The 57671-nt window shown below is 61.2% G+C and carries 48 protein-coding genes (2 of these 48 cut by a window edge); 27 read left to right on the top strand and 21 right to left on the bottom strand.

Annotated elements, in window-relative coordinates; genetic code table 11:
• On the bottom strand, positions 1–576 hold the 5' portion of the coding sequence (locus tag PQT43_RS23845; RefSeq protein WP_272754783.1) for an FAD:protein FMN transferase. 402 nt of this gene lie to the left of the window's left edge; the window shows 576 of its 978 coding nt (coding positions 1–576); the start codon lies at positions 574–576; its stop codon lies beyond the left edge, outside the window.
• A gap of 322 nt (positions 577–898) precedes the next feature.
• On the opposite strand from PQT43_RS23845, the gene PQT43_RS23840 reads away from it, so the two are divergent.
• Positions 899–2191 (top strand): MFS transporter, encoded by a 1293-nt coding sequence (locus PQT43_RS23840; protein WP_272754765.1) that lies wholly within the window; start codon positions 899–901, stop codon positions 2189–2191.
• Between the two features lie 110 nt (positions 2192–2301).
• Here the strand turns inward: PQT43_RS23840 and PQT43_RS23835 are convergent, their stop codons facing one another.
• Entirely contained in the window at positions 2302–3765 is a 1464-nt protein-coding gene (locus tag PQT43_RS23835) for a glyceraldehyde-3-phosphate dehydrogenase (protein WP_102863767.1), read from the bottom strand.
• Between the two features lie 354 nt (positions 3766–4119).
• Between PQT43_RS23835 and mfd the strand changes: the two genes are divergently transcribed.
• Genes mfd through PQT43_RS23820 form a run of 3 tightly spaced genes read left to right on the top strand, consistent with a single transcriptional unit; the run spans position 4120 to position 10848 of the window.
• The gene (mfd, locus tag PQT43_RS23830; RefSeq protein WP_267269683.1) at positions 4120–7569 is read left to right on the top strand and encodes a transcription-repair coupling factor; all 3450 of its coding nucleotides are present in this window, start codon (positions 4120–4122) and stop codon (positions 7567–7569) included.
• A gap of 10 nt (positions 7570–7579) precedes the next feature.
• The gene (locus PQT43_RS23825) at positions 7580–8146 is read left to right on the top strand and encodes a CsiV family protein (RefSeq protein WP_272754763.1); all 567 of its coding nucleotides are present in this window, start codon (positions 7580–7582) and stop codon (positions 8144–8146) included.
• An 11-nt stretch (positions 8147–8157) separates the two neighbouring features.
• Positions 8158–10848 (top strand): DEAD/DEAH box helicase, encoded by a 2691-nt coding sequence (locus PQT43_RS23820; RefSeq protein WP_253084528.1) that lies wholly within the window; start codon positions 8158–8160, stop codon positions 10846–10848.
• Between the two features lie 51 nt (positions 10849–10899).
• On the opposite strand, the gene nagZ is transcribed toward PQT43_RS23820, so the two are convergent.
• Positions 10900–11898, bottom strand: coding sequence for a beta-N-acetylhexosaminidase (nagZ, locus tag PQT43_RS23815; protein WP_213665265.1), 999 nt, complete (start codon positions 11896–11898; stop codon positions 10900–10902).
• A gap of 198 nt (positions 11899–12096) precedes the next feature.
• Positions 12097–12804, bottom strand: a complete 708-nt coding sequence (locus PQT43_RS23810; RefSeq protein WP_016967101.1) for a TetR/AcrR family transcriptional regulator — start codon at positions 12802–12804, stop codon at positions 12097–12099.
• Between the two features lie 251 nt (positions 12805–13055).
• On the opposite strand from PQT43_RS23810, the gene lexA reads away from it, so the two are divergent.
• Together lexA and sulA are read left to right on the top strand one after the other, a co-directional pair.
• Positions 13056–13661 (top strand): transcriptional repressor LexA, encoded by a 606-nt coding sequence (gene lexA, locus PQT43_RS23805; RefSeq protein WP_102863772.1) that lies wholly within the window; start codon positions 13056–13058, stop codon positions 13659–13661.
• Positions 13662–13671: 10 nt separating this feature from the next.
• Positions 13672–14145, top strand: a complete 474-nt coding sequence (gene sulA / locus PQT43_RS23800) for an SOS-induced cell division inhibitor SulA (RefSeq protein ID WP_102863773.1) — start codon at positions 13672–13674, stop codon at positions 14143–14145.
• A gap of 106 nt (positions 14146–14251) precedes the next feature.
• On the opposite strand, the gene PQT43_RS23795 is transcribed toward sulA, so the two are convergent.
• From PQT43_RS23795 to PQT43_RS23750, 10 genes are all read right to left on the bottom strand, one after another.
• Positions 14252–14485, bottom strand: a complete 234-nt coding sequence (locus PQT43_RS23795; protein ID WP_102864101.1) for a hypothetical protein — start codon at positions 14483–14485, stop codon at positions 14252–14254.
• A 158-nt stretch (positions 14486–14643) separates the two neighbouring features.
• Positions 14644–15201: a LemA family protein gene (locus PQT43_RS23790; protein WP_267269682.1), complete on the bottom strand. Its 558-nt coding sequence runs from the start codon at positions 15199–15201 to the stop codon at positions 14644–14646.
• Positions 15202–15204: 3 nt separating this feature from the next.
• Positions 15205–16221: a hypothetical protein gene (locus PQT43_RS23785; protein ID WP_267269681.1), complete on the bottom strand. Its 1017-nt coding sequence runs from the start codon at positions 16219–16221 to the stop codon at positions 15205–15207.
• Positions 16221–17264: a hypothetical protein gene (locus PQT43_RS23780; RefSeq protein WP_272754761.1), complete on the bottom strand. Its 1044-nt coding sequence runs from the start codon at positions 17262–17264 to the stop codon at positions 16221–16223. The genes PQT43_RS23785 and PQT43_RS23780 overlap by 1 nt, the downstream gene beginning before the upstream one ends.
• A 50-nt stretch (positions 17265–17314) precedes the next feature.
• On the bottom strand, positions 17315–17839 hold the full coding sequence (locus PQT43_RS23775) for a DUF6586 family protein (protein WP_102879018.1): 525 nt from the start codon (positions 17837–17839) through the stop codon (positions 17315–17317).
• Between the two features lie 165 nt (positions 17840–18004).
• Positions 18005–20617 carry a type I DNA topoisomerase gene (topA, locus tag PQT43_RS23770; protein ID WP_102863778.1) on the bottom strand — a complete coding sequence of 871 codons (2613 nt, stop codon included), beginning with the start codon at positions 20615–20617 and terminating at the stop codon, positions 18005–18007.
• Positions 20618–20731: 114 nt separating this feature from the next.
• Positions 20732–20968: a DUF1653 domain-containing protein gene (locus tag PQT43_RS23765; RefSeq protein ID WP_102864102.1), complete on the bottom strand. Its 237-nt coding sequence runs from the start codon at positions 20966–20968 to the stop codon at positions 20732–20734.
• A 99-nt stretch (positions 20969–21067) separates the two neighbouring features.
• Positions 21068–22243: an acetyl-CoA C-acyltransferase FadA gene (fadA, locus tag PQT43_RS23760; protein WP_102879017.1), complete on the bottom strand. Its 1176-nt coding sequence runs from the start codon at positions 22241–22243 to the stop codon at positions 21068–21070.
• Positions 22244–22271: 28 nt separating this feature from the next.
• Positions 22272–24419: a fatty acid oxidation complex subunit alpha FadB gene (gene fadB, locus PQT43_RS23755; protein ID WP_102863780.1), complete on the bottom strand. Its 2148-nt coding sequence runs from the start codon at positions 24417–24419 to the stop codon at positions 22272–22274.
• A gap of 556 nt (positions 24420–24975) precedes the next feature.
• Positions 24976–25413, bottom strand: a complete 438-nt coding sequence (locus PQT43_RS23750) for a hypothetical protein (protein ID WP_110596934.1) — start codon at positions 25411–25413, stop codon at positions 24976–24978.
• Between the two features lie 101 nt (positions 25414–25514).
• Between PQT43_RS23750 and PQT43_RS23745 the strand changes: the two genes are divergently transcribed.
• Positions 25515–25952, top strand: coding sequence for a universal stress protein (locus tag PQT43_RS23745; protein ID WP_047302975.1), 438 nt, complete (start codon positions 25515–25517; stop codon positions 25950–25952).
• Positions 25953–26039: 87 nt separating this feature from the next.
• Here the strand turns inward: PQT43_RS23745 and PQT43_RS23740 are convergent, their stop codons facing one another.
• On the bottom strand, positions 26040–27959 hold the full coding sequence (locus PQT43_RS23740; RefSeq protein WP_268562481.1) for an ATP-binding cassette domain-containing protein: 1920 nt from the start codon (positions 27957–27959) through the stop codon (positions 26040–26042).
• A gap of 213 nt (positions 27960–28172) precedes the next feature.
• On the opposite strand from PQT43_RS23740, the gene PQT43_RS23735 reads away from it, so the two are divergent.
• Positions 28173–30101: a transglycosylase SLT domain-containing protein gene (locus PQT43_RS23735; RefSeq protein ID WP_110596935.1), complete on the top strand. Its 1929-nt coding sequence runs from the start codon at positions 28173–28175 to the stop codon at positions 30099–30101.
• 135 nt (positions 30102–30236) lie between these two features.
• On the opposite strand, the gene PQT43_RS23730 is transcribed toward PQT43_RS23735, so the two are convergent.
• Entirely contained in the window at positions 30237–32015 is a 1779-nt protein-coding gene (locus tag PQT43_RS23730; RefSeq protein ID WP_272754759.1) for an ABC transporter transmembrane domain-containing protein, read from the bottom strand.
• A gap of 259 nt (positions 32016–32274) precedes the next feature.
• On the opposite strand from PQT43_RS23730, the gene PQT43_RS23725 reads away from it, so the two are divergent.
• Positions 32275–32454, top strand: coding sequence for a PA1571 family protein (locus tag PQT43_RS23725; RefSeq protein ID WP_102863786.1), 180 nt, complete (start codon positions 32275–32277; stop codon positions 32452–32454).
• 75 nt (positions 32455–32529) lie between these two features.
• Here PQT43_RS23725 and pdxB read toward each other — a convergent pair whose 3' ends face one another.
• On the bottom strand, positions 32530–33672 hold the full coding sequence (gene pdxB, locus PQT43_RS23720) for a 4-phosphoerythronate dehydrogenase PdxB (protein ID WP_110596937.1): 1143 nt from the start codon (positions 33670–33672) through the stop codon (positions 32530–32532).
• A 188-nt stretch (positions 33673–33860) separates the two neighbouring features.
• Here pdxB and PQT43_RS23715 point away from each other — a divergent pair, with 188 nt between their 5' ends.
• A complete protein-coding gene (locus PQT43_RS23715; protein ID WP_102879011.1) occupies positions 33861–35270 on the top strand; it encodes an MATE family efflux transporter in 1410 nt (469 codons plus the stop codon).
• On the opposite strand, the gene tusA is transcribed toward PQT43_RS23715, so the two are convergent.
• Together tusA and rlmM are read right to left on the bottom strand one after the other, a co-directional pair.
• On the bottom strand, positions 35267–35518 hold the full coding sequence (gene tusA, locus PQT43_RS23710) for a sulfurtransferase TusA (protein WP_047302965.1): 252 nt from the start codon (positions 35516–35518) through the stop codon (positions 35267–35269). The two genes, PQT43_RS23715 and tusA, sit on opposite strands and share 4 nt — an antisense overlap.
• Before the next feature lie 192 nt (positions 35519–35710).
• Positions 35711–36784: a 23S rRNA (cytidine(2498)-2'-O)-methyltransferase RlmM gene (gene rlmM / locus PQT43_RS23705; protein ID WP_102863789.1), complete on the bottom strand. Its 1074-nt coding sequence runs from the start codon at positions 36782–36784 to the stop codon at positions 35711–35713.
• A 208-nt stretch (positions 36785–36992) separates the two neighbouring features.
• On the opposite strand from rlmM, the gene acnA reads away from it, so the two are divergent.
• The gene (gene acnA / locus PQT43_RS23700) at positions 36993–39734 is read left to right on the top strand and encodes an aconitate hydratase AcnA (RefSeq protein WP_272754754.1); all 2742 of its coding nucleotides are present in this window, start codon (positions 36993–36995) and stop codon (positions 39732–39734) included.
• Here acnA and PQT43_RS23695 read toward each other — a convergent pair.
• Positions 39704–39928 carry a hypothetical protein gene (locus PQT43_RS23695; RefSeq protein WP_146232663.1) on the bottom strand — a complete coding sequence of 75 codons (225 nt, stop codon included), beginning with the start codon at positions 39926–39928 and terminating at the stop codon, positions 39704–39706. The genes acnA and PQT43_RS23695 overlap by 31 nt on opposite strands.
• On the opposite strand from PQT43_RS23695, the gene PQT43_RS23690 reads away from it, so the two are divergent.
• Together PQT43_RS23690 and PQT43_RS23685 are read left to right on the top strand one after the other, a co-directional pair.
• Positions 39913–40704 carry a CPBP family intramembrane glutamic endopeptidase gene (locus PQT43_RS23690; protein ID WP_253084521.1) on the top strand — a complete coding sequence of 264 codons (792 nt, stop codon included), beginning with the start codon at positions 39913–39915 and terminating at the stop codon, positions 40702–40704. The two genes, PQT43_RS23695 and PQT43_RS23690, sit on opposite strands and share 16 nt — an antisense overlap.
• 218 nt (positions 40705–40922) lie before the next feature.
• On the top strand, positions 40923–42488 hold the full coding sequence (locus PQT43_RS23685) for a methyl-accepting chemotaxis protein (RefSeq protein ID WP_102863792.1): 1566 nt from the start codon (positions 40923–40925) through the stop codon (positions 42486–42488).
• Positions 42489–42660: 172 nt separating this feature from the next.
• Here PQT43_RS23685 and PQT43_RS23680 read toward each other — a convergent pair whose 3' ends face one another.
• On the bottom strand, positions 42661–43356 hold the full coding sequence (locus tag PQT43_RS23680; RefSeq protein WP_102879008.1) for an alpha/beta family hydrolase: 696 nt from the start codon (positions 43354–43356) through the stop codon (positions 42661–42663).
• 99 nt (positions 43357–43455) lie between these two features.
• Here PQT43_RS23680 and ccoN (PQT43_RS23675) point away from each other — a divergent pair, with 99 nt between their 5' ends.
• The 14 genes from ccoN (PQT43_RS23675) to hemN form a co-directional block, all read left to right on the top strand.
• Positions 43456–44880, top strand: a complete 1425-nt coding sequence (gene ccoN / locus PQT43_RS23675) for a cytochrome-c oxidase, cbb3-type subunit I (protein WP_110596940.1) — start codon at positions 43456–43458, stop codon at positions 44878–44880.
• A gap of 10 nt (positions 44881–44890) precedes the next feature.
• Positions 44891–45499, top strand: coding sequence for a cytochrome-c oxidase, cbb3-type subunit II (ccoO, locus tag PQT43_RS23670; RefSeq protein WP_102863795.1), 609 nt, complete (start codon positions 44891–44893; stop codon positions 45497–45499).
• A 3-nt stretch (positions 45500–45502) separates the two neighbouring features.
• A complete protein-coding gene (locus tag PQT43_RS23665) occupies positions 45503–45733 on the top strand; it encodes a cbb3-type cytochrome oxidase subunit 3 (protein ID WP_016967269.1) in 231 nt (76 codons plus the stop codon).
• Positions 45730–46677, top strand: coding sequence for a cytochrome-c oxidase, cbb3-type subunit III (gene ccoP, locus PQT43_RS23660; RefSeq protein ID WP_102863796.1), 948 nt, complete (start codon positions 45730–45732; stop codon positions 46675–46677). The genes PQT43_RS23665 and ccoP (PQT43_RS23660) overlap by 4 nt, the downstream gene beginning before the upstream one ends.
• 496 nt (positions 46678–47173) lie before the next feature.
• Positions 47174–48616, top strand: coding sequence for a cytochrome-c oxidase, cbb3-type subunit I (ccoN, locus tag PQT43_RS23655; RefSeq protein ID WP_102863797.1), 1443 nt, complete (start codon positions 47174–47176; stop codon positions 48614–48616).
• On the top strand, positions 48616–49224 hold the full coding sequence (gene ccoO, locus PQT43_RS23650; RefSeq protein WP_102863798.1) for a cytochrome-c oxidase, cbb3-type subunit II: 609 nt from the start codon (positions 48616–48618) through the stop codon (positions 49222–49224). The genes ccoN (PQT43_RS23655) and ccoO (PQT43_RS23650) overlap by 1 nt, the downstream gene beginning before the upstream one ends.
• A gap of 5 nt (positions 49225–49229) precedes the next feature.
• Entirely contained in the window at positions 49230–49415 is a 186-nt protein-coding gene (locus tag PQT43_RS23645; protein WP_011060239.1) for a CcoQ/FixQ family Cbb3-type cytochrome c oxidase assembly chaperone, read from the top strand.
• Entirely contained in the window at positions 49412–50389 is a 978-nt protein-coding gene (ccoP, locus tag PQT43_RS23640) for a cytochrome-c oxidase, cbb3-type subunit III (RefSeq protein ID WP_102863799.1), read from the top strand. Before PQT43_RS23645 ends, ccoP (PQT43_RS23640) begins: the two co-directional genes overlap by 4 nt.
• A gap of 393 nt (positions 50390–50782) precedes the next feature.
• On the top strand, positions 50783–52198 hold the full coding sequence (gene ccoG / locus PQT43_RS23635; RefSeq protein WP_267269677.1) for a cytochrome c oxidase accessory protein CcoG: 1416 nt from the start codon (positions 50783–50785) through the stop codon (positions 52196–52198).
• Positions 52199–52216: 18 nt separating this feature from the next.
• On the top strand, positions 52217–52753 hold the full coding sequence (locus PQT43_RS23630) for a FixH family protein (RefSeq protein ID WP_102863801.1): 537 nt from the start codon (positions 52217–52219) through the stop codon (positions 52751–52753).
• Positions 52754–52853: 100 nt separating this feature from the next.
• Positions 52854–55304, top strand: coding sequence for a heavy metal translocating P-type ATPase (locus PQT43_RS23625; RefSeq protein ID WP_102879005.1), 2451 nt, complete (start codon positions 52854–52856; stop codon positions 55302–55304).
• A gap of 21 nt (positions 55305–55325) precedes the next feature.
• The gene (gene ccoS / locus PQT43_RS23620) at positions 55326–55556 is read left to right on the top strand and encodes a cbb3-type cytochrome oxidase assembly protein CcoS (protein WP_102863803.1); all 231 of its coding nucleotides are present in this window, start codon (positions 55326–55328) and stop codon (positions 55554–55556) included.
• Positions 55549–56232 carry a sulfite exporter TauE/SafE family protein gene (locus PQT43_RS23615; protein ID WP_102863804.1) on the top strand — a complete coding sequence of 228 codons (684 nt, stop codon included), beginning with the start codon at positions 55549–55551 and terminating at the stop codon, positions 56230–56232. Before ccoS ends, PQT43_RS23615 begins: the two co-directional genes overlap by 8 nt.
• A 148-nt stretch (positions 56233–56380) precedes the next feature.
• Positions 56381–57671 carry the 5' portion of an oxygen-independent coproporphyrinogen III oxidase gene (gene hemN, locus PQT43_RS23610; RefSeq protein ID WP_102879004.1) on the top strand. The gene runs 92 nt beyond the window's last position, so the window shows 1291 of its 1383 coding nt (coding positions 1–1291); the start codon lies at positions 56381–56383; its stop codon lies off the right edge, out of view.

The raw sequence follows: 57671 nt of genomic DNA, 5'->3' as shown, positions 1-57671 counted from the left end.
CACGGCCTTGAGCTCGCCAGTGACTTCAGCGAGAAAACTGTCGATCCCCAACTGCGCAAGCCGCGCGGCAATGCGATCCACTGCGTAACCGGCGGCAAGGCTGTTGAAGTCCACTTCCACCGGCGCATCCTTGCACAGCTCCTGGCCTTCGATATGCAAGTGCCCATGTCCGACCCGCTGCCGAACCTCGGCCAGGGCTGACGCGCTGGGAATTTTTTCCTCTCGCCCCTGAGGCCCAAAGCCCCAGAGGTCGAGCAGCGGCTCCACCGTCAGATCAAAGGCGCCGCCACTGTCCCGGGACAGCTGCTCGCCAACTCGCACCAAGTGCAGCACCGACTCAGGCATCGGTTGGCAGCTGTTGCCGGGCAAGGCGTTGAAACGCTCGATATTCGAGTCACTGCGGTAGGTGGACATCTGCCGATCAACCTCAGCCAGGATTTGCTCGACCTCGGCCTTGACCCGCGACTCATCCGGCACGCCGGTGCGCTGCACGTACTGAACGGAGTAAGTGCTGCCCATGGTCGGCCCGGAGACGCTGTGCAGGCGATCGCCACCACAGCCCGCCAACAGCGCCATCGCGCCCCACAATGCGTTCCACCACCATCGCCTTCCCGACAAGATTCCCCTCCAGATCAATTGCCCCAGAGGGCGAGCTGACAACGCAAATGGCCATTATGCGACAGGCGGATGCGGCATGCGCGCCAGACCTGCCAGCCTGGCCGGCACCAGAAGCTTGACCCAGAGCCATCGCGCAGCACCCAAGAGTTTTTGTTGCCTGACGCCACCAGCACACATATTGTTACAAAACTGTTCAGCGTGCCGCCTCGCGCCCCACCTTTGCAGTGAGGACGAGTACTGACCAGGGATTGCTAACAAAACAGCCAAAGTGAGTGAAAAAATGTCCACGACCACGGGCAAAGGCAAGGCGATCTTTCGCGTTGTCAGCGGCAACTTTCTCGAGATGTTCGACTTCATGGTCTATGGCTTCTACGCCACGGCAATCGCCAAGACCTTCTTTCCGGCCGACAGCGCCTTCGCTTCATTGATGCTGTCCCTGGCCACTTTCGGCGCCGGCTTCCTGATGCGTCCACTGGGAGCGATCTTCCTCGGCGCCTACATCGACCGTCACGGCCGCCGCCAGGGCCTGATCATTACCCTGGTGCTGATGGCCGCGGGCACTGTGCTGATTGCCTGCGTGCCGGGCTACGCCACTCTCGGCGTCGCCGCTCCGCTGCTGGTGCTGCTGGGTCGCTTGCTGCAGGGCTTCTCCGCGGGCGTGGAACTGGGTGGCGTGTCGGTGTACCTGGCCGAGATCTCGACACCGGGCCGCAAGGGCTTCTTCGTCAGCTGGCAATCGGCAAGCCAACAGGCGGCCGTGGTGTTTGCAGGCTTGCTGGGGGTGGGTCTGAACCACTGGCTGAGCCCCGAACAAATGGGTGAGTGGGGCTGGCGCGTGCCGTTCCTGGTGGGCTGCATGATTGTTCCGGCAATCTTCATGATCCGCCGCTCTCTCGAGGAAACACCCGAGTTCCAGGCCCGCAAACATCGCCCCACCCTGCAGGAAGTCATCCGCTCCATCAGTCAGAACTTCGGAGTCGTCATTGCCGGCATGGCCTTGGTGGTGATGACCACCGTGTCCTTCTACCTGATCACCGCCTACACCCCGACCTTTGGCAAGGCCGAGCTGCACTTGTCGGACTTCGACGCCCTGCTGGTGACTGTGTGCATCGGCCTGTCGAACTTCTTCTGGCTGCCGGTCATGGGCTCGCTGTCGGACCGCATCGGTCGTAAACCGCTGCTGCTGGGCGCCACCATCCTCGCCATCTTCACCGCTTACCCGGCGCTGTCATGGCTGGTAGCCAACCCCAGCTTCAGCCACCTGCTGATCGTCGAGCTGTGGCTGTCCTTCCTCTATGGCTCGTACAACGGCGCGATGGTGGTGGCCCTGACTGAAATCATGCCGGTGGAAGTGCGCACCACCGGCTTCTCCCTGGCCTACAGCCTGGCAACCGCAACCTTCGGCGGCTTTACCCCGGCGGCCTGCACCTACCTGATCCACGTTCTGGGCAACCAGGCGGCACCGGGCATCTGGCTCAGCAGCGCGGCGGTGCTGGGGCTGATTGCGACACTGGTGCTGTTCCGTGGCAACCGCCACGAACTGCGTACAGCGCAGGCGGCTGGCAGCGCCTGACAGCCAGCAGCGCGGACAAGTTGGCACCTACAAATGACGCCGGCCTCGTAGGCGAAAGCCACAAACAAAAACGCCCCGACAAGTCGGGGCGTTTTCATTTCAGCAGTCGCTTAGCGTGGGAATGCTGGCGGGTTGACCCCGGCCATGTCTTCCATCACGCGCACAACCTGGCAGCTGTAACCGAACTCGTTGTCGTACCAGACGTACAGAACAACGCGGTTGTCCTGAACGATGGTCGCTTCAGCGTCGACAACACCGGCGTGACGCGAACCCACGAAGTCGGTGGACACCACTTCCTGCGAATTGACGAAGTCGATTTGCTTATGCAGATCGGAGTGCAGCGCCATGTAGCGCAGGTACTCGTTCATCTCTTCACGGGTGGCGGCTTTCTCAAGGTTCAGGTTGAGAATGGCCATCGACACGTTTGGCGTTGGAACGCGGATCGCGTTACCGGTCAGCTTGCCGGCCAGCTCAGGCAAGGCCTTGGCAGCAGCGGTAGCAGCACCCGTCTCGGTGATCACCATGTTCAGCGCGGCGCTACGGCCACGGCGATCGCCCTTGTGGAAGTTGTCGATCAAGTTCTGGTCGTTGGTGTACGAGTGAACGGTTTCAACGTGACCGTTGATGATGCCGAACTTGTCATTCACAGCCTTGAGCACCGGCACGATGGCGTTGGTGGTGCAGGAAGCGGCGGACACGATCTTGTCGTCAGCAGTGATTTCGTTGTGGTTGATACCGTGAACGATGTTCTTCAGCTTGCCTTTGCCAGGCGCGGTCAGGACCACGCGGTCGATACCCGGGCAGGTCAGGTGCTGGCCCAGGCCGTCGGCATCACGCCATACACCGGTGTTGTCCACCAGCAGCGCGTTCTTGATCCCGTACTGGGTGTAGTCCACCTCGGTCGGGTTCTTCGCGTAGATCACCTGGATCAGGTTGCCGTTGGCGGTGATGGTGTTGTTTTCTTCGTCGATGGTGATGGTGCCGTTGAACGAACCGTGCACCGAATCGCGACGCAGCAGGCTGGCGCGCTTGGTCAGGTCGTTTTCGGCGCCTTTGCGCACCACGATGGCGCGCAGACGCAGGCCGTCGCCACCACCGGTTTTCTCGATCAGGATGCGCGCCAGCAGACGGCCGATACGACCGAAGCCGTACAGGACAACGTCAGTGCCTTTGCGGGCCGAAGCGTTTTGCTGGCCAACCACGTCAGCCATTTCTTCACGCACGAACTGCTCGGCGCTGCGGCCATTGCCTTCGTTACGGAATTTGAACGCCAACTTGCCCAGGTCTACCGAAGCTGCGCCGAGCTTGAGCTCGCTCATTGCTTTAAGCAGAGGGAATGTTTCGTGGACGGAGAGTTCGCTGTCGTCGGAGGAGCGATGGCGAGCAAAGCGATGAGCTTTGAGAATCGCGATGACAGACTGGTTGATCAGGCTGCGGCCATAGATCGAGCTCACCACATTGTTATTGCGGTAGAGCTGACCGATAAGCGGAATCATCGCTTCTGCGAGTGCTTCACGGTCGATCCATTCACCAAGACACTGGTCGGGCTTCTGAGTCACGGGAACCTTCCACATGTAGGGGCAGAAAAAAGGGGCTACATTATGACGCCGAGTCCCTCTCGTAGCAATGCGCGCCTGTCGTGCGGAACGTAACAAAAAGCCCTTGCAACAAAACACCACTATGCTGGAGGCCAGTAAAACCGTGGCTTCCAGCCGCGTCAATTTTTTGGACAGCCAAGCAACCTGTATGTAACCCTCCGTAACACCAAGCAAATTCGGCACTACATTTCCGCCAAAAAAGCACATTTTGTTGTCATAGCCACTACATTTGCCCTGACCGGCGTAATAGACGCATCAGCCACTGACAGTGGCCACCCGGGGCCGTTACAATTACCGACTTTCGTCGCAACGCTTGGAGCTTGACCGTCCGTGCCCGTCCTGCGTCTACCGCTACTCCCTGCCGCCGCCGGTAAACAGCATTGGGGCAACCTGCCCGGTGCCGCCCTGAGCCTGGCCATCGCCGAAGCCGCCAGCGCCGCCAAGCGCTTTACCCTCCTGCTGACCGCCGACAGCCAAAGCGCTGACCGGCTGGAACAGGAGCTGGGCTTCTTCGCCCCGGATCTGCCGGTGCTGCATTTCCCCGACTGGGAAACCCTGCCCTACGACCTGTTCTCGCCGCACCAGGACATCATTTCCCAGCGCATCGCCAGCCTCTACCGGCTGCCGGAGCTGGAGCACGGCGTACTGGTAGTGCCCATCACCACCGCCCTGCACCGCCTGGCGCCGACCCAGTTCCTGCTGGGCAGCAGCCTGGTACTGGACGTTGGCCAGAAGCTCGATGTGGAACAGATGCGCACGCGTCTGGAGGCCAGCGGCTATCGCTATGTCGATACAGTCTATGAGCACGGCGAATTCACCGTGCGCGGCGCCTTGATCGACCTGTTCCCCATGGGCAGCAAGTTGCCTTACCGCATCGACCTGTTCGACGACGAAATCGAGACCCTGCGCACCTTCGATCCGGAGAACCAGCGCTCCATCGACAAGGTCGACTCGGTGCGCCTGCTGCCGGCCAAGGAATTCCCTCTGCAGAAAGAAGCGGTGACCCGCTTCAAGGCGCGCTTTCGCGAACGCTTCGACGTGGACTTCCGCCGCTGCCCGATCTTCCAGGACCTGAGCAGCGGGATTACCCCGGCCGGTATCGAGTACTACCTGCCGCTGTTCTTCGAAGAGACTTCGACCCTGTTCGACTACCTGCCCCAGGACACCCAAGTGTTCTCCCTGCCGGGCATCGAACAGGCCGCGGAAAACTTCTGGAACGATGTACGCAACCGCTATGAAGAGCGCCGCGTCGATCCATCGCGCCCGCTCCTGCCTCCGGCGGAACTGTTCCTGCCGGTGGAAGACTGCTTCGCCCGCCTGAAAAACTGGCCACGGGTGGTGGCCAGCCAGCAGGACATCGAAACCGGCGTCGGCCGCGAGCGTTTCCCGGCCCACGAATTGCCCAACCTGGCCATCGAGGCCAAGGCCAACCAGCCGCTGGCGGCGCTCTCGGGCTTCCTCGACGAGTTCCCCGGCCGGGTGTTGTTCACCGCCGAATCCGCCGGCCGCCGGGAAGTGCTGCTGGAGCTGCTGGAACGCCTCAAGCTGCGGCCGAAGACCGTAGACAGCTGGCCGGATTTCGTCGCCAGCAAGGAGCGCCTGGCAATCACCATTGCCCCTCTGGACGAGGGACTGGTATTGGACGATCCAGCCCTGGCCCTGGTGGCGGAAAGCCCACTGTTCGGCCAGCGGGTGATGCAGCGTCGGCGCCGGGAAAAACGCGCCGACGCCAATAACGATGCAGTGATCAAGAACCTCACCGAGCTGCGCGAAGGCGCGCCGGTGGTGCACATCGACCACGGTGTCGGCCGCTACCTGGGTCTGGCGACCCTGGAGATCGACAACCAGGCCGCCGAGTTCCTGACCCTGGAATACGCAGAGGGCGCCAAGCTCTATGTGCCCGTGGCCAACCTGCACCTGATCGCCCGCTACACCGGTAGCGACGACGCTCTGGCGCCGTTGCACCGCCTCGGTTCCGAAGCCTGGCAGAAAGCCAAGCGCAAGGCCGCCGAGCAAGTGCGGGACGTGGCCGCCGAGCTGCTGGACATCTATGCCCGGCGCGCCGCCCGGGAAGGTTACGCCTTCGCCGATCCGAAGGCCGACTACGCCACCTTCAGCGCCGGCTTCCCCTTCGAGGAAACCCCGGACCAGCAGAGCACCATCGAAGCGGTACGCGAGGACATGCTCTCGGGCAAACCGATGGACCGCCTGGTCTGTGGCGACGTCGGCTTCGGCAAGACCGAAGTGGCCATGCGCGCCGCTTTCATTGCGGTCCACGGCGGCAAGCAAGTGGCGATCCTGGTGCCCACCACCCTGCTCGCTCAACAGCACTACAACAGCTTCCGCGACCGCTTCGCCGACTGGCCGGTGACCGTGGAGGTGATGAGCCGCTTCAAGTCGACCAAGGAAGTGAACGCCGCGGTGGCGGACCTGGCCGAAGGCAAGATCGACATCGTCATCGGCACCCACAAGCTGCTGCAGGACGATGTGAAGATCAAGAACCTGGGGCTGGTGATCATCGACGAAGAACACCGCTTCGGGGTGCGCCAGAAGGAACAGCTCAAGGCCCTGCGCAGTGAAGTCGACATCCTCACCCTGACCGCCACGCCGATCCCGCGAACCCTGAACATGGCCGTCTCCGGCATGCGCGACTTGTCGATCATCGCCACGCCGCCGGCGCGACGCCTGTCGGTCCGCACCTTTGTCATGGAGCAGAACAAGAGCACGGTCAAAGAGGCCCTGCTGCGTGAACTGCTGCGTGGCGGCCAGGTGTACTACCTGCACAACGACGTGAAAACCATCGAGAAATGCGCCGCCGACCTGGCCGAACTGGTGCCCGAAGCACGAATCGGCATCGGCCATGGACAGATGCGCGAACGCGAACTCGAACAGGTGATGAGCGACTTCTACCACAAGCGCTTCAACGTACTGATCGCCTCGACCATCATCGAGACCGGGATCGACGTGCCGAGCGCCAACACCATCATCATCGAGCGCGCCGACAAGTTCGGCCTGGCCCAGTTGCACCAGTTGCGCGGTCGGGTCGGCCGTAGTCACCACCAGGCCTATGCCTACCTGCTGACACCCCCGCGTCAGCAGATCACCCCGGACGCTGAAAAGCGCCTGGAAGCCATCGCCAATACCCAGGACCTGGGGGCCGGTTTCGTGCTGGCCACCAACGACCTGGAAATTCGCGGCGCCGGCGAACTGTTGGGCGACGGCCAGAGCGGGCAGATCCAGGCTGTGGGCTTCACCCTTTATATGGAGATGCTCGAGCGCGCGGTGAAGGCCATCCGCAAGGGCGAACAGCCGAACCTCGACCAGCCCCTGGGCGGCGGCCCAGAAATCAACCTGCGCCTGCCGGCACTGATTCCCGAGGACTACCTGCCGGATGTCCACGCCCGCCTGATCCTCTACAAGCGCATCGCCTCGGCAACCGACGAGGACGGCTTGAAGGACCTGCAAGTGGAGATGATCGACCGCTTCGGCCTGCTGCCCGAGCCCACCAAAAACCTGATCCGCCTGACACTGCTGAAACTCCAGGCCGAAACCCTGGGAATCAAGAAGGTCGACGGCGGCCCGCAAGGCGGGCGCATCGAGTTTGCCGCAGATACGCCGGTGGACCCATTGGCACTGATCAAACTGATTCAGAGCCAGCCCAAACGCTACAAATTCGAAGGCGCAACCCTGTTCAAGTTCATGGTGCCTATGGAGCGCCCGGAAGAGCGCTTTAATACATTGGAGGCACTGTTTGAACGCCTCACCCCGAAAACTGCTTGAAGGACGCCCCATGCGCCTGTTCCGCTCCCTGACCCTGCTCCTGACCCTGGTCGCGCCCATGGCGTTTGCCGACGATCTGTACCAGGTGGAAATGATCCTTGTCCGGCAGAACGCCGAGCCGCAGATCATAAGCCGCGCCGCTCCGGAAGACTGGGCCGCCGGCGCTCAACGCCTGAGCCCGGAAAGCCAGCGCACGCCCGCCCTGGGCGGGATCGTCGAGAAGCTCAATGCCAATGGCAACTACAGCGTGCTGCTGCACAAGGCCTGGCAGCAGACCCTGGGGGAAACCCCGGTCAAGGTGGCCCTCAGCGACGGGCCGGAACTGTTCGGCCAGTTCCCCATCGAAGGCACCCTGAACCTCAAGCTCGGGCGCTTCACCGATGTGGACGCAGACTTCTGGATCAACCAGATCGACAGCAATGGCCTGGTTACCCGCAGCGAACGCCTGAAGCAGCAAAGCCACACCAAAAACGGTCAGCTCAACTACCTGGACAACGGCCACCTGGCGCTGCTGATCAAGATCACCTCGCTCACCGCACCGGCGCCGCGCCCTGCTCCAACTGAAATACCGGACTGATCGAAGTCCCTATGACCCCGCCCCTGACCAAACCCCTGGCCCCGTCCTGGGTCAATCGCTTCAAGGAACAAACCTTGGAGCGCGGCCGGCGTTACGCCCTGGAAAGACGTGTACGCATCGTTACCGCCGCAGACAGCGCTATCACTGCCAGCTGCGAAGGCTCCGGTGGCAATGTCTATCGGCAGCACATCAGCCTGCGAGAATCGAGCAAGGGCAACCTGCTGCTGATCGACGCCCATTGCACCTGCCCGGTCCGCAGCAACTGCAAACACATCGCCGCCGTGCTGTTGCAAGTGGAAGAAACCCTGGCCTATCCCGCCGCAGCCAAGGATGCCGAGCTGCTGGAAAAGCTCTCCGCGGTACTCGACAGCCGCCGCCCCGCCGCGCTGCCACAGCACTTGCTGGAGGATGTGCAACCCGTGCCGCGCCTGTGGCTGGCAAGCATCGAATTCAGCGCTTTCGAACCACGCAACGGCAAGATGCAGCGCTATATCCAGCACCGCGCCGCACTGTCATTCAACTACATGGGCGAACACGTCAGCGGCCAGAAGAATGCCGATGTGATCATCCGCCAGGAACATCAGACCCTGCGTATAAAGCGCCACCCCGAGCGTGAGCAAGGCTGGCGCGAGCAACTGCGAAACCTGGGTTTCAAGATCGCCACCCGGCAGAGCAAGGCGCTACCGGAAAGCGCCGGCGAGCTGTTCGAGATGGTCAACGACAGCGCCTGGCTGACCTTCACCCTCAATGAGCTGCCCAAGCTGCGCAACCAGGGCTGGGAGCTGCAGATCGACGAAGGCTTCGGCTTCGACCTGACAGCCGTGGACGACTGGTACGCCAGCGTCGACGAAGCCCCTGGGCGCGACTGGTTCGACCTGGAACTGGGGATCATCGTCAATGGCGAGCGCCTGAGCCTGCTGCCGATCCTACTTAACCTGATGCGCTCCCACACCGAACTCCTCAACCCGGAACGCCTGGCCAGGCGCCGTGACGATGAGTTGATCCTGGTGAACATTCCCAACCGACCCAATTCCTTGCACGGCCCGCTGCAAGTGGCACTGCCCTACGGCCGCCTGAAACCGGTGCTGGCAACCCTGGGGGAGTTCTATCTGCAGGAGCCCGGGGAAACCGCCCTGCGCCTGAGCAGTGCCGATGCCACACGGCTGAACCCACTGCAGGACCTGCCACTGCTCTGGGAAGGTGGCGAGCATATCCGCACCTTTGCCCAGCGCCTGCGCGACATCAAGGACTACTCGGCGCCGGTGCCAGAAGGGTTGAATGCCACCCTGCGCCCCTATCAGCAGGAAGGCTTGAGCTGGATGCAGTCCCTGCGCCAGCTGGAAGTGGGCGGCATCCTCGCCGATGACATGGGCCTGGGCAAAACCCTGCAGACCCTGGCGCACATCCTCAGCGAGAAAAACGCCGGCCGCCTGGACCGCCCTTGCATGGTGGTCATGCCCACCAGCCTGATTCCCAACTGGCTGGACGAAGCGGCGCACTTCACCCCGCAACTCAAGGTTCTGGCGCTGTATGGCGCGGGACGCAAGAAACACTTCGCGCAACTGGCCGACTACGACCTGCTGCTGACCACCTATGCACTGCTGCCCAAGGATGTTGAACTGCTGGCCGCGCAGCCCTTGCACGTACTGATCCTCGACGAGGCGCAGTACATCAAGAACCCGTCGAGCAAGGCCGCCCAAGCCGCACGCGAACTCAACGCCCGGCAGCGCCTGTGCCTGTCTGGCACGCCCCTGGAAAACCATCTTGGAGAACTCTGGTCGCTGTTCCACTTCCTGTTGCCGGGCTGGCTTGGCGATGCCAGGAGCTTCAACCGCGACTACCGGGTGCCGATCGAAAAGCACGCCAGCGAAGTGCGCCTGCAGCACCTCAACGGCCGGATCAAACCCTTCCTGCTACGCCGCACCAAGGAGCAAGTGGCCACTGAGCTGCCACCCAAGACCGAGATCATCCATTGGGTCGAACTCAATGAGGCGCAACGGGACGTCTACGAAACCATGCGCCTGGCCATGGACAAGAAAGTCCGCGACGAGATCACCCGCAAGGGCGTGGCGCGCAGCCAGATCATCATCCTCGAAGCCCTGCTCAAACTGCGCCAGGTGTGCTGCGACCTGCGCCTGGTCAACGACTCGCCCCCGGCGCGGGGCAGCTCGTCGGGCAAACTCGACAGCCTGATGGAGATGCTTGAGGAGTTGTTCGAAGAAGGCCGGCGCATTCTGCTGTTTTCGCAGTTCACCTCGATGCTGAGCCTGATCGAAGCCGAGCTCAAACGACGCAAAATCGCCTACGCCCTGCTCACCGGCCAGACCCGGGATCGGCGCACGCCGGTGCGGGATTTCCAGAGCGGCAAGCTGCAGATCTTTTTGATCAGCCTCAAAGCGGGCGGCGTGGGCCTGAATCTGACCGAGGCCGACACCGTGATCCACTACGATCCGTGGTGGAACCCGGCGACCGAGAGCCAGGCTACCGACCGCGCCTACCGCATCGGCCAGGAAAAGCCGGTGTTCGTCTACAAGCTGATTGCCCGGGGCACCGTGGAGGAGAAGATCCAGCTCCTGCAACAAGAGAAGTCAGACCTGGCGGCAGGCGTACTGGACGGGCGCAAGGCCGGCGACTGGAAGCTGCAGAGTGAAGACATCGAAGCCCTGTTCGCACCGTTGCCGGACAACAAAGCCGGCCGCTGACCCGATATGGGCACCCGGGAATTGCTCCTGGTGCCCATTAGTCAGGCGTCCTCAGTCAATCAGCTGGGCAGCCCTCAACGCCTCCAGGGCCTTGAGCCAGCGAGGGTCCTGCTTGTACTCAACATTGGCAAACGCCTGACCACGCATCCGTGCAATGCGCGGCGACGGCTGCACTTTAAGGCGCTGCGCCGCGCTCAATGCCAGCTCGGCCGCAGCACGGTCATTGCACACCAGGCCCATGTCACAACCGGCACCAAGAGCGGCTTCGATCCGGCTCGCGGCATCCCCCACCACGTGAGCGCCGGCCATGGACAAGTCATCACTGAAGATCACCCCGTCAAATTGCAGTTCGCCACGCAGGATGTCCTGCAACCAGCGCCGAGAGAAACCGGCCGGCTGGGGGTCGACTTGCGGGTAGATCACATGAGCCGGCATCACTGCCGCCAGTTGCTTGCTCAGGCGCGCAAATGGCAGCAGGTCCTTGGCACGAATCTCCTCCAGGCTGCGCTCGTCGTTGGGAATCGCCACATGGGAATCGGCCTCGGCCCAGCCATGCCCGGGGAAATGCTTGCCCGTGGCCGCCATCCCGGCGCTGTTCATGCCGCGGATAAAGGCACCGGCCAACAGCGCCGCACGTTCCGGATTCCCCTCGAAAGCCCGGCTACCCACCACCGCACTGCGCTGATGATCAAGGTCCAGGACCGGAGCAAAACTCAGATCCAGGCCCACAGCCAGCACTTCGGTGGCCATGATCCAGCCACACTGTTCAGCCAGGTATTCGGCATTCGGGTTATCCGCGAGGGCGCGCATGGCCGGCAGACGAACAAAGCCCTGGCGTAGCCGCTGTACCCGGCCACCTTCCTGATCCACCGCCAATAGCAGATCAGGACGGATGGCGCGGATCGACGCACTGAGCTCACGCACCTGGCGCGGATGCTCGATATTGCGAGCAAAGATGATCAATCCACCCACTTGCGGCTGGCGCAGGAGTTGGCGATCTTCAGCCGTCAGCCAAGTACCGGCGACGTCCACCATCAAGGAGCCTTGCAGGCCAACGGTCATAAAATTTCCTTAATCACAAATACGCGCGCCATCAGCGATGGCTTCCTGGCGACGCAGACAAGGCCGTATCCACGAGGAACACAGCCGAGCCGATCGACATCGACGAGAGGAAAGCACAGGGGTAAAACGGGAATCGGCATGGGCGGCTAGCTTAGCGGATGTAAGCTGTCGCGCCCACCCGTGAGGTCAAGCCTTGGCGACTGCCGGGGCCGACTTGCTACGCGGCTTGAGCTGAGCGCTAGCCATGGCTTCGTCCGTGACCCCGGTTTCGGCACGCATGCCGGCGGCGAGGAACGGCACCATCAGCCGCATCACCTGCTCGATGGAGGTATTGACCCCGAAATCGGTCTCAGCGATGGCGCGCAATGCCTTGATCCCGGACATGCTGAAGGCCGCAGCACCCAGCATGAAGTGCACACGCCAGAACAACTCGATGGGCGGAATACGCGGCGCCGCTTCGTTAACCAGCAACATATAACGGCGGAATACCTTGCCGTACATGTCTTCCAGATAACGCCGCAAATGGCCCTGGCTCTGACTAAAGGCCAGTCCCAGCAGACGCATGAAGATCGACAGGTCGTTACCGCTACGAGGCTGCACCACCAGCGCCTGTTCGACGAGGATTTCCAACAGTTCCTCAAGACTCGGCTTGCTGTCCGGTTTTGACTGCCGCCGCTCCAGCTCGCGATCAAGACTGATGCAGAAAGGTCCAAGGAAGCGCGAGAACACTGCCTGGATCAACGCCTTCTTGGAACCGAAATGATAGTTGACTGCCGCCAGGTTGACCCCGGCCTTGCTGGTGATCAGCCGCAACGAGGTTTCGGCAAAACCTTTTTCCGCGAACAACTGCTCGGCAGCATCGAGAATGCGTTCAACGGTTTCCGACTGGGCCATGGCTACTCCGCCTGACAAACACTTGTTTGAAACATACGTTTCAGGCTCTGCAATGTCAAGCCTGCCGGCCTCTGCAGAGGCCGTACGGCGCGCTATTTAATCATACCTACCGACCTCTGTAGCCAGCCTTCGGCAACGGATTCCAGCATCAGGATGATGACCGCCCGGTAGCCCCCAGAAAAAGGAGGATTGCCAAGTGACACTCACTGTATATAATCCCAGTCACTGTATAAAAAGACAGAGCGATCGACATGCTAAAACTGACGCCACGCCAAGCTGAGATTCTGGCTTTTATCAAACGCTGCCTCGAAGACAACGGGTATCCCCCCACCCGTGCCGAAATTGCCCAGGAGCTGGGCTTCAAGTCACCCAATGCCGCCGAAGAACACCTCAAGGCTCTGGCCCGCAAAGGCGCTATCGAGATGACTCCGGGAGCCTCTCGCGGCATTCGCATCCCCGGTTTTGAAGCCAAAACCGACGACTCGCTACCCATCATCGGTCGTGTCGCCGCCGGCGCCCCCATTCTCGCCCAACAGCACATCGAAGAGTCCTGCAACATTAACCCGACCTTCTTTAATCCTCGCGCCGACTACTTGCTTCGGGTCCAAGGCATGAGCATGAAAGACATCGGCATCTTCGACGGCGACCTGCTCGCGGTGCATACCACCCGCGAAGCTCGTAATGGCCAGATTGTAGTCGCGCGCATCGGCGATGAAGTCACGGTCAAGCGCTTCAAGCGCGAAGGCAGCAAGGTCTGGCTGATCGCCGAGAATCCGGAATTTGCCCCTATCGAAGTCAACCTGAAAGATCAGGAACTGGTGATCGAAGGCTTGAGTGTCGGCGTCATTCGCCGCTAAAGGAGGCTCCATGCAGTTCCCCCAGACACCACAGCAAGCACAACTACCACTATTCGAAGCGTTCCTGGCCCAGCCACTGGCGCCCGTACTCAAGGAAGCGGTCGAATCGCCCTGGAACAACGATCCAGAAGCCTTCAGTGAACTGTCGCTGCGCGGCGCCACCGGGAACTGCCTGAACCTTCTGGCTCCCATTCTCAGGGAGCTGAGCCAGGATCAGGACGCCCGCTGGCTGACCCTGATCGCCCCTCCATCCAGCCTGACCCAAAGCTGGTTGCGGGAGGCTGGACTGAATCGCGAGCGCATCCTGCTGCTGCATCCACGGGGTAATCAAAGCCCGCAGCAGCTCGCTTGTGAAGCCTTAAGACTGGGCCGCAGCCATACCGTGGTCAGTTGGCTGAACCCGCTAAGCGGCAGTGCTCGGCAACAATTGATCAGTGCCGCACGCACGGGTGATGCGCAAAGCCTGAATATTCGCCTGGGATAAATACCGGGAAGTCACAGTAAATGCGCTTGAATGACGCGAGGCTTCTCCAGGATTGAGAAGCCGGAACAAATATGACGAATAACCGGAAGAAAACCGATAAACGGGTTTAGTGGAGAACCCGCGGACCGTCTTCCTTGTCGATTTCACCTTCAACCAAGCGTCCGGCCATCTGCACGCCGACGCTCAACATGGCCTTGGCCACTTCCACATGCTGACCTTGCAAAAAGACTTTGGCATCTTCGGAAAAATCCAAAGTAACCAGAGAACCCTCGTCCTCAGCTCTGCGCAGCTCAATACGACCGTCTGGCAACTCGACAATTTCTAGAAAGGACGTTGGCATAAAAGTCTGGTCTCCACGAAAGGCGGGGATTATATCAGTCATAACCCCCACCTCGCTCAGGATCTTGCATGGCAGCAGCTACTGCTCGACGCGCCACCTTCCCTTCTCCACCCGATGTCCCCTAAGCCGAACCCGCCACAGAGGCGCAGCAGAGCCCCTCAGAAATTCGGCCTGTATTCAAAACCCGCCGACGCCTGGCTGTCGGAAAACGGCGTGACCAGTGACTTTTTCAGGGTCAACCGATTAACCAGCGAGCCGGGAAACAACTGAATGCTGTTATTGAAATGCTCCACATTCAGATTGAACAGGGTAATGGCGCCGCTGACATTGCCCTCCTGCTCGGCTACCTCACGCATCAGGTTGTTCATCAGCTCCGCAGACTTGAGCTCGGGATAGGCTTCAAACGCCAGGTTCAACCCTCCCAGCAACGCCTTGGTCCCGCGATCCACCGACTTCAACGCCTCGCCATCCGCCACAGATGGCAAGCTGGTGATGGCGCTACGGAGTCCGACTATTTTCTCCAGCAACTGGCTTTCGTAATCCTGAAAACCGGCCACTTGCGGCTCAAGCACATCCAGCACCTTGATCTTCTGCCTCTGGTAGGTGAGCACATCCGACCAGGCCCGTTGCACGCGGTTATAAGCGCTGACGATCTTGTTGTAATGCACATAGGCAAGGACACCCAAGACAATCGCAATCACTAACAACAATTCCATACCCTACTGCTCCATATCATCGGTGACTGTCAGCGGAAGCTCGAAATTGTTGTCCTGCAACTCCGCCAACTCATGCACGAGGGTCAGAACCGGAAAAAGGTTCGGCAATTTAAGCCCCTGCTTGATCTTTGCGTAGAAGCCCGGAAGGTCCTCAAGGGTTCCCGGGTCCTGATAGGCCATGACTTCGGCATCATCGAAGCTCAGACACAAGCGCCCCTGACTGGAAAACTCCAGATTCACATTCTTCAGCCGCCGACAAAGACCCAGCAAGAAAACCAGGGTGGTGGGCGTTGCGAACCTTGCGCAAGCCAGCTCACTCTCGCCACAAAACATGAAAGTCCTGTTGAAGTCATCGAAGGTAGTCTCGAAGACCTTGCGCTTGGTAATTTTTTTATCCGGGAGATTGCTGCGCACTGCCACGCCCCTCACCCAGGGGAACTCCACCACCAGACTGAAGCGATCGAAGCTCTCATACACCCGCTCGGACTCGCCATCGGATTTTTTCTTGATATGAGAGTTCACATAACGCAGGTGGTGAAAGACAAAAGACAGCTCGTGCCGAGTCCCCTGATAGACCCCCTTGGCCGAAGCCTCGATACGACGACTGTCATTGCCACGGTCATAGTCATCAAACTCACCGCTCAATTGCCTGAAACGCTCATCAGCTGATCCACCCGGGTCCCACAGACCATTACTGAGGAACGAACATTTACGGGCTATCTTCTTCGGTAGCTCGTCAAAGGCCGCCTTACGGCTCATCCAGATGTACAGACTGGCAAAACCCAGGCACGCCACGACAAACACCATCGGGATCACACCAGCCATGGCAGGCACGGCCGCAGCAATAGCCAGCATCAACAGCACCAGGGGCTGGGCATGATCGAATTTCAACCCACCTTTGAAGGTGCGGAGCTTGTCGATAACCTTCAGCAAATCCTCGTTTGACCTGGCGCGTGCGACTTCCGAGTCGCAGCTGGCCAACAAGCGGACCAGCTCGGCATCATGCTTGAGAAACTGCATCATTCTTCCTTGCTCAATTCGCTGGATTCGGAAGTCTGTGGAACGACAGCAGTAACAACATGACCGTCGTGCTGCTGGGCCAACCGCTCTATCTGCGCCAACAACGGATACAACTTCGGCAACTCGATACCAGCCTCGATCCGCTCACGAAAGACCGCCAGATCACTCAGCAACCCCGGATCGGCATAAGCCATGATGTCTTCATTGCTGAAGCTCAGGCAGAGCCGTCCCTGGCTGGAGAACTCCAGATTGACCCCATGGAGCTGGCGCGAAAGCTCAATCAACAGATCCAGCGTCGCAGGCGTGGCGAAGCGCTCGCAACAGGCGGGGTCAATGCCGCGCAGCACAAAGGTCTGATTGAAATCGTCGCGGTCGGTCTTGAAGGGCTGTCCAGACAGCGGTATTTCCAAGGGGCTGGATCGAACCGCAATCTCTCTCACCCAAGGGAAGTCCACCACCAGACTGTAGCGGTGGTAGTTCGTGTAAACCGTCCTGAAGCCTCCGCCGGCCTCGCGCTCGCGACTGGAGATCACATATCGTAGATGGTGATACTCGAATGCCAGCGAATGCTGCTCTCCTCGATACACCCCCTGGAGCGAGTCCAGGATACGGCGCTGCTCAATCTCGCTGCCCCGCTGGTAATCGGTGAATTCGTTGTCCAGTCTCTTCAGGCGCCAGTCGGCACTGCTGTCGAATTCGCTCAAGTCGTTGCCCAACATCATGCACTTGCGGGTAATGCTCGCCGCCAGATCCGTCAACGCCCCAGAGACGCCCTTGCTGACCCGGTAGCTGAAGAAACAAAGAGCCACAAACACCCAGAACATCCCGCCCATGCCATCCATCAACAACCCAGCCGCTAGCGCGGCAAACGCCAGCACCAGGAGCGTTATTGACTGCATATGATCGAATTCCAGGCCACCGGGGAATATCTCCAGCCGGTCGAGCACCTCCAGCAGATCCGCCTTGGACTGAGCGTTGATGACTCGCATCTGGCAATCGCTCAGCAGGCGAACTAGCGCTTGGTCACGCAAGAAGAACAACATAAATCTTCCTTGATCAATTAAACGCGTCGCGTATCAAGCGACGCTCAGGCTCAACACTCGTTCAAGCCATCTCGAAAACGAATGGCCAGGGCCTTGAGATTCTGCCGCCAACTTTCCAGCTCTTCCCGGCTCAGTTCCTGCTCCGACTCTTCCTCATCCAGATTGACCGCCACGATCAGCGGCTGGGTCACATCGCCCTTGGGCTTGTGCGGCGCTCGCGGTGGTTGAAAGAGTTCGCTGTAAGCGGATAGCAGTTGCGCCAGCCAGGTCTGCGGGCTCTGCGCCAATTCCACCAGCTCCGCCAGCTCGGGAATCGCAATGCTATCCAGCACTTCACGGCTAAGGATCTGCTCGACCCGCGCAGCATTGGCCTGCGGCAGCCGGTAGAACCCTGCAATTTCGTGGCATAGCCCCAGCAAGGCACCGTACAGGTGGAACAGCACCGATTCGCGCCCGGCCTGAACCTGTGCCTGGGCATTCATCGCCCGCCCCTCTTCGGCCCGGGCCAGGGACTCGAGGGCCAGGCCGGCAAAGTAGATTTTCTGATTGGTACGGGTATAGAGCTCGTGGGCCATGTAGGCAGCCTCCACTACAAGAAGAGAACCGGATGCGGACGGCACAGTTTCAAGGATCACTCCCGCGCACCGCAAGGCAAAAGAAAGGCCGCATGACTCCCAACGGAATCATGCGGCCCTGTACAGCGCTACATCGAGGAGCAAACCCCTCGACACAAACAGTGCTTAGCGCTTGTCTTCGACCTTCCAGGTACCACCGTCGTAGAACGCACGCCAGCCGGTCGGCTTGCCATCAACCTCGGTCTGCACGTACTGCTCCTTGGTCTTGCGGCTATAGCGCACCACCGCCGGGCGACCGTCCGGGTCCTTTTTCGGCGCTTCGCAAAGGAAGTGGTACTTCGGATCAATTTCGTCCTTGTGCGGGATCAGCTCCAGCACCAGCGGAGCACGGGTTTCACGGTTTTTCGGGAACTGACTGGCGGCCAGGAACAGACCCGAAGCACCATCGCGCAGGATGTAAGTGTCGTTGACCTTCTCGCATTTGAGCTCAGGCATCTTCACCGGATCCATCTTCGGCGGCGCCGCGTCGCCGCTTTTCAGCAGCTTGCGAGTGTTCTTGCAGGTCGGATTGGTGCAACCGAAGAACTTGCCGAAACGACCTGTCTTGAGCTGCATCTCGCTCCCGCACTTGTCGCATTCCAGGCTCGGGCCTTCATAGCCCTTGATCCGGTAGCTGCCCTCTTCGATCTCGTAACCGGCGCAATCCGGGTTGTTACCGCAGATGTGCAGCTTGCGCTTTTCATCCAGCAGGTAAGCGTCCATCGCCGTGCTGCAGATCGGGCAACGGTGCTTGCCGCGCAGTACCAGGGATTCAGATTCGCCCTCGTCGTCCGCAGCGATCTCATCGCCCGGCACCAGGTTGACGGTGGCCTTGCATCGCTCCTTCGGAGGCAGGCTATAGCCCGAGCAACCCAGGAACACGCCGGTGGAAGCGGTACGAATCTGCATCGGCCGACCGCAGGTCTGGCAGGGAATATCGGTCATCACCGGCTGGTTGGCGCGCATGCCGGTGTCAGCGCCCTCGGCCACTTCGAGTTTCTTCTTGAAGTCGCCGTAGAACTCGTCAAGGACGTTCTTCCAGTCGCGCTCGCCCTGGGCCACGTCATCGAGGTTCTCTTCCATGCCGGCGGTGAAGCCGTAGTCCATGAGGTTGGAGAAGCTTTCGGAGAGACGCTCAGTGACGATGTCACCCATCTTTTCCGAATAGAACCGACGGTTGTGCAGGGTTACGTAGCCGCGATCCTGAATGGTCGAAATGATCGCTGCATAGGTCGAAGGACGACCGATGCCGCGTTTTTCCATTTCCTTCACCAGGCTGGCTTCGGAATAGCGCGCCGGCGGCTTGGTGAAGTGCTGGCTTGGGTCGAGCTTGATCAACTTCAGCACTTCGCCCTGCGCCATGTCCGGCAGCACATCGTCATCACCTGGCTTGCTGATCTGCGGCATGACCCGGGTGTAGCCGTCGAACTTGAGGATGCGGCCCTTGGCGCGCAGCTCGAAGTCGCCAGCGGCCACGCTGACGGTAGTGGACAGGTATTGCGCCGGCAGCATCTGGCAAGCAACGAACTGGCGCCAGATCAGCTCGTAGAGCCGCTCAGCGTCACGTTCCATGCCCGACAGTTTGCTTGGATGGGTGTTCACGTCGGACGGACGAATCGCTTCGTGCGCCTCTTGGGCCCCTTCCTTGCTGCTGTAGACGTTGGGCGAGGCCGGCAGGTACTTGTTGCCGAACTCGTCTTCGATATAGGTCCGCGCCATCGCCACGGCATCAGCCGAGAGGTTGGTGGAGTCGGTACGCATATAGGTGATGTAGCCAGCTTCATACAGACGCTGGGCCATCATCATGGTCTTCTTCACCCCGAAGCCCAGGCGGTTGCTCGCGGCCTGCTGCAGGGTGGAGGTAATAAATGGCGCCGACGGCTTGCTGCTGGTGGGCTTGTCTTCGCGCTTGGCGACGCTGTAGGCCGAAGCCTTGAGCTTCTCCAGGGCAGCCATGGCCTGTGTTTCATTGAGCGGCTTGAAGGCCTCGCCGTTTTCACGGGCCACTTCAAAACGCACATTCGAACCCTTGGCGGTGCCCAGATCAGCGTGTACTTCCCAGTATTCTTCCGGGATAAAGGCACGAATTTCGCGCTCGCGCTCCACCACCAGCTTCACGGCTACCGACTGCACACGACCGGCGGACAGGCCACGGGCAATCTTCGCCCACAGCAGCGGCGAGACCATGTAGCCCACCACGCGATCAAGAAAGCGACGGGCCTGCTGAGCGTTGACCCGATGAATATCCAGCTCGCCGGGCTGGGAGAAGGCTTCCTGGATCGCCTTCTTGGTGATTTCGTTGAACACCACGCGCTTGTAGCGGCTGTCGTCACCGCCGATGGCTTCCCGCAGGTGCCAGGCGATGGCTTCCCCTTCGCGGTCCAAGTCCGTTGCGAGATAGATGGTGTCGGCATCCTTGGCAAGGCGGCGCAGCTCTTCAATGACCTTTTCCTTGCCGGGAAGGATTTCGTACTTGGCCTTCCAGCCGTGCTCGGGGTCGACGCCCATGCGTGAAACCAGCTGCTTGCGCGCTTTTTCCTTCGGCGACAAGGCCGGGGCTTCGCCCGCAGCGGCCTTGCCACGCTTGGCGGCTGGCTCTTTGGCGGCGCTCGCCGAACCGCTGGTGGGCAGGTCTCGGATATGGCCGATACTCGACTTCACCACGTATTGGTTGCCCAAGTACTTGTTGATGGTCTTGGCCTTAGCCGGGGATTCCACAATGACCAGCGATTTGCCCATGGATCAGAAAATTCCTGAATTCGAGAAGTGAAAGGCGGTTGGCGCCTGACGCGGCCCCGCTATATATAGTGGCAACAAGGTGAGGTCAAGCGCAGGGTACTGCGCGACCTGCACTTACGTCGGTGAAAAAAGACTGGGTTCGGCCTGCACCAAAGCAAAGCGTGGGACCTGCTCGCCGTCAACTTCGACCGACTCCAGGAACATGCTCAAGGGTCGCACCCAAAAACCGTAATCCCCATACAGGGCTTGGTAAAACACTACTTCTTCTTCCGTTTCCGAGTGCCGCGCCACGCTGAAAACGCGGTACTGCGGCCCCTTGTAATGCTGATAGAGCCCGGGTTGTAACTGCATGCTCTGGCCCTCGTGCAATTTTTTTCAAAATAAAAACAAATAAATCTTCAGAAAAACAAAAACCGGGGCACAGGGCCCCGGCTTCCATCAACCCAACGCTTAAACGCGTTCGAAGACGGTCGAGATGCCCTGGCCAAGGCCGATGCACATGGTGGACACACCGAAGGTGCCGCCATTTTGCTTCATGACGTTGAGCAGGGTCCCGGAGATACGCGCACCGGAGCAACCGAACGGGTGACCCAAGGCGATCGCGCCGCCGTGCAGGTTAACCTTCTCATTCATCTTGTCGAGCACTTTCAGATCTTTCAGCACTGGCAGGGCCTGTGCGGCGAAAGCTTCGTTGAGCTCGAAGAAGTCGATGTCGTTGATGCCCAGGCCTGCGCGCTTCAAGGCTTTCTGCGTGGCCGGTACTGGACCATAGCCCATGATCGCCGGGTCCACACCCGCCACCGCCATGGAACGGATCACTGCCAGCGGCTGGATGCCCAGATCCTGGGCACGCTGGGCCGACATCACGATCATGCACGAAGCGCCGTCGGTGATCTGCGACGAAGTACCGGCAGTCACGGTGCCACCCTTGGGGTTGAACGCCGGCTTCAAGGCCGCCAGGCTTTCCAGGGTGGTTTCGGGACGAATGGTTTCGTCGTAGTCGAACAGTTTCAGGAAACCGTTCTCGTCATAGCCCTGCATCGGGATGATTTCGTCCTTGAACTTGCCTTCCACGGTCGCCTTGTGGGCGAGTTGGTGGGAACGCACGCCAAAGGCGTCCTGCTGCTCACGGGTGATGCCGTGCATCTTGCCCAGCATCTCGGCGGTCAGGCCCATCATGCCCGAGGCTTTCGCCGCGTACAGGGACATGTGCGGGTTCGGATCGACACCGTGCATCATGCTCACGTGCCCCATGTGCTCGACGCCGCCCACCACGAACACGTCACCGTTACCGGTCATGATCGCTTGCGCAGCGGTATGCAGTGCACTCATGGAGGAGCCGCACAGACGGCTGACGGTCTGGCCGGCCGAGGTGTGCGGGATCTGGGTCATCAGCGACGCCATGCGCGCGATGTTCCAGCCCTGTTCCAGGGTCTGGTTGACGCAGCCCCAGATCACGTCCTCGACTTCCGCCGGGTCGACCTTGGTGTTGCGTTCCAGCAGTTTGCTGATCAGGTGCGCCGACATGTCTTCGGCGCGGGTGTTGCGGTGCATGCCGCCCTTGGAGCGGCCCATCGGAGTACGACCGAAGTCGACAATCACGACGTCTCTAGGATTCAAGCTCATATGTTCACTCTCGCTCTAGTGTGGGCGCTTAACCGAAGAAGCTCTGGCCGTTCTTGGCCATTTCACGCAGCTTCGCGGTCGGGTGGTACAGCGCGCCCAGATCGGCGTACTGGTCGGCCAGGGCAACGAACTGGGCAACACCGATGGAATCGATGTAGCGCAGCGCACCACCACGGAATGGAGGGAAACCAATACCGTAGACCAGGCCCATGTCAGCTTCGGCAGCAGTTTCGACGATGCCGTCTTCCAGGCAACGAACGGTTTCCAGGCACAGCGGGATCATCATCCAGTTAATGATGTCTTCGTCAGTGACTTCACGCTGCTCGTAGACGATTGGCTTGAGCACTTCCAGCACCGACGGATCGGCGACCTTCTTCTGCTTGCCCTTCTTGTCGGTTTCGTAGGCGTAGAAACCCTTGCCGTTCTTCTGGCCCAGGCGCTTGGCTTCGTAGAGTACGTCCACGGCCGAACGACGATCGTCCTTCATGCGATCCGGGAAGCCTTCAGCCATCACGTCACGACCGTGGTGACCGGTGTCGATGCCGACCACGTCCATCAGGTACGCCGGGCCCATTGGCCAGCCGAATTTTTCCATGATCTTGTCGATGCGCACGAAGTCCACACCAGCGCTAACCAGCTTGGCGAAACCGCCGAAGTACGGGAACAGAACGCGGTTGACCAAAAAGCCCGGGCAGTCGTTGACCACGATCGGGTTCTTGCCCATTTTCTTGGCGTAGGCAACGGTGGTGGCAACGGCCAGCTCGCTGGACTTCTCGCCACGGATCACTTCCACCAGAGGCATCATGTGCACCGGGTTGAAGAAGTGCATGCCGACGAAGTTTTCCGGTCGCTTGAGGGCCTTGGCCAACAGGCTGATGGAGATGGTCGAAGTGTTGGACGCCAGAATGGTGTCCTCTTTGACCTGACCTTCGACTTCAGCCAATACCGCTTGCTTGACCTTAGGGTTCTCGACCACCGCCTCGACCACCAGGTCGACGTGACCGAAGTCCCCGTAAGACAGGGTTGGACGAATGCCGTTGAGCACCTCAGCCATTTTCGCGGCAGTCATGCGGCCTTTATCAACGCGACCGACCAGCAGTTTCGCAGCTTCCGCCAAACCCTGCTCGATACCGTGTTCGTTGATGTCCTTCATCAGGATCGGCGTGCCTTTAGAGGCCGACTGGTAGGCAATGCCACCGCCCATGATGCCGGCGCCGAGCACTGCGGCCTGCTTCACGTCCTTGGCGATCTCATCGTATGCCTTGGCCTTTTTCTTCAGTTCCTGATCATTCAGGAACAGACCGATCAGGCTTTGTGCGGCAGAGGTCTTGGCCAGTTTGACGAAGCCCGCGGCTTCCACTTCCAGAGCCTTGTCGCGGCCGAAGTTGGCGGCCTTCTGGATAGTCTTGATCGCTTCAACAGGCGCCGGATAGTTCGGGCCTGCCTGACCGGCGACGAAACCTTTGGCGGTTTCGAAAGCCATCATCTGCTCGATGGCGTTGAGCTTGAGTTTTTCCAGCTTCGGCTGACGCTTGGCCTTGTAGTCGAACTCGCCGGAAATAGCGCGCTTAACCAGGGCCAGAGCGGCGTCCTTGAGTTTATCGGGAGCAACCACAGCATCGACGGCACCGACTTTCAGCGCGTCTTCAGCACGGTTTTCCTTGCCGGCGGCAATCCACTCGATGGCGTTGTCGGCACCGATGATGCGCGGCAGACGCACGGTACCGCCGAAGCCCGGGTAGATGCCCAGCTTGACTTCCGGCAGGCCGATCTTGGCGCTGGCCGCCATGACGCGGTAGTCCGCCGCCAGGCACATTTCCAGGCCGCCGCCCAGGGCGATGCCATTGATCGCGGCAACGGTCGGCACGTTGAGGTCTTCGAAATCGCTGAAGATCTTGTTGGCTTCGAGGTTACCTGCCACCAGCTCGGCATCCGGCAGCTTGAAGTTATCGACAAACTCGGTGATGTCGGCGCCGACGATGAATACGTCCTTGCCACTGCTGACGATCACGCCCTTGATCGAAGCATCTGCCTTGATGGTGTCAACAGCCTGACGCAATTCATTCAGGGTTAGACGGTTGAACTTGTTGACGGACTCACCCTTGAGGTCGAAATTCAATTCGACGATACCACTTTCAAGAGCCTTAACCGTGATGGCTTTACCTTCGTAAATCATCAACTGATCTCCACGATATGGAAGCTGAACAGTACACGTCGGACGCTGACTTCTGGCTTGGCACTAACGTCACCGTCGATGCTAACGCCAATCCGCCAGGCACACCCGCCAACGCGATAGTCGGGATTCTGTATAGAGCCGCCTGAGATACAAACGCTCATTTCATACGCCCGTTTGATTTGGGTACGCCACATTCAGGGAAAATCCGGCAATTGTCAATCGTACAAAACGCTGTTTGAAACGCGACTTTGCGGTCACTTCACTGCTCCCCAGATGATCAACACACCCCTGCATTCATCGCCATTCATAGGATCAATATTTAGAAAAATCGCCCTAAATCGTCAGCCCACAGGGAACGATAGCGACTAAGCTGGAGATATATCTGAAGAAAAGGTCAGAAAGTTTTATCAAATAGGGGCACAGCCCAGACAGCAAGAAGCCACCCCAGGGTGGCTCAAACGAGATTACCGGCCTGCCTGGCCATCCCGCCCGATGCTGAGTCGGGCTTTTTATTGCCAAACGCCCACGATTGCCGCGGACGCCCTCCCCCATGACTTCAGGCCAAGGCCTTGAGCACCGAGGCGATATCCTGCAAGACACTGGCCTCGCCGCGCTCGCTCCAGTACAGGGCGATCAGTTGCTTGTCCGCTTCAACCTTAAAGACCCCTGGCGGCAAGGTCTGCAGATGCTGGAGCAGCGACTCATCGACACAGGGTTCACGCCACTGGTTGACCCAGCTACCAGGGGCTATCTGCCAGTAACTCCAGCAGGCCGATTGTGCGCTGCGCCTCGGCCGGTGGTACTGCGGGCAAGGATTGGGCGGCTCCTGCCCCAACCAGTGCGGCCATTCCTGGGGCGCCAGTTGCATGGCCAACCCCATGCGCCGCGCCTCCAGGCGCAGGGCGATCAAGCCGCTCTGGCGGCGCGAGGGCCGCAGCCACGCCAACGGGCTCAGAACCACCGCAAGGATTGACACCACTATCCAGACCGTCATATCAGTACTCTCGATTTTTAGATGAGCGGGGCCTGGGTGGAACCAACCCGCTTGAAACCAGCCATACTTGAAGCTATTGCAATCCTCAGGAGGAGCGCCTCATGTCCTACCACCATATTCTGGTCGCCGTAGATTTAACCGAAGAGTGCGATCCTGTTATCCACCGCGCTCGCGAGCTGTCGGTGAGCAATGGAGCCAAGCTGTCCCTGGTGCACATCGTCGAACCCATGGCCATGGCCTTCGGCGGTGACGTGCCCATGGATCTTTCGCAGCTGCAGCAGCAACAGTTCGATCAGGCCAGGGAACGCCTGGACCGGCTGATCCACAAGTACCCGGAGCTGACCAAGGAATACAGCCACCTGACCTATGGACAACCGCGCCAGGAAATACATCACCTGGCCAAGGAACAGGAATGCGATCTGATCGTGGTGGGCAGCCACGGCCGTCACGGCCTGGCCCTACTGCTGGGCTCCACCGCCAATGACGTCCTGCACGGCGCACCGTGTGACGTGTTGGCTGTGCACCTGGCCAAACGCTAAGCCCTCACCCGACAGCTACCAGACCGGTCGCTGCTCCGAAAAAAAGCCCGACGCTAAAGTCGGGCTTTTTTATCAAACACCGGTCACTCAGGCATCCAGCTCGGCCCAGCGCTCGACCATCTGCTCCAGCTCGGCATTCAACTGCTCCAGCCGGGCAATGACCGCAGCGGTTTCAGCCGCCGGGCGCTGATAGAAACCGGCATCGGCCATCTCCGCCTCGACCCCGGCAATCTGTTGTTCCATCGCATCGATCTGCCCCGGCAGCGCCTCAAGCTCACGCTGCAATTTGTAGCTGAGCTTCTTCTTCGCCGGAGCCTCTTGCACAGAGGCTGGCGCTGCGGCTTGCACCGGCGCAACCACGGCGGAATTCAGTTCGGCCTTGCCGGACTTGTTCTCGGTAACCCCCAGCAGCCGCGGCGAGCCACCCTGGCGCAACCAGTCCTGATAACCGCCAACGTACTCGCGAACCTTGCCTTCGCCTTCAAAGACCAGGGTGCTGGTCACCACGTTGTCGAGGAAGGCCCGGTCGTGGCTGACCATCAGCACGGTGCCCTGGAAGGTCAGCAACACTTCTTCCAGCAGCTCGAGGGTTTCCACATCGAGGTCGTTGGTCGGCTCGTCGAGCACCAGCAGGTTGGCCGGTTTGCTGAACAACTTGGCCAGCAACAGACGGGCACGCTCACCGCCGGACAGGGCCTTGACTGGCGTACGGGCACGTTGCGGACTGAACAGGAAATCACCGAGGTAGCTCAGCACGTGACGGCTCTGGCCATCGATCTCGATGAAGTCGCGACCTTCGGCAACGTTGTCGATCACGGTCTTTTCCAGGTCCAACTGGTGGCGCAACTGGTCGAAGTAGGCCACGTCGATCCGCGTGCCCTCTTCCACCTTGCCGCTGCTCGGCACCAGACCGCCGAGCATCAGCTTGAGCAAAGTGGTCTTGCCGGTGCCGTTGGCGCCCAGAAGGCCAATGCGGTCGCCGCGCTGCAGGACCATGGAGAAGTCCTTGACCAGGAACGGGCCGTCCGGGTGAGCGAAGCTGACATTCTCCAGCACCATTACCTGCTTGCCAGACTTGTCGGCGGTTTCCAGCTGAATGTTGGCCTTGCCGGTACGCTCGCGACGCTCACTGCGCTCCACGCGCAGCGCCTTGAGCGCACGCACGCGGCCTTCGTTACGGGTACGCCGGGCCTTGATGCCCTGGCGAATCCACACTTCTTCCTGGGCCAGGCGCTTGTCGAACAGCGCATTGGCGGTTTCTTCCGCCGCCAGCATGGCTTCCTTGTGCACCAGGAAACTGGCGTAGTCGCCGTTCCAATCGATCAGGCCGCCACGATCCAGTTCAAGAATGCGGGTAGCAAGGTTCTGCAGGAAGGAACGGTCGTGGGTAATAAAGAGGACCGCGCCCTGGAAATCCTTCAGCGCCTCTTCCAGCCAGGCAATGGCGCCGATGTCCAGGTGGTTGGTCGGCTCGTCGAGGAGCAGCAGATCCGGCTCGGATACCAGGGCCTGCGCCAACAGCACGCGACGCCGCCAGCCACCGGACAACTCGGCGAGGGTCTTGTCGGCTGGCAGTTGCAGGCGGCTCAGGGTGCTGTCCACCAGTTGCTGCAGGCGCCAGCCGTCACGGGCTTCGAGGTCGTGCTGGACGTGCATCAGTTTTTCCAGATCGGCGTCGGTCACGATGTTCTGGCTCAGGTGGTGGTACTGGGCCAGCAGCTCGCCGACACCGTCCAGGCCCTGGGCAACAACGTCGAACACGGTCCGCTCGTCGGCCACAGGCAGTTCCTGAGGCAATTCGCCGATCTTCAGACCGGGTGCGCGCCATACGGAGCCGTCGTCGGGCTTCTGATCGCCCTTGACCAGCTTCATCATGCTGGATTTGCCAGTACCGTTACGGCCGATGATGCACACCCGCTCACCACGGGCGATCTGCCAGGACACCTTGTCCAACAACGGCATGGCGCCGAAAGCAAGGGACACATCGCTGAATTTGAGCAGGGTCATGTTCTTCTCCAAAAACCGGGCGCGCATTCTACCTGACTTGCGCCCTCAGAAGGCCCGCTATTTCGCCACCGGCAACCCCGAAGGCACTTTTGTTGCCAACTGATGCCAAGGGCTCGGCAAAGCTTTCACCGGTTGCTGGCAAAAGGCTAAGCTAGTGAACAATCAGTGTTGGCCTTGTCGGCACTTGTCATGATTTCTCTGCCCGGATGTCTCATGCGCAGTCGCCTTTTCAGCCTTTTATCCTGTCTGCTTCTTTCCGCCACTGCCGTCCAATCCGCCCAGGCGGCGGACCTGACCCAGCAACGCCGATATTACGACGAGGCCAAACGCGCTCTGGCCAAGGGCGATTCAGGCCCTTATTTCCGTTATGCCGATGCCCTGCGCGACTACCCACTGGAACCGTACCTGGCCTATGACGAACTCACAGCCCGCCTGAAGAGCGCCAGCAACGCCGAGATCGAGAAATTCCTCGCCGAACATGGCGACCTGCCTCAAGCCAACTGGATGAAACTGCGCTGGCTGCGCTGGCTGGCGGAACGCGGCGACTGGGCCACCTTCACCCGGTATTACGACCCGAAACTCAACTTCACCGAACTGGACTGCCTCAATGGCCAGTACCAACTGGGCCATAACCTCAAGGCGCAAGGCTACGCCGCCACCGAAAAGCTCTGGCTGACCGGCAAATCACAACCGGCCGCCTGTGACGCGCTGTTCGCCCAATGGGCCGCTGAAGGCCAACTGACCGAACAGAAGCGCTGGCAGCGGGCCAAGCTGGCGGCCGAAGCCCGCAACTACCCCCTGGCCAACAGCCTGGTCAAGAGCATGACCACCCTCGCGCCCCAGGGCCGTCTGCTGGTGGACGTGGCGCAAAAGCCGGAGCTGCTGAGCCAGCCTTCGCGCTTCCAGCCCGCCGATGAGGCGATGTCCGACGTGGTCGGCCTGGGCCTGCGCCGCCTGGCTCGCCAGGACCCGGACAAGGCCATGGCCCTGCTGGACGGCTATGCCAGCAGCATGCACTTCTCACGTGACGAAAAAGTGGCCATTGCCCGCGAAATCGGCCTGACCCTGGCCCGGCGCTTCGACAGCCGCGCCCTGGACGTCATGACCAAGTACGACCCAGAGCTGCGGGACAACACCGTCTCCGAATGGCGCCTGCGCCTGCTGCTGCGCCTGGCGCGCTGGGAAGATGCCTACCAGCTGACCCGCAAGCTGCCTCAGGACCTGGCCAGCACCAACCGCTGGCGCTACTGGCAGGCGCGCAGCCTGGAGCTGGCCCAGCCAAAGAACCCCCAGGCCCTGGCGCTGTTCAAAGGCCTGGCCCGGGAGCGTGATTTCTACGGATTCCTCGCCGCGGATCACGCCAAGGCCCCCTATCAGTTGAACAACCAACCGCTGATGCTGAGCCAGGCAGTCATCAACAAAGTGCGCAACACTCCGGGCGTGCGTCGCGCCCTGGAATTCCATGCCCGGGGCCAGATCGTCGATGGTCGCCGTGAGTGGTACCACGTCAGCCGGCACTTCAACCGTGACGAAATGGTGGCCCAGGCCAGGCTGGCCTACGACCTGAAATGGTACTTCCCGGCCATTCGCACCATCAGCCAGGCCCAGTACTGGGATGACCTGGACATCCGCTTCCCCATGGCTCACCGCGACACCCTGGTGCGCGAAGCCAAGGTCCGCGGCCTGCATTCCAGCTGGGTGTTCGCCATCACCCGCCAGGAAAGCGCCTTCATGGACGATGCCCGTTCCCACGTGGGCGCCAGCGGCCTGATGCAACTGATGCCTGGTACCGCCAAGGAAACCGCGCGCAAGTTCAGCATTCCCCTGGCCTCTCCCCAGCAAGTGCTGGACCCGGACAAGAACATCCAATTGGGTGCGGCGTACCTGAGCCAGGTCCACAGCCAGTTCAACGGCAACCGGGTATTGGCATCTGCTGCCTATAACGCGGGTCCTGGACGGGTGCGGCAATGGCTCAAGGGCGCCGACCACCTGAGTTTCGACGTGTGGGTGGAAAGCATTCCCTTCGACGAAACCCGCCAGTATGTGCAGAACGTGCTGTCCTACTCGGTGATCTACGGCCAGAAGCTCAACTCACCGCAGCCGCTGGTGGACTGGCATGAGCGCTACTTCGACGATCAGTGAAGCCAGCCTTCTACAAGCCCGCAGCGATGCGGGCTTTTTATTGGGCGGCCACCCATTGCGGGAGCTGGCATACCGGCAAAGAGGCCTTCGGACTCGGCGCCAGCCTGATGGCCGCTTTAGCCAGCAAGCCGGCTCCTACACAGGCGCCTGAGGACCTTCGCTGAACTGCAGGGCCGCCAGACGCGCATACAGCGGACTGTTGGCGATCAGTTGCTGATGAGTACCCACCGCCACCAGCCTGCCCTGATCCATGACCGCAATCCGGTCGGCATTCTTCACCGTGGCCAGGCGATGGGCGATCACCAAGGTGGTGCGGTTCTTCATCAGGCTGGGCAAGGCTTGCTGAATCAAATGCTCACTCTGCGCATCCAGGGCACTGGTGGCCTCGTCCAGTAACAGAATCGGCGCATCCACCAACAACGCGCGAGCAATTGCCAGGCGTTGCCGCTGTCCGCCAGAAAGTCCCAGCCCGCCATCCCCCAGATGAGTCTGATACCCCTCTGGCATCTGCTCGATGAACTCGTGGGCATAGGCGATCTTCGCCGCCTCCTGGACTTGGTCCAGGGTGGCATCAGGATTGCCATAGCGGATGTTCTCTTCGATGCTGCCGTAGAACAGCGCCGGGCTTTGCGACACCAGGGCAAAACAGCGCCGCAGATCCAGCGGATCGAGCTGGGTCAGGGGCACGCCATCCAGCAATATCCGCCCCTGCTGCGGGTCGTAGAAACGCAGCAGCAGATCGTAGAGGGTTGATTTGCCTGCCCCCGACGGCCCGACCAACGCCAGGGTTTCTCCGGCCTGAACCTTCAGGCTCAGGCCATCGACGGCGTAGCGGTCCGGCCTTGACGGATAGGAAAAGCTCAGGCCGTCCAACTCCAGATCGCCCTGCACACGTGCCGGCAAGCTCACCAGACCGCTACTGGGCGCCTGGATAATGTTCTCCGCCCGCAGCAGTTCGGCGATCCGCTCCGCAGCTCCGGCAGCGCGCTGCAGTTCGCCAATGACCTCACTCAAGGTGCCAAAGGCGCTACCGACGATCAGGCTGTAGAACACGAAAGCCGCCAGCTCACCGCCGGAAATACGCCCGGCGATCACATCCATGCCTCCTACCCAGAGCATCACCCCCACCGCGCCCAAGACCAGGACGATCACCAGGGTGATCAGCCAGGCGCGCTGGACAATACGCTTGCGCGCGGTATCGAAGGCCTGCTCCACCGTCACGGCAAAGCGCTGCTCGTCCTGGGCCTGGTGGTTGTAGGCCTGGACCGTCTTGATCTGCCCCAGCGTCTCGGACACATAGCTGCCGATATCGGCGATCCGGTCCTGACTCAAGCGCGACAGGCTGCGCACCCGGCGGCCGAAAATCAGGATCGGCACCAGCACCAGCGGCAAGGCCACCACCACGATGCTGGTGAGCTTGGGGTTGGTGACGAACAGCAGGACGATCCCTCCCAACACCATCAGCGCATTCCGCAGGAACAACGACAGCGAAGAACCGATCACCGACTGCAGCAAGGTGGTGTCCGCCGTGAGTCGCGATTGGATCTCCGAGCTGCGATTGTTCTCGTAGAAGCCGGGATGCAGGTAGATCAGGTGATTGAACACCTGGCGCCGGATGTCCGCCACGCAGCGCTCGCCGATCCAGGACACCAGATAGAAACGCACGAACGTGCCTACCGCCAGGGCCAGGACCAGCAGCAGGAACAGGCCAATGGACTGGTTCAGCAAATGCGGGGACTGGGTCATGAAACCCTGGTCCACCAACAGGCGAATCCCCTGCCCCATGGACAAGGTGATGCCCGCGGTAACAATCAATGCCAGCAGGGCGCCGAGCGCCTGCCAACGGTAGGGAGCGATAAAACGGCTGGCCAGATGCAACGCCCGGCGGTGACGAGAAGAGAGCATGCAGTTCATCCATTGACGCACCGGCGACTGACCCGTTGCAGCGGCGGCAACGAGAGGAATTCGCAGGAACTTTGCTAAATCACAATGAGTCAGGTTGATTATGACCGCTGACACTAGCGCCTAGAGATTATCGGTCTAATCCGTGGCTGGCACTCCCCGGGCATTTCTGTTGGAGTGAAGTCGCCGGGCCAGCCCTTGCGGCGGTCTGTAACAGCTTGGTCACCCGGCCATTCTAGAGTAAGCACACAACCTGATGAGGAGACAGGCCATGTCCTTGCAACACAGCAGCAATGACAAGATTCAAGTAATCCGTACCCAGCCGAACCAGTCTCTGGGGTGTGCCATCATCGACGCCCAGGGTCGCGAAGTACCTATTACTGAAGAAATGATCCAGAACGCCTGCCGCGAACTGGAAAAGCGACTGGTCAAGCCTGCTCGGCAAGATTGACACTCAGCCTCATGTCCTCTTGACCCGGCCTGGCGGCCGGGTTTTTTATGGGCGAGCTTTACTGTCTGAACGACTTCAGACTTCGCTGGCGCCCAGGGCCCGAACGATCTGGCTCAGGGCTGGCGAATCACCCTGAATCCGCACTTGCAGCCCGTCAATCTCGCGACGCTCCGGATAATGCTTGCGCAGGCCGTCGAAGGCGCTGCGTTGCTGGGCGACATCATCCGCCAGGCTACGGCGAAAATCCGCATCATCACGGCGCGGGTCATACACCGCCCGGCAGATCATCGCCAGGGCCCAGGCCGGGTCGGCATTGGCATTCAGGCTGACTTGCGGCACCCAGGGCGCCGGCAGCAAGGTGGCCAGGCTGACCTGTTCGGCCTGACCGAGGAAGCGGCAGTAGGCCTGGTAGATCTGCGCCGTGCCACGCTGCTTGCCATCCAGGCTGTAGCCGGCGATATGGGGCGTGGCCAGCACGCACAGGTCCGCCAGCTCGCGATCCACTGTCGGCTCCTCTTCCCAGACATCCAGCACCGCCTGCAAATCCTCACGCTGCAGCAACACTTCACGCAGTGCCTGGTTATCCACCACCGGGCCACGGGCTGCATTGATCAGCCAGGTACCTTGCTTGAGCTGGTTCAAGCGCTGGCGATCCAGCAGGTGCCAGGTGGAATGCTCGCCATGCCGAGCCAGTGGCGTATGCAGGCTGATGACGTCGCAACGTTCGATCAATTGCTCCAGGCTGACGTAGTCGCCGCCTTCCGCCGCCTGTCGCTGCGGATCACAGACCAGGACTTGCCAACCCAGACCGCGCAGGACCTTGATCAGGCGTCCGCCGACTTCACCAGCCCCCACCACGCCGTAACAGCGTTGAGCCAGATCCGCCCCTTCGATCTCGGCCAGGGTCAACAGGCTGCCCAGTACATAATCCACCACGCCACGGGCATTGCAGCCCGGCGCACTGGACCAACTGATACCCGCCTGCTGGAAGTAATCCAGGTCCAGATGATCGGTGCCGATGGTGCAGGTGCCGACAAACCGCACCGGACTGCCTTCCAGCAATTGGCGATCGACTTGAGTCACCGAGCGCACCAGCAACACATCCGCCTGCTCCACGGTCGCCCGATCAATGGCACGCCCGGGGAAACGCCGGATCTCGCCGAAGCCGGCAAAGAACTCTTCGATCAGGGGAATATTTTCGTCGGCAACAATCAACATGGCTGGCTCCTCGTGCGGAGCCGCAGTGTAGGCGCAGATGACAGGCCGAGCCAGCGCGGCTTGAGGTCGAGCACTCATTTCCCCGCGGCCGGCCATTACAAATCCACAACACTGGATTTTTTCCTGACCAGAGTGTCAACGCGTAGACTGTCGCGTCCCGCGCAACACGCCTATGGACGCTACGCCCCGTGAATTCCGTGACCGACACTCCCATCACCCCAGCCACCAGCCGCCCTGCCCGGGTTGGCCGCGAACTGCGCGACCTGCTGCGACTGGCCCTGCCCATCATGATTGCCCAGGTGGCCACCACCGCCATGGGCTTTGTCGATGCCGTCATGGCCGGTCGGGTCAGTCCGCGGGATCTCGCGGCCGTAGCCCTGGGCAACTCAATCTGGATTCCAGTGTTCCTGCTGATGACCGGCACCCTGCTGGCCACCACACCCAAAGTGGCCCAGCGCTTTGGTGCCGGCAAGCTGCACGAGATCAGTCCGGTGGTGCGCCAGGCCCTGTGGCTGGCGGTAGTGACGGGCCTCTCGGCCACGCTGATATTGATCAGCGCCGAACCGATACTGCACCTGATGAAGGTTGATCCGGAACTGATCAAGCCCTGCATGGGTTATCTGCACGGCATCGCCAGCGGCCTGCCGGCTGTAGCGCTGTACTACGTGCTGCGCTGCTTGAGCGACGGGCTGGGCCGCACAGTGCCGAGCATGGTCATCGGGCTTTGTGGCCTGGCCCTCAACATCCCCATCAACTACATCTTCATTTATGGCCACTTCGGTGTGCCGGCCATGGGCGGCGTCGGCTGTGGCTGGGCCACGGCGATCGTGATGTGGGCCATGATGCTGGGCATGGCCGGCTGGGTTCACTGGGCACCGGCCTATCGCAAGATCCAGCTGTTCAGCCGGTTCGACTGGCCACAATGGGCGGTGATCAAGCGCCTGGTGAGTGTCGGCCTGCCCATCGGCATCGCGGTGTTCGCCGAGTCGAGCATCTTCGCGGTCATCGCCCTGTTGATCGGCAGCCTGGGCGCCACGGTAGTGGCCGGACACCAGATTGCCCTCAACGTCAGCGCCCTGATGTTCATGATCCCCTACTCCCTGGCCATGGCCGTAACGGTGCGGGTCGGCCAGTCTCTGGGCCGTCAGCAACCGCGCGACGCACGCTTCAGCGCCGGAGTCGGCATGGGCGCGGCACTGGCCTACGCCTGCCTGTCGGCAAGCCTGATGTACCTGCTGCGTGAACCCATCGCCTCGATCTACACCAACGACCCGATGGTGATCCAGGTAGCCTCGATGCTCATCGTGTACTCGGCATTGTTCCAGTTTTCCGATGGCATTCAGGTCACCGCCGCCGGCGCACTGCGCGGCTATCAGGACACTCGGGTGACCATGATCCTGACCCTGTTCGCTTACTGGGGGATTGGTTTGCCGGTGGGCTACGCCCTGGGCCTGACCGATTGGTTCGGAGCGGCACGGGGCCCGAGCGGTCTGTGGGAGGGGTTGATTGCCGGCTTGACCTGCGCCGCGCTGATGCTGTTAATCCGCCTGACACGCAGTGCGCGCAAGCAGATCCGCATCGGCCGTTCGGCGGGTTAATCGAGCTTCTTGCGAATCCAGTAGAGGTAGGTGCCGGCCTCTTCCTGCTGCGCCACCAGTTCGTGGTCGAGGAACACGCAGAACTTGGGAATGTCGCGGCGGGTGGAAGGGTCGGTGGCGATCACTTTCAGCAGCCCGCCTGCGGGCAGGTCGCGAATGTGCTGGTGCAGCATCATCACCGGCTCGGGGCAATTGAGGCCGGTGGCGTCGAGGGTGCCGTCAACCGGCGTATCGATGATTTGACTCATGGTTCACTCCTGAAACAGGCGGCCATTGTCGCGCAATGGTGCCATAGGGTCATCTGTTGCCGTCGTTCCACGGCCCCGGCCCTGCCGTAGGAGCTGGCTTGCCAGCGAAGGCATCCTCACGCCTTGCACAGCTGCGGGGCCTTTTTCGCCGGCAAGCCGGCTCCTACCTGGAAGCGGGCGGTGTTGCGGGTACTACGCCGACTTGGGCTTTTTCACATCCAGGCGACGCAGGTGGCAGGTCACTTCCTCGCGGTCGTGATACAGCTGCTTGCAGCCGATCGCCACCCGAATTCCCCGCGCCTTGAAGCCCTCTTCAATCCGCTCCAGCAAACGCTTCACTTCGGCGTAACGCTGCTTCATCGGCAGCTTCAGGTTGACCACGGCCTCGCGGCAATGGCCCTCGCCGATCCAGGTTTCCAGAAGTGCGGCGTTGCGCGCCGGCTTCTCGACGATGTCGCAGACCATCCAGTCCACCGGCTGTCGCGGCTTGAAGGTAAAGCCGTCCGCCATCAGGTGTTGCACCAGGCCAGTGTCCATCAGGCTTTCAGCCATAGGGCCGTTATCGACGGCGGTCACCAGCATGCCGCGATTGACCAACTGCCAGGTCCAGCCTCCTGGCGCCGCACCCAGGTCGACCCCGGTCATGTCGCTGTGCAAACGCTCATCCCACTGATCCCGAGGGATGAAGTGGTGCCAGGCCTCTTCCAGTTTCAGGGTCGAACGGCTTGGCGCTTCCCGGGGGAACTTCAAGCGCGGAATGCCCATCGGCCACATGGCCGAGTTGCCGGCATCCGCCAGGCCGACAAAGACTTCACGCCCACTCTTGAAGGTCAACAGCAAGCGCGGCTTGGCGGCATCCTCCACCAGCTTGCCGGCAGCGCTCAGGGCCTTGCGCAGCGGACCTTCGAACTTTTTGCAGAAGTTCGACAGTTCCTTGCCGTCATTGGTATCCACCACCTCCAGCCACAGGCTGCCGCACTGGGGAAAGCCGGCCAGGTAGGCCAGGATCACGCTAATGCGGTCGGTTTCCGGCAACTCGATGAAGCCGCCGCGGGCCCACTGCCGGGGGAAGATCAGTTCGGCAAAGCGCAGCCCCTGCATCAGGCGCTGGGCGCCGTCGTCCTCGGTGCAGATGAACTCGGCGCAGGCAGTGCTGGGCTTGGCCTTGGCGTAGCCGGCGACATTCAGCCGAGCCGCGTGGTCGGCGATCTCGGAGCAGACTTCGCCCTCGAAACCGGGCCGGCAATGGATAAACAGGGTGTTCATTGAATCTCCTGGGCAAATGGCGACGAATCGATGCGCAAACCTGCCCTGTAGCAAAGCCTGTCACGAAAACCGGCGCATCATAACCGAGTTCGGAACCTTGGACTGAACCCAGGAGTCCAGTGATTAGCTATAAGCCCCAAACAGAGCTAGGTTAACCCTCTGTCCGTATCACAGGCCCGTAGCCGTGCGGGCCACAAGGAGTCATTCAATGCCATCCCTCGATAGCCTGAAAACCCTTAAAACCCTAAAAGTCGACGACAAGACTTATCACTATTTCAGCCTGCCGGACGCCGCCAAGAGCCTGGGCGATATCGACGCCCTGCCCATGTCGCTGAAAGTCCTGCTGGAAAACCTGCTGCGCTGGGAAGACGACAAGACCGTCACCGGCGCCGACCTCAAGGCCCTCGCCGCCTGGCTCAAGGAGCGTCGCTCCGACCGGGAGATCCAATACCGACCCGCTCGCGTCCTGATGCAGGACTTTACCGGTGTGCCCGCCGTGGTCGACCTGGCCGCCATGCGCGCTGCCATGGCCAAGGCCGGTGGCGACCCCCAACGGATCAACCCGCTGTCCCCGGTGGATCTGGTGATCGACCACTCGGTGATGGTGGACAAGTTCGCCAGCAGTAGCGCCTTCGAGCAAAACGTCGACATCGAAATGCAGCGCAACGGCGAACGCTATGCCTTCCTGCGCTGGGGCCAGAGCGCCTTCGACAACTTCAGCGTGGTGCCGCCGGGCACAGGCATCTGTCACCAGGTCAACCTGGAATACCTGGGGCGCACGGTCTGGACCAAGGACGAGGATGGCCGCACCTACGCCTTCCCCGACACCCTGGTAGGCACCGACTCCCACACCACCATGATCAACGGCCTCGGCGTGCTGGGCTGGGGCGTGGGCGGGATCGAGGCAGAAGCGGCAATGCTGGGCCAGCCGGTGTCGATGCTGATTCCGGAAGTCATCGGCTTCAAACTCACCGGCAAGCTCAAGGAGGGCATTACCGCCACCGATCTGGTGCTGACGGTGACCCAGATGCTGCGCAAGAAGGGCGTAGTGGGCAAGTTCGTCGAGTTCTATGGCGATGGCCTAGCCGACCTGCCCCTGGCAGACCGCGCCACCATTGCCAACATGGCCCCGGAATATGGCGCCACCTGCGGCTTCTTCCCGGTGGACGACATCACCCTGGATTACCTGCGCCTGTCCGGGCGCCCTGCCGAGTTGGTGAAACTGGTGGAGGCCTATAGCAAGGCCCAGGGCCTGTGGCGCCTGCCGGGCAAGGAGCCGGTATTCACCGACAGCCTGGCCTTGGACATGGGCACCGTGGAGGCCAGTCTCGCCGGCCCCAAACGGCCACAAGACCGGGTCGCGCTGCCCAATGTGGCCCAAGCCTTCACTGACTTCCTCGACCTACAGTTCAAACCCACCAGCAAGGAAGAAGGTCGCCTGGAAAGCGAGGGCGGCGGCGGTGTCGCCGTGGGCAATGCCGACCTGGTGGGCGAAGCCGACTACCAGGACGCAGGCCAGACCTATCGCCTGAAAAACGGCGCGGTGGTGATCGCCGCCATCACCTCCTGCACCAATACCTCCAACCCTAGCGTGATGATGGCGGCAGGCCTGGTGGCCAAGAAAGCCGTGGAAAAGGGCCTGCAGCGCAAACCCTGGGTCAAGAGTTCGCTGGCTCCAGGCTCCAAGGTGGTGACTGACTACTATAAAGCCGCCGGACTTACGCCTTACCTGGACCAACTGGGCTTCGATCTGGTGGGCTATGGCTGCACCACCTGCATCGGCAACTCAGGTCCGCTACAGGAACCGATCGAGAAAGCCATCCAGCAAGCCGACCTCACCGTGGCTTCGGTGCTGTCGGGCAACCGCAACTTCGAAGGCCGGGTGCATCCCCTGGTCAAAACCAACTGGCTGGCTTCACCGCCCCTGGTGGTGGCCTATGCCCTGGCCGGCACGGTACGTATCGACATCAGCAGCGAACCGCTGGGTCAAGGTAAGGATGGCCAGCCGGTGTACCTGCGGGACATCTGGCCCAGCAGCCAGGAAATCGCCGAGGCCGTGGCCCAGGTCAACACACGGATGTTCCACAAGGAATACGCCGAGGTGTTTGCCGGTGACGCCCAATGGCAAGCCATTGAAGTGCCACAGGCGGCCACTTATGTCTGGCAGGACGACTCCACCTATATCCAGCACCCTCCCTTCTTCGACGACATTGCCGGCCCCCTGCCGGAAATCAAGGACGTCAACGGCGCACGGGTGCTGGCGCTGCTGGGGGACTCGGTGACCACCGACCACATCTCTCCCGCCGGCAATATCAAGGCCGACAGCCCGGCCGGGCGCTACCTGCGGGACAAGGGCGTGGAGCCCCGGGACTTCAACTCCTACGGCTCGCGTCGGGGCAATCACCAAGTGATGATGCGCGGCACCTTCGCCAACATCCGCATCCGCAACGAAATGCTCGGCGGCGAAGAAGGCGGCAATACGCTCTACATCCCCAGTGGCGAGAAAATGCCGATCTACGACGCGGCCATGAAATATCAGGCCTCGGGCACGCCGCTGGTGGTCATCGCCGGTCAGGAATACGGCACCGGCTCCAGCCGTGACTGGGCCGCCAAGGGCACCAACCTGCTGGGGGTCAAGGCGGTGATCGCCGAAAGCTTCGAGCGCATCCACCGCTCCAATCTGGTGGGCATGGGGGTCTTGCCCTTGCAGTTCAAGCTCGACCAGAACCGCAAGAGCCTGAAACTCAGCGGCAAGGAGACCCTGGACATCCTCGGCCTGAGCGACGTGGAACTGACCCCGCGGATGAACCTGCCCCTGGTGATCACCCGTGAGGATGGCAGCCAGGAGAAAATCGAGGTGCTGTGCCGCATCGATACGCTGAACGAAGTCGAGTACTTCAAGTCCGGAGGGATCCTGCATTACGTGTTGCGCCAACTGATTGCATCCTGATCCACCACGAAATAAAACACCGCCTCAGGGCGGTGTTTTTCGTCGGCCTGTCGAACAAAACTCAGCTGGTTATACTTGCCGCCCGCCAAAGCTGACTCACCGGTCGCAATGGCGACTACAGATCCGCCGCTGAACAACGTTTCTGCAATACCTCTTTCTTTTGCAACAAGGATTCCAAATGACCGCTTTGCCATGGATGTATCTGGCACTCCTTTCTATCGGCTACGCACTGGCTCTGAGCTACGGGCAACTGGGGCTGCTGGCCGCCCTCTCGATCTTCCTGCTGCTCTGCGCCGGATTTGCCGTACGCCAGCAACACAGCCGCATCGGCCAATACCTGGGCCACGGCCTGTTCGTGGTGCTCGCCCTGGCTCTGGCCATGCACTGGCTGCCAGGCTTCTACAACGGCCGGGCCATCGACCCGCAGCGCTTTACCGACGACGCCGTGCCCTTCTCCATGTACCTGAATCAGGACAAACCGCTGATCGGCTTCTGGCTGCTCTTGGTCTGCCCCTGGATCGTCGGTCGGCGCTCGCTGCGTCTGTCGCTCTACGCAACGGTTCTGGCCCTGACGTTGTGCGCAATCGCTGCATTGGGCGGAGCATTGCTGCTGGGAATCATCAGTTGGGCGCCGAAATGGCCGGATCAGGCCTGGTTGTGGGTGCTGAACAATCTGCTGCTGGTCACCCTGGTGGAGGAAGCGCTGTTCCGGGGTTACATCCAGGGCGGCCTGAGCCGGAGGTTCAAGGCCCTTCCTTATGGTGAGAACCTGGCACTGCTGTGTGCAGCCCTGTTATTTGGCCTGGTACACCTGGGTGCTGGCTGGCAATGGACCCTACTGGCGACCATCGCCGGGGTCGGCTACGGTCTGGCCTATCGCTTTGGAGGCCTGGGTGCGGCAATTGCTACGCACTTCGGTCTCAATCTGCTGCATTTCGGCCTGTTCAGCTATCCGATGCTCGCCGGATAGCCCAGCGAAAAGTTGCCAAAACCAGTACTTCAGGACAATTGACTATCAAGGAAGAAGGTCAATGATTAACGCCTCGCCAAAGCCATCGGAACCGCGGTGGCGCATTTTGCAAGCGACAGCTTCTGCCTAATGAGACCCAGCGCCGATTATTGAAAAATAATTTCAATAATCGGCTGAAGCGGCCGACAACCCATCAAAGCCTTGCGGATTGAAAAACCATGCGTAATAACCAGCCTGTCACTCAGCGCGAACGTACCTTCCCGGCTCAACAACGGTTGATTTCCACCACCGACGCCAAAGGCGTGATCACCTACTGCAACGATGCCTTTGTCGAGATCAGTGGGTTCTCCCGTGAAGAACTGGTTCGCGCGCCGCACAACCTGGTCCGTCACCCTGATGTCCCAGCGGCAGTGTTCGCGCACATGTGGGGCACCTTGAAACAAGGCTTGCCATGGATGGGCATCGTCAAGAACCGCTGCAAGACCGGTGACCACTACTGGGTCAACGCCTACGTGACTCCGGTGTTCGAAGGTAACCAGGTGGTGGGTTACGAATCGGTACGGGTCAAGCCCACCGCCGAACAAGTGCGCCGCGCCGAAGCGCTTTACCAGCGTATCAACTCCGGCAAGTCGGCCATTCCCAAGCGTGACAAGTGGCTACCGGTGCTACAGGACTGGCTGCCCTTCATTCTGGTCAGCCAACTGAGCTTCATGATCGGCGCCTGGCTCAACTCCCATTGGGGCTTCGCCCTGGCTGCCGCGCTCTCGGTGCCGCTGGGCCTGCTGGGCCTGAGCTGGCAGCAACGCGGCCTCAAGCGCCTGTTGCGCCTGGCCGAGCAGACCACCTCCGACCCGCTGATCGCCCAGATGTACACCGACAGCCGCGGCGCCCAGGCACGTCTGGAAATGTCGATCCTGAGCCAGGAAGCACGCCTGAAGACCTGCCTGACCCGCCTGCAGGACACGGCCGAGCACCTCAACGAGCAGGCTCGTCAGTCCGACACCCTGGCCCACAACAGCTCCAGCGGCCTGGAGCGTCAGCGGGTCGAAACCGAGCAGGTGGCCACTGCGGTCAACCAGATGGCCGCCACTACCCAGGAAGTGGCCAGCCACGTACAACGCACCGCCGACGCCACCCAGGAAGCCAATCGCCTTACCGGCCGTGGCCGGGACATCGCCGGGGAAACCCGCGAAGCCATCCAGCGCCTGTCAGTGGTGGTGGGCGAAACCGGCCTGACCGTGACCCAGCTGGCCAAGGACAGCGACGAGATCGGCGGCGTGGTGGATGTGATCAAGGGCATCGCCGACCAGACCAACCTGCTGGCCTTGAACGCGGCCATCGAAGCGGCACGCGCCGGGGAAATGGGCCGCGGCTTTGCCGTGGTCGCCGATGAAGTGCGCCAGCTGGCGCAACGCACCAGCGAGTCCACCGGGCAGATCCACACCCTGATCGCCAAGCTGCAACAAACCGCCGCCACCGCCGTGCAAACCATGGACGCCGGTCACCGTCAGGCCGAAGAAGGCGTGGCGCGGGTGCTGGAAGCCGACCAGGCGCTGGTGGGCATCAGTGAAGCGGTGGCCAACATCACCGACATGACCACCCAGATCGCTGCCGCCACCGAAGAGCAAAGCTCGGTGGCCGAAGAGATCAGCCGCAACATCAGCACCATCGCGCAACTGGCGGACCAGACTTCGGAGCAGGCCCAGCACTCGGCCGAACTCAGCGAAGCCCTGACCCGAACCGCCCACACCCAGTACTCGCTGGTGGAGCGTTTCAACCGCTAAGCCCCCCCCCCCGGGCCGGCGACAAAAAAACCGCAAGCACCGGCTTGCGGTTTTTTATGCCTGCGAACTCGCCCAACAGCCGCAAGAGCGAGCTTGCTCGCGACAGATCTACGCCGCGATCCCCATTCGAGGGCCGGGTGAGCGCTTCGCGAGCAAGCTCGCTCCTACAGGATCAGGCCAGTGTTTGCAGGAACGCAGCGACCTTGGCCGCCGCTGACTCCAGGTGCTGCTCATGGGTGCAACCGGAGGCCTTCAGGGGCTTGAGATCGTGATCAGCGGCCGTCAGCCAATACAGCTCGATACTCGGTGCCAGTGAGTAGGCTTCGACCGCCTGGCGATTGCCCAGGGCGTCACGCTCGCCCTGCACGATCAGGCTCGGCGTCGCCAGTTCGGCCAGGTGCGCCACTCGCGGTTTTTCCGGCTTGCCAACGGCATAGAAGGGATAGCCCAGGCACACCAGGGCATCGGCAGCCAATTCATCGGCCAGCAAACTGGCCATGCGTCCGCCCATGGACTTGCCGCCCACCGCCAGAACCCCAGTGACATAAGGTCGCACCAAGGCATGCACCTCGCGCCAGCACTCCAGGAGTTTGGGTGCCGGGTTGGGCGGGCGCTTGCCGCCATCCAGGCGCCGCTGGGCCATGTAGGGAAACTCGAAGCGCAAGACGTTCACCCCATGCCCGGCAAGGCGTACAGCGATGTCGTTCATGAAGCCGCTGTCCATCGGCGCGCCGGCACCATGGGCCAGGATCAAGGTCGGAGCCTGCAACGGGCTGGCAACAGCGGCGACCTCCCATAACCAGCCCCGTTTCCGCACGCACTGCGCCCATTGATCCCCGTCAATACTGGCCTTGTGCTCATTGCTCATGCTTGCCTCGCTTTTAGTCTGCCTATAACTCCAGACGAAGTGAGCGCGCCTTGCCGTGCGCAGTCGCTTTCACTTCAGCTGAACCGTGGATGGGGAACCATGAACACTTCTATCAGTACCGCCTACAACTACAAGGTGGTCCGCCAATTCGCCATTATGACGGTGGTGTGGGGCATCGTCGGCATGGGGCTCGGGGTTTTTCTCGCTGCCCAGTTGGTCTGGCCTGAACTCAACTTCGACCTACCGTGGACCAGCTTCGGCCGTCTACGTCCGTTGCACACCAACGCGGTGATCTTCGCCTTTGGCGGCTGCGCACTGTTTGCCAGCTCGTTCTACTCGGTGCAACGCACCTGTCAGACTCAGTTGTTCGCGCCGAAAATCGCCGCGTTCTGCTTCTGGGGCTGGCAGCTGGTCATCCTCTTGGCAGCTATCAGCCTGCCACTGGGCTACACCAGCTCCAAGGAATACGCCGAACTGGAATGGCCGATCGATATCCTGATCACCATTGTCTGGGTGGCCTACGCCATTGTGTTCTTCGGCACCGTGATGCAGCGCAAGACCAAACACATCTATGTGGGTAACTGGTTCTTCGGCTCCTTCATCATCACCGTGGCCATCCTGCACATCGTCAACAACCTGGAACTGCCGGTCAGCTTCACCAAGTCCTACTCGGTATATGCCGGTGCGACCGATGCGATGGTGCAGTGGTGGTACGGCCACAACGCTGTGGGCTTCTTCCTGACCGCGGGCTTCCTGGGGATGATGTACTACTTCGTACCCAAGCAGGCCGAGCGTCCGGTGTATTCCTATCGCTTGTCCATCGTGCACTTCTGGGCACTGATCACCCTGTACATCTGGGCCGGTCCGCACCACCTGCACTACACCGCACTGCCGGACTGGGCTCAGTCCCTGGGGATGGTGATGTCCCTGGTACTGCTGGCGCCAAGCTGGGGCGGCATGATCAACGGGATGATGACCCTCTCGGGTGCCTGGCATAAGTTGCGTAGCGACCCGATCCTGCGCTTCTTGGTGGTGTCCCTGGCGTTCTACGGCATGTCGACCTTCGAAGGTCCGATGATGGCGATCAAGACCGTCAACGCCCTGTCCCACTACACCGACTGGACCATCGGCCACGTTCACGCCGGCGCTCTGGGCTGGGTGGCGATGATCTCCATCGGCGCGCTGTACCACCTGATCCCGAAAGTCTTCGGTCGCGAGCAGATGTACAGCGTCGGCCTGATCAACACCCACTTCTGGCTGGCCACCATCGGAACCGTGCTCTACATCGCCTCGATGTGGGTCAACGGTATCGCCCAGGGCCTGATGTGGCGTGCAGTCAACGAAGACGGCACCCTCACCTACTCCTTCGTCGAAACCCTGGTGGCCAGCCACCCAGGCTTCATCGTGCGACTGGTCGGTGGTGCGATCTTCCTCAGCGGCATGTTCCTGATGGCTTACAACACCTGGCGCACCGTGCGTGCCGCCGTGCCAGCCGAAGTCAACGCCGCTGCGCAGATGGCCTGAGGAGTCCGCCATGAAACACGAAACGATTGAAAAAAACGTCGGCCTGCTGATGCTGCTGATGGTCTTCGCGGTGAGCATCGGCGGTCTGACCCAGATCGTCCCGCTGTTCTTCCAGGACGTCACCAACAAGCCGGTGGAAGGCATGAAGCCCTACACCGCCCTGCAACTGGAAGGCCGTGACATCTACATCCGCGAAGGCTGCGTACAGTGCCACTCGCAGATGATCCGTCCGTTCCGCGCTGAAACCGAACGTTACGGTCACTACTCGGTGGCTGGTGAAAGCGTCTGGGACCACCCGTTCCTGTGGGGCTCCAAGCGTACCGGTCCGGACCTGGCCCGTGTCGGCGGCCGCTACTCCGATGACTGGCACCGTGCGCACTTGTACAACCCGCGCAACGTTGTGCCCGAGTCGAAGATGCCGGCCTACCCGTGGCTGGTGACAGCAGCGGTGGACAGCAGCCACACCGAAACCAAGCTCAAGGTCATGCGCACCCTCGGCGTGCCCTACACCGACGACGACATCGCCGGGGCCACCGCCTCGCTCAAGGGCAAGACCGAGATGGACGCCCTGGTGTCCTACCTGCAAGTGCTTGGCACTGCGATCAAGAGCAAGAGGTGAGCCATGGGTTTTGAACTCGATAGCGGCATGATCCGCGGGCTCGGGACCCTGGTGGTGATGATCGCCTTCGTCGGTCTATCGATCTGGGTGTTCAACTCAAAACGCAATCCCGAGTTTGCCCAGGCACGCCTGCTGCCCTTCGCCGACGACCCGATGCCGGGTGCGGCACCGGCCGGTAATACAACTGATGACGCTCAACCTCAAGAGCCTGCAACAAGGAGCATTCGGCCATGACCACCTTCTGGAGTACGTGGATCTGCGTACTGACCATCGGCAGCCTGATCGGCCTGACCTGGCTGCTGGTCGGCACCCGCAAGGGTGAAACCAAGGGCAGCGTGGACCAGACCATGGGCCACGCTTTCGATGGCATCGAGGAGTACGACAACCCCCTGCCGCAATGGTGGTTCCTGCTGTTCGCCGGGACCCTGGTGTTTTCCGTGGGCTACCTGATCCTCTACCCGGGCCTGGGCAACTGGAAAGGCATTCTGCCGGGCTATGAAGACGGCTGGACCCAGACCAAGGAATGGGAAAAGGAAATGGCCAAGGCGGATGTGAAATTTGGGCCGATCTTCGCCAAATTCGCAGCCATGCCCGTGGAAGAAGTGGCCAAGGACCCACAAGCACTGAAGATGGGCGGGCGCCTGTTCGCGTCCAACTGCTCGGTGTGCCACGGCTCTGACGCCAAGGGTGCCTTCGGCTTCCCCAACCTGGCGGACGACAACTGGCGGTGGGGCGGCAGCGCCGACACCATCAAGGCCACCATCATGGGCGGCCGCATGGCGGCCATGCCGGCCTGGGGTGAAGTGCTCAAGGAAGCAGGCGTGAAGAACGTAGCGGCTTATGTCCGTCACGAACTGGCCGGCCTGCCCCTGCCAGCGGACAGCGACGCCGACCTGGTGGCCGGGCAGCAAGCGTTCAGCACCACCTGCGTGGCCTGTCACGGCGCCGACGGCAAGGGCACTCAGATCATGGGCGCGCCCGACCTGACCCAGCCTGCCGGTTTCATCTACGGCACCAGCCTGGCGCAACTGCAGCAGACCATCCGCCACGGTCGCCAGGGCCATATGCCGGCGCAGAGCGAACTGCTCGGCAACGACAAGGTGCAACTGCTGGCCGCCTACGTGTACAGCCTCTCCCACCACAACAGCAACAAGCCACAAGCTGAAAGCGACCAGTAAAAGATCAACGGCAAGCTGCGAGATTTCACTTGCAGCTTGCCGCTTGAAGCTTTCCCTCCTGCCTCTTTGCGACCAAGTGTCGCACCCCTCTCCCCCACCGCCTTTGCACTGATCCGAATCAGGTCTAAGCTTGCCCCGAAGTGGACTGGCAATGACCGGTCACAGGCCATCGGTATCCTTGACGTTCGAAGCTTTCGCTCGATGACAGGCCGCAAAGGCTGGTTTATACCGGCTGTCGACTGGCTTACCACCTGTCAGCTGATCCGCGGACTTCCACACACCCGGTTACAACTGACCTGACACCCCAAGTTTTTTGTCCACTGCGACATTTTGTCCGAGGGCAATTTTTGTCCCTACTCGGCATAGGGAAAGGCCGCAGAATCAGGCATGGAACGCATTGACCCAGGTCATGGCGCGTTGCAATGACCCCCTGCTTTCTCCATACTTGCGGCCGATTTTTATCCCTAATAAAACACCCAAACCGTGGAACCTTAGAATGAGCACAGCAATCAGTCCGACTGCTTATAACTATAAGGTAGTCCGCCAGTTCGCCATCATGACGGTGGTCTGGGGGATCCTTGGCATGGGGCTCGGTGTCTTCATCGCCTCGCAACTGGTCTGGCCGGAGTTGAACTTCGATCTGCCATGGACGACCTTTGGACGCCTGCGCCCGCTGCACACCAACCTGGTGATCTTCGCCTTCGGTGGATGTGCATTGTTTGCCACCTCTTACTATGTCGTGCAGCGAACCTGCCAGACGCGACTGATTTCCGACAGCCTTGCGGCCTTCACCTTCTGGGGTTGGCAAGCGGTGATCGTCGGCGCGATCGTGACCCTGCCACTGGGTTACACCACCACCAAGGAATACGCCGAACTGGAATGGCCCCTGGCTATCCTGCTGGCGATCGTCTGGGTCACCTATGGCCTGGTGTTCTTTGGCACCATCACCAAGCGCAAGACCAAGCACATCTACGTCGGTAACTGGTTCTACGGTGCCTTCATCGTGGTGACCGCGATGCTGCACATCGTCAACCACGCCTCCCTGCCGGTCAGCTTCTTCAAGTCCTATTCGGCCTATGCCGGTGCGACTGACGCCATGATCCAGTGGTGGTACGGCCACAACGCCGTGGGCTTCTTCCTGACCACCGGTTTCCTGGGGATGATGTACTACTTCGTACCCAAGCAGGCCGAGCGTCCGATCTACTCCTATCGCCTGTCCATCGTGCACTTCTGGGCGCTGATCACCCTGTACATCTGGGCCGGTCCGCACCACCTGCACTACACCGCACTGCCGGATTGGGCCCAGTCCCTGGGCATGGCCATGTCGATCATCCTGCTGGCACCCAGCTGGGGCGGCATGATCAACGGCATGATGACCCTGTCGGGTGCCTGGCATAAGCTGCGCACCGACCCGATCCTGCGCTTCTTGGTGGTGTCCCTGGCGTTCTACGGCATGTCGACCTTCGAAGGTCCGATGATGGCGATCAAGACCGTCAACTCGCTCTCGCACTACACCGACTGGACCATCGGCCACGTACACGCCGGCGCTCTGGGCTGGGTAGCAATGATCTCCATCGGCGCCCTGTACCACCTGATCCCGAAAGTCTTCGGTCGTCAGCAGATGCACAGCACCGGCCTGATCAACACCCACTTCTGGCTGGCCACCATCGGTACCGTGCTCTACATCGCCTCGATGTGGGTCAACGGCATTACCCAGGGCCTGATGTGGCGTGCAATCAACGATGACGGCACCCTCACCTACTCCTTCGTCGAAGCGCTGCAAGCCAGTCACCCGGGCTTTATCGTCCGCGCTCTGGGCGGTGCGTTCTTCGCCGCCGGCATGCTGATCATGGCGTACAACGTGTTCCGCACCGTTCGCGCCTCGAACCCGGCTGAAGCTGAAGCCGCCGCTCAGATCGCTGTAGTTGGAGCTCACTGATGAAGCACGAAGTAGTCGAGAAGAACATTGGCCTACTGGCCTTCTTCATGGTCATCGCCGTCAGCATCGGCGGCCTGACCCAGATCGTCCCGCTGTTCTTCCAGGACGTTACCAACAAGCCGGTGGAGGGCATGAAGCCGCGCACAGCGTTGGAACTGGAAGGCCGCGACGTGTACATCGCCAACGGCTGTGTCGGCTGCCACTCGCAGATGATCCGTCCGTTCCGCGCTGAAACCGAACGCTATGGCCACTACTCGGTGGCCGGTGAAAGCGTCTGGGACCACCCGTTCCTGTGGGGTTCCAAGCGTACCGGCCCGGACCTGGCCCGTGTCGGCGGCCGCTACTCCGATGACTGGCAGCGTGCGCACTTGTACAACCCGCGCAACGTGGTCCCCGAGTCGAAGATGCCGGCTTATCCGTTCCTCGTAGAAAACAAGCTCGACGGCAAAGACACCGCGAAGAAAATGGAAGTCTTGCGCACACTCGGCGTCCCTTACACCGACGAAGACATCGCCGGCGCTCAGGATGCTGTGAAGGGCAAAACCGAAATGGACGCGCTGGTGGCCTATCTGCAAGGCCTGGGCACCATCATCAAAAGCAAACGGTGATCTAGATGGATATCGGGATGATTCGTGGCCTGGGCACCCTTGTTGTGATGGTGGCCTTCATCGGCTTGGCGCTCTGGGTGTTCAGCCCCAAGCGCAAGTCCGAGTTTGAAGACGCGACCTTGCTGCCGTTCGCGGATGATCCCGACGCCATCAAGCACGTCGAGCAAGCTTCTAGGAGTAACAAAGAATGACTACGTTCTGGAGTCTGTACGTCACAGTCCTCAGTCTGGGTACCATCTTCGCCCTGACCTGGCTGCTGCTGTCGACCCGCAAGGGCCAGCGCACCGAGCAGACCGACGAGACGGTCGGCCACTCCTTCGACGGGATCGAGGAGTACGACAACCCGCTGCCACAGTGGTGGTTCATGCTGTTTGTCGGCACCATCGTCTTCGCCCTGGGTTACCTGGTGCTGTACCCGGGCCTGGGCAACTGGAAAGGCGTCCTGCCGGGCTACAACTACCTCGATAACGAGAAGCAGACCCCGTTTGCCAACGGCCAGCCGGGCTGGACCGGTGTGCATGAGTGGGAAAAGGAAATGGCCAAGTCGGACGCCAAGTTCGGCCCGATCTTCGCCAAGTACGCCGCCATGCCGATCGAAGAAGTGGCCAAGGACCCGCAAGCCCTGAAAATGGGCGGTCGCCTGTTCGCGTCCAACTGCTCGGTCTGCCACGGTTCCGACGCCAAGGGCGCCTATGGCTTCCCTAACCTGACTGACGCCGACTGGCGTTGGGGCGGCGAGCCGGAAACCATCAAGGCCTCCATCATGGGCGGTCGCCACGCGGTGATGCCAGCCTGGGTGGACGTGATCAAGGAACAGGGCGTCAGTGACGTTGCCGCTTATGTCCTGACCAACCTCGACGGCCGCAAGTTGCCGGAAGGCATCAAGGCCGACCCGGTCAATGGTCAGAAGCTGTTCGCCGCCAACTGCGCGGTCTGCCACGGTCCGGAAGGCAAAGGCACACCAGCCATGGGCGCCCCGAACCTGACTCACCCGGCAGCCTTCATCTACGGCTCGAGCTTCGCCCAACTGCAGCAGACCATTCGTCATGGCCGTCAGGGCGTGATGCCTGCTCAGGAACAACTGCAAGGCAATGACAAGGTTCACCTGTTGGCGGCCTATGTCTACAGCCTGTCCCACGGCAACAAGCAGGCCGACGCCGAGTAAGACCGACGCCTGAAAGCAACACTCAACGGCCCCGCCAATGAAAATTGACGGGGCCGTTTTGTTTGCGCCTTGCATCGGCTGGTGCTCGACGGTGGATCACCCTTCCCGGCAACCCGGTAGCAACATTTCTAGAACAAGGAGGACTTTGAGGCCTGCGGAGTCCGCCTGATCATTCCCTGGAAGAATTGAACGGCGCCGCCTGCAAATAGGTCCATAATTCATAAGTCAATTGATTCAAGTCATTACACCATCAGTTGATTTCCCCCAACGCGACCAAAGGTCGCACCCTTGCGCTAGAGCTACAGGCGTATCATTGCGCCACTGCAACACCCCTTTTGACCCCGGCCGGCATGTACTGGCCGAGGCATTTTTCCACTGCCGTGGGATGCAATGATGAGCAACCAGATTCCCGTACAAGACGTTACCCCGCCTGCCAAAAACGCGACCAACAGCGTCGACCTCTACGCCTCCAGGGAAAAAATCTACACCCGCGCCTTCACTGGCCTGTTCCGCAATCTGCGCATGCTGGGCGGCGCCGGATTATTCCTGCTGTACTTCGGCACCGTGTGGCTCAACTGGGGTGGTCACCAGGCTGTCTGGTGGAACCTGCCGGAACGTAAATTCTTTATCTTTGGCGCCACGTTCTGGCCCCAGGACTTCATCCTGCTCTCGGGCCTGTTGATCATTGCCGCTTTCGGCCTGTTCTTCATCACCGTCTATGCCGGACGCGTCTGGTGCGGCTACACCTGCCCGCAGAGCGTCTGGACCTGGATTTTCATGTGGTGCGAGAAAGTCACCGAAGGCGACCGCAACCAGCGTATCAAGCTGGACAAGGCGCCCATGAGCACCAACAAGTTCCTGCGCAAACTCAGCAAGCACAGCCTCTGGCTGTTGATTGGCTTCGTCACCGGCATGACCTTCGTCGGCTACTTCTCGCCCATCCGCGAACTGGTCATCGAGTTCTTCACGGGCCAGGCCGATGGCTGGTCGTACTTCTGGGTCGGTTTCTTCACCCTGGCCACCTACGGCAACGCTGGTTGGCTGCGCGAGCAAGTGTGCATCTACATGTGCCCCTATGCGCGCTTCCAGAGCGTGATGTTCGACAAGGACACCCTGATCGTGTCCTACGATCCGCGCCGTGGCGAAAGCCGTGGCCCACGCAAGAAAGGCGCCGACTACAAGGCCCAGGGTCTGGGCGACTGCATCGATTGCACCATGTGCGTCCAGGTCTGCCCCACCGGCATCGATATCCGAGATGGCCTGCAGATCGAATGCATCGGCTGCGCCGCCTGTATCGACGCCTGCGACAGCATCATGGACAAAATGGAGTACCCACGCGGACTCATCAGCTACACCACCGAACACAACCTCTCCGGACAGAAAACCCATAAACTGCGTCCGCGCCTGATCGGTTACGCCCTGGTGTTGCTGGCCATGATCAGCCTGCTGGTCACCGCGTTCTTCATGCGCTCGCTGGTGGGCTTCGATGTCAGCAAGGACCGGGTGCTGTACCGCGAAAACTCAGAAGGCCGGATCGAAAACGTCTACAGCCTGAAGATCATGAACAAGGACCAGCGCGACCACACCTACGTGCTCGATGCCGCTGGCCTGCCGGACCTGAAGCTGCAAGGCAAGCGTGAGATCCACGTGGAGGCCGGCGATATCGTCAGCATGCCAGTGGAACTGTCCATCGCTCCAGAGCAACTGCCATCGACCACCAACGAGGTGAAGTTCATCCTCAAGGATGCCGACGATGACAGCGTCCACGTTGAAGCCAAGAGCCGGTTCATCGGCCCACAAATTCGTTAAGAGCCAAGAGAAGTGATCATGCCCGCAGCTACCACCACCAGCCCCTGGTACAAACACCTCTGGCCCTGGATCATCATTGGCATCCTCGCCTGCTCGGTGACCCTGACCCTGTCCATGGTGACCATTGCCGTGAACAACCCGGACAACCTGGTCAACGACAACTACTACGAGGCCGGCAAGGGCATCAACCGCTCCCTGGACCGTGAACTGCTGGCCCAGACCCTGAAGATGCGCGCCAACGTGCACCTCGACGAACTGACCGGCGAAGTGGAACTGCGCCTGAGCGGCAACAGCCAGCCCAAGACCCTGGAGCTGAACCTGATCTCGCCGACCCAGCCCGAGAAAGACCGCAAGATCGCCCTCACCCGCAGCGAAACCGAACAAGGTCGCTACATTGGCCAGCTGAGCGATCAGGTCGAAGGCCGGCGCTTCGTCGAGCTGCTGGGAGTCGAAGGCGACAAGACCTGGCGCATGTTCGAAGAGGAACAAGTCAGCCACGACAAGGACCTGCTGCTGGGCGATGAGCCGCTGCAAGGGGCGGAAGACCTGAACTGAACAACACCTGTCGTCCATCGCCGGCCCGCCGCCCTCCCCGTCACCCGGGTTGCAGGCGACTGGCCGGCGATGAGTTTTTTCCCGACCACAAAGACCGCCGATGACCACGCCACTGCCCTGCTACCACTGCGCCCTGCCGGTTCCCACTGGCAGCCGGTTCACCGCCGTCGTGCTCGGCGAGCCTCGGGAGTTCTGCTGCCCGGGCTGCCAGGCGGTGGCCGAAGCCATTGTTGCTGGCGGCCTGGAGCATTACTACAGCCACCGCAGTGAAGCCTCGGCCAACCCCGAAGCCTTGCCTGTGCAGTTGCTGGACGAATTGGCACTGTACGACCGCGCCGACGTGCAACAGCCCTTTGTCCGCCACGAAGGCGAGCTGGCGGAAACCACTCTGCTCATGGAAGGCATCAGTTGCGCCGCCTGTGGCTGGCTGATCGAAAAACACCTGCGCAGCCTGCCAGCAGTGGTCGAGGCCCGCCTCAACCTTTCCAACCACCGCCTGCATGTGCGCTGGGCCGATAGCCAACTGCCCCTGAGCCAGGTTCTCAGCGAACTGCGGCACATCGGCTACGCCGCCCACCCCTACCAGCCGGACCGCGCCTCCGAGCAACTGGCCAGCGAAAACCGCCTGGCCCTGCGCCAACTGGGGGTCGCCGGACTGCTGTGGTTCCAGGCCATGATGGCGACCATGGCCACCTGGCCGGAATTCAATATCGACCTGAGCCCGGAGTTGCACACCATCCTGCGCTGGGTCGCACTGTTCCTCACCACTCCCATCGTGTTCTACAGCTGCGCACCTTTCTTCAAGGGCGCCATGCGCGACTTGCGCACCCGTCACCTGACCATGGATGTCTCGGTGTCCCTGGCCATTGGCGGGGCCTACCTGGCGGGAATCTGGACCGCCATCAGCGGTGTCGGCGAACTGTACTTCGACGCTGTGGGCATGTTCGCGCTGTTCCTTCTCGCCGGCCGCTACCTGGAACGTCGGGCCCGGGAACGCACCGCGGCGGCCACAGCGCAGTTGGTCAACCTGTTGCCTGCCTCCTGCCTGCGCCTGGGCCAGGACGGCCAGAGTGAACGCATCCTGCTCACCGAACTGCGCCTGGGCGACCGGGTACTGGTGCATCCCGGCGCGGTGCTGCCGGCCGATGGCAAGATCCTCGACGGCCAGTCGAGCATCGACGAATCCCTGCTCACCGGCGAGTACCTGCCGCAACCACGCAGCCTGGGAGATAGCGTCACTGCCGGCACCCTGAACGTCGAAGGCGCGCTGACGGTGGAGGTTCAGGCCCTGGGCCAGGACACCCGGCTGTCCGCCATCGTCCGCCTGCTGGATCGGGCTCAGGCAGAGAAACCGCGGCTCGCGGAGGTCGCCGACCGCGCGGCCCAGTGGTTCCTGCTGTTTTCATTGATCGCTGCAGCGGCCATCGGCCTGCTGTGGTGGCAACTGGATGCCTCGCGCGCCTTCTGGATCGTCCTGGCCATGCTGGTTGCCACCTGCCCTTGCGCGCTGTCCCTGGCCACCCCAACGGCCCTGACCGCCGCCACCGGCACTCTGCACAAGCTCGGTCTGCTGTTGACCCGCGGCCATGTGCTCGAAGGCCTGAACCAGATCGACACGGTGATTTTCGACAAGACCGGCACCCTCACCGAAGGACGCCTGGCACTGCGCGCCATTCGCCCCTTGGGGCCGCTGTCCAGCGATGACTGCCTGAGCCTCGCGGCCGCCCTGGAGAACCGCTCCGAGCACCCTATTGCCCGGGCTTTTGGCCGTGCTCCAGTGGCGGCCGAAGAGGTCACCAGCAGCCCGGGGCTGGGCCTGGAAGGCCTGGTGGGCACACAGCGCTTGCGCATCGGCCAGCCGGCATTCGTCTGCGAACTCAGCGGTTGCCCGGTGCCCGCGATGCCCGATGAAGCCGGCCAGTGGCTGTTGTTGGGTGACAGCCAGGGCGCCCTCGCCTGGCTGGTGCTCGATGACCGGCTGCGCAGCGACGCCCCAGCCCTCCTGGCCGCTTGCAAGGCTCGCGGCTGGCATACCCTGCTACTGTCCGGGGACAGCTCACCGATGGTGGCCAGCGTCGCAGCCGAACTGCAGATCGACGAGGCCCGTGGTGGCCTGCGCCCGGATGACAAGCTGCAGGTACTGCAACAGCTGCATCAACAGGGCCGCAAAGTGCTGATGCTCGGCGACGGGGTCAACGATGTGCCGGTGCTGGCCGCCGCCGACATCAGCGTGGCCATGGGTTCGGCCACCGACCTGGCCAAGACCAGCGCCGATGCAGTGCTCCTGTCCAACCGCCTGGACGCACTGGTGCAGGCCTTCAGCCTGGCCCGCCGGACCCGCCGGGTAATCATCGAGAACCTGCTTTGGGCCGGGCTGTACAATGGCCTGATGCTGCCGTTCGCTGCCCTGGGCTGGATCACTCCGGTCTGGGCTGCAATCGGCATGTCCATCAGTTCCCTGACCGTGGTGCTCAATGCCCTGCGCCTGACCCGCATGCCGCGGTCAGCCGACAGCGCCGGCGCCCCCGAAACCCGCCTGTTGCCGGCCTGAGCCGCCGGGCCTGGAGTCCAGATGCCAGCTCTATATGTGATGATTCCGGCCGCCCTGCTGATCGTGGCCATCGCCATCTATATCTTCTTCTGGGCCGTCGACAGCGGTCAGTACGACGACCTCGACGGCCCGGCCCACAGCATCCTGTTCGACGATCAAGACCCTAGCCACACCGCAGCGGTGGACGAAGCCAAGGGCCAGCCAGGCAACGACGCCGAGCCGGTCAAGAAAGCGGAACCACCTCATGCTTGAGCTGGCTCCCCTATTGGTTTCGGCGGTGATCCTTGGCTTGCTGGGTGGAGGGCATTGCCTGGGCATGTGTGGCGGCCTGATGGGCGCTCTGACCCTGGCCATTCCCCAGGAGCAACGCAGCCGGCGTTTCCGCCTGCTACTGGCCTACAACCTGGGGCGCATCCTCAGTTATGCCCTGGCCGGCCTACTGCTGGGCCTGGCTGGCTGGGCCGTGGCCAGCAGCCCAGTGGCGCTGTTCATGCGGGTACTGGCTGGCTTGCTGTTGATCGCCATGGGTCTGTACCTGGCCGGCTGGTGGAGCGGCCTGACCCGCATCGAAGGCCTTGGACGGGGCCTGTGGCGGCATATCCAGCCTGTCGCCAACCGCCTGCTGCCAGTTTCCAGCCTGCCTCGTGCACTGCTCCTGGGTGCGCTCTGGGGCTGGCTGCCTTGCGGCTTGGTGTACAGCACCCTGCTGTGGTCGGCGAGCCAGGGCAACGCTCTGGACAGCGCTCTGCTGATGCTGGCATTCGGCCTCGGCACCTGGCCTGTGCTATTGGCCACGGGCCTCGCGGCAGAACGGGTCACCGCCCTGCTGCGCCGTCGCAGCGTGCGCATGGCCGGAGGGCTGCTGGTCATGCTGTTCGGCATCTGGACCCTGCCCGGTCCTCACCAGCACTGGCTGATGGGCCACTGATCCCAGGAAAGTGCCCGGCTACAGGGCTTGCACGCCCCGTCGGCGCTACCTCAGCGGCTCCCGAACACCCTTGATACAAATCAAGATGGCCGTAGCCCTAACCCCCTAGACTCGCGAACACTGCCAGCCTATCCGGGGGAATTCCCGCATGCTCGACGCCATTCGTTGGGACACAGATCTGATCCGCCGCTATGACCTGGCGGGACCACGCTACACCTCATACCCGACCGCGGTGCAATTCAACAGCCAGGTCGGCGCCTTCGATCTGCTGCACGCCCTGCGCGACAGCCGCAAGGCCCAGCGTCCGTTGTCGCTGTACGTGCACATCCCGTTCTGCGCCAACATCTGCTACTACTGCGCCTGCAACAAGGTCATCACCAAGGATCGCAGCCGCGCCCTGCCCTACCTGCAACGCCTGGAACAGGAGATGCAACTGATCGCCTGCCACCTGGCGCCCAACCAGCGGGTCGAGCAGTTGCACTTCGGCGGCGGCACCCCGACCTTTCTCAATCACGATGAGCTGCGCCAACTGATGGCGCTGCTGCGCAAGCACTTCAACCTGCTGGACGATGACTCCGGGGACTACGGTATCGAGATCGACCCCCGGGAAGCCGACTGGTCCACCATGGGCCTGCTGCGGGAGCTGGGCTTCAATCGGGTCAGCATTGGCCTGCAGGATCTGGACCCGGCGGTACAACGGGCGGTCAATCGCCTGCAGAGCCTGGAGGAAACACGGGCCGTGATCGAAGCGGCCCGCACCCTGCAATTTCGCTCCATCAACATCGACCTGATCTACGGCCTGCCCAAGCAGACACCAGAGCACTTCGCCCGCACCGTGGAAGAAGTGATCAGCCTGCAACCGGATCGCCTCTCAGTCTTCAACTATGCCCATCTGCCCGAGCGCTTCATGCCGCAACGGCGGATCAATGGCAATGAGCTGCCGGCTCCGGCAGAGAAACTGGAAATGCTGCAACGCACCATCGAGCAACTGACCGCAGCTGGTTATCGCTACATCGGCATGGACCATTTCGCCCTGCCCGATGACGAGTTGGCAATCGCCCAGGAGGAGTCGACCCTGCAACGCAACTTCCAGGGTTACACCACACATGGTCATTGCGACTTGATTGGGCTGGGAGTATCGGCCATCAGTCAGATCGGGGATCTCTACTGCCAGAACAGCAGTGACTTGACCCAGTATCAAAATGCTTTGGCGGGTGCACAACTGGCCACTAGTCGTGGCTTGGTATGCAACACCGACGACCGTCTGCGCCGTGAAGTTATTCAACAACTGATCTGCAACTTTAGTCTTAAGTTCGAAGATATAGAAAAGGCATTCAATATCGACTTTCGTGGCTACTTCAACGAACTATGGCCGGATCTGCAGGAGATGGCCGACGATGGCCTGATTCAACTCAGCGCCGAGGCGATTACCGTACTTC

The sequence above is a fragment of the Pseudomonas sp. BLCC-B112 genome (assembly GCF_028550695.1).
GTDB classification, from domain to species: domain Bacteria; phylum Pseudomonadota; class Gammaproteobacteria; order Pseudomonadales; family Pseudomonadaceae; genus Aquipseudomonas; species Aquipseudomonas danubii.
Note: the sequence above shows the minus strand (reverse complement) of the source record. Positions and strands in the feature narration are given on the sequence as shown.

Bases quoted from the DNA above. Each gene is read 5' to 3' on its own strand.
- PQT43_RS23840 (WP_272754765.1), top strand. From the start codon at position 899: ATGTCCACGACCACGGGCAAAGGCAAGGCGATCTTTCGCGTTGTCAGC.
- PQT43_RS23835 (WP_102863767.1), bottom strand. From the start codon at position 3,765: ATGTGGAAGGTTCCCGTGACTCAGAAGCCCGACCAGTGTCTTGGTGAA.
- PQT43_RS23825 (WP_272754763.1), top strand. From the start codon at position 7,580: ATGCGCCTGTTCCGCTCCCTGACCCTGCTCCTGACCCTGGTCGCGCCC.
- PQT43_RS23820 (WP_253084528.1), top strand. From the start codon at position 8,158: ATGACCCCGCCCCTGACCAAACCCCTGGCCCCGTCCTGGGTCAATCGC.
- PQT43_RS23810 (WP_016967101.1), bottom strand. From the start codon at position 12,804: ATGGCCCAGTCGGAAACCGTTGAACGCATTCTCGATGCTGCCGAGCAG.
- lexA (WP_102863772.1), top strand. From the start codon at position 13,056: ATGCTAAAACTGACGCCACGCCAAGCTGAGATTCTGGCTTTTATCAAA.
- sulA (WP_102863773.1), top strand. From the start codon at position 13,672: ATGCAGTTCCCCCAGACACCACAGCAAGCACAACTACCACTATTCGAA.
- PQT43_RS23795 (WP_102864101.1), bottom strand. From the start codon at position 14,485: ATGCCAACGTCCTTTCTAGAAATTGTCGAGTTGCCAGACGGTCGTATT.
- PQT43_RS23790 (WP_267269682.1), bottom strand. From the start codon at position 15,201: ATGGAATTGTTGTTAGTGATTGCGATTGTCTTGGGTGTCCTTGCCTAT.
- PQT43_RS23785 (WP_267269681.1), bottom strand. From the start codon at position 16,221: ATGCAGTTTCTCAAGCATGATGCCGAGCTGGTCCGCTTGTTGGCCAGC.
- PQT43_RS23780 (WP_272754761.1), bottom strand. From the start codon at position 17,264: ATGTTGTTCTTCTTGCGTGACCAAGCGCTAGTTCGCCTGCTGAGCGAT.
- PQT43_RS23775 (WP_102879018.1), bottom strand. From the start codon at position 17,839: ATGGCCCACGAGCTCTATACCCGTACCAATCAGAAAATCTACTTTGCC.
- topA (WP_102863778.1), bottom strand. From the start codon at position 20,617: ATGGGCAAATCGCTGGTCATTGTGGAATCCCCGGCTAAGGCCAAGACC.
- PQT43_RS23765 (WP_102864102.1), bottom strand. From the start codon at position 20,968: ATGCAGTTACAACCCGGGCTCTATCAGCATTACAAGGGGCCGCAGTAC.
- fadA (WP_102879017.1), bottom strand. From the start codon at position 22,243: ATGAGCTTGAATCCTAGAGACGTCGTGATTGTCGACTTCGGTCGTACT.
- fadB (WP_102863780.1), bottom strand. From the start codon at position 24,419: ATGATTTACGAAGGTAAAGCCATCACGGTTAAGGCTCTTGAAAGTGGT.
- PQT43_RS23750 (WP_110596934.1), bottom strand. From the start codon at position 25,413: ATGACGGTCTGGATAGTGGTGTCAATCCTTGCGGTGGTTCTGAGCCCG.
- PQT43_RS23745 (WP_047302975.1), top strand. From the start codon at position 25,515: ATGTCCTACCACCATATTCTGGTCGCCGTAGATTTAACCGAAGAGTGC.
- PQT43_RS23740 (WP_268562481.1), bottom strand. From the start codon at position 27,959: ATGACCCTGCTCAAATTCAGCGATGTGTCCCTTGCTTTCGGCGCCATG.
- PQT43_RS23735 (WP_110596935.1), top strand. From the start codon at position 28,173: ATGCGCAGTCGCCTTTTCAGCCTTTTATCCTGTCTGCTTCTTTCCGCC.
- PQT43_RS23730 (WP_272754759.1), bottom strand. From the start codon at position 32,015: ATGAACTGCATGCTCTCTTCTCGTCACCGCCGGGCGTTGCATCTGGCC.
- PQT43_RS23725 (WP_102863786.1), top strand. From the start codon at position 32,275: ATGTCCTTGCAACACAGCAGCAATGACAAGATTCAAGTAATCCGTACC.
- pdxB (WP_110596937.1), bottom strand. From the start codon at position 33,672: ATGTTGATTGTTGCCGACGAAAATATTCCCCTGATCGAAGAGTTCTTT.
- tusA (WP_047302965.1), bottom strand. From the start codon at position 35,518: ATGAGTCAAATCATCGATACGCCGGTTGACGGCACCCTCGACGCCACC.
- rlmM (WP_102863789.1), bottom strand. From the start codon at position 36,784: ATGAACACCCTGTTTATCCATTGCCGGCCCGGTTTCGAGGGCGAAGTC.
- acnA (WP_272754754.1), top strand. From the start codon at position 36,993: ATGCCATCCCTCGATAGCCTGAAAACCCTTAAAACCCTAAAAGTCGAC.
- PQT43_RS23690 (WP_253084521.1), top strand. From the start codon at position 39,913: ATGACCGCTTTGCCATGGATGTATCTGGCACTCCTTTCTATCGGCTAC.
- PQT43_RS23695 (WP_146232663.1), bottom strand. From the start codon at position 39,928: ATGGCAAAGCGGTCATTTGGAATCCTTGTTGCAAAAGAAAGAGGTATT.
- PQT43_RS23685 (WP_102863792.1), top strand. From the start codon at position 40,923: ATGCGTAATAACCAGCCTGTCACTCAGCGCGAACGTACCTTCCCGGCT.
- PQT43_RS23680 (WP_102879008.1), bottom strand. From the start codon at position 43,356: ATGAGCAATGAGCACAAGGCCAGTATTGACGGGGATCAATGGGCGCAG.
- ccoN (WP_110596940.1), top strand. From the start codon at position 43,456: ATGAACACTTCTATCAGTACCGCCTACAACTACAAGGTGGTCCGCCAA.
- ccoO (WP_102863795.1), top strand. From the start codon at position 44,891: ATGAAACACGAAACGATTGAAAAAAACGTCGGCCTGCTGATGCTGCTG.
- PQT43_RS23665 (WP_016967269.1), top strand. From the start codon at position 45,503: ATGGGTTTTGAACTCGATAGCGGCATGATCCGCGGGCTCGGGACCCTG.
- ccoP (WP_102863796.1), top strand. From the start codon at position 45,730: ATGACCACCTTCTGGAGTACGTGGATCTGCGTACTGACCATCGGCAGC.
- ccoN (WP_102863797.1), top strand. From the start codon at position 47,174: ATGAGCACAGCAATCAGTCCGACTGCTTATAACTATAAGGTAGTCCGC.
- ccoO (WP_102863798.1), top strand. From the start codon at position 48,616: ATGAAGCACGAAGTAGTCGAGAAGAACATTGGCCTACTGGCCTTCTTC.
- PQT43_RS23645 (WP_011060239.1), top strand. From the start codon at position 49,230: ATGGATATCGGGATGATTCGTGGCCTGGGCACCCTTGTTGTGATGGTG.
- ccoP (WP_102863799.1), top strand. From the start codon at position 49,412: ATGACTACGTTCTGGAGTCTGTACGTCACAGTCCTCAGTCTGGGTACC.
- ccoG (WP_267269677.1), top strand. From the start codon at position 50,783: ATGAGCAACCAGATTCCCGTACAAGACGTTACCCCGCCTGCCAAAAAC.
- PQT43_RS23630 (WP_102863801.1), top strand. From the start codon at position 52,217: ATGCCCGCAGCTACCACCACCAGCCCCTGGTACAAACACCTCTGGCCC.
- PQT43_RS23625 (WP_102879005.1), top strand. From the start codon at position 52,854: ATGACCACGCCACTGCCCTGCTACCACTGCGCCCTGCCGGTTCCCACT.
- ccoS (WP_102863803.1), top strand. From the start codon at position 55,326: ATGCCAGCTCTATATGTGATGATTCCGGCCGCCCTGCTGATCGTGGCC.
- PQT43_RS23615 (WP_102863804.1), top strand. From the start codon at position 55,549: ATGCTTGAGCTGGCTCCCCTATTGGTTTCGGCGGTGATCCTTGGCTTG.